This is a genomic window from Alcaligenes sp. Me129, from assembly GCF_050487245.1.
Taxonomy (GTDB): domain Bacteria; phylum Pseudomonadota; class Gammaproteobacteria; order Burkholderiales; family Burkholderiaceae_B; genus Alcaligenes; species Alcaligenes phenolicus.
In genome coordinates, this window is sequence record NZ_JBKQGX010000001.1 from 339,604 (window position 1) to 397,274 (window position 57,671).

Genomic DNA, 57,671 nt, shown 5'->3' on the forward strand with positions numbered 1-57,671 from the left:
GGCTTGTTTGCCTAAAGTGCGGGGCAAAAGATCCCCGTTGCTTAGCAGGGCGGAGGTCGTACCCGCATGGATTTGGCCTTGCAATTGCTCCATGTAGCCTGCGACCTGTCCGGACTGAGCATTGAGGACCGTGTCGTACAGTTCGGCCATGGTGACCGGCGGTTGATCCGAGCCGGTATCCAGCGCGTTGGCCACGGCTTTCTGGTTCCCCGTATTGGCAAAGGTGGCAAACGGCGTGTCATTGCGCTTGATCATCAAGGACAGGCTGGGGCCGTAGAGCAGCGTTGGCGACAGGAAGGCCATCTCGTAAGTGATGTGACTGTACTGACCTGTCACACCATTAGCCGCATCCAGAAAGGAATAAGCCACATTCTGGCGGTAGGGGCCACCGGCCAGTTTCAGCGTGCCGTCGATATGGGCTGCACCGCCAACCACCAGACGATCTGTTGCGCCTGCGGGGCCCACTTCCAGTTCATGCACCGAACCGGCATGGGCGGTGTAGTCGCCGCTGACGGTCAAGGTGCCAACAGAATTACCTGGAGCCAGGGTGCCGTAGTTATCGACTTGAGCGACTGTACCGGCCCCCCCCAAGGTGCCTTCGCGTTCCACTGTGACCGCAGAAGCCAGCGTGCCATTAACGGCCAGGCGACCGCCGCTGATGGTGGTGTCACCGGTATAGCTGTTATTGCCCGTCAGCTCCAGGGAGCCGGAACCGCGCTTATGCAGGCCGCCGGTGCCACTGATGTCATTGGCGAAGGTGGAGTTGTAGCCTAGCGTGTCTACATCGAACAGGCGGGTGAATTGCCCGGGTCCTTGTACGGCCTTGCCTACATTCATCAGGCCCCAGCCAAAAACGCTGGGGTCGCCCAGGTCAGTGGCGGTGGTCAGCAAGGTCTGCTGCAGGTGATATGCCGTGAAGTAGGGGAAGGCTTCCTTCACTAGCGCAGCACCGCCCGCGACGTGGGGGGAGGCCATGGAGGTGCCGCTAAAGGCGACATAGCCGCCAGAGGATTGGACCGAATTAATCCCTGGATTGTCGTCACCACCGGGGGCGGCCAAACACCACTCGGCTGCTACGCCGCACTTGTTCGCATAGGAGGCTAAAGATCCATCCTCGCCCAGGGCTGTCACGGCCAGCCAGTTATCTTTTAGTTCAGGAAACCAGTAGGGGGAGCCTGCCAGCAGGTCAGGGTGGTCCTGCGATTCATTGCCGGTGGCAAAGACCATCAGGGAGCCTGCGTCTACGCTGTTGTGGAAAGCCTCGATCGCCAGTGGTTGCCAATCCAGTACGCCTTCAGGCGAGCCATAGTCCAGGACATTGCAAGGTGGTGGGGAACTGGCATCGTTGCAACCATTGACGCCCAGGCTGCTGTTGATGATGGGCAGTTTGAACTGTGCCAGATAGTTCCAGCCTCGGGAGGCAACGCGGTCAAATGCGGCGGCTTGTTCGCGTGGGTCCGGTTCATAAGGATCGTTGCCAAGCATGTCATCATCATCGTCTTCTCTCGCATCGTAGGCGACCGCAAAGAGCTGACTGTTGAAGGCGACACCGTGCATGCCTTTGCCGTCGCGACGTGCGCCAATAATGCCCGCAACGTGGCTGCCATGACCTGCTGGAGGATCGGCATCTATGCCTTGGCCGTTGGCATAGGGGGTATCCGTGTTGAAGTCAAAGCCACCCGCAATGGCACCCGCAAACTCCGGGTGTTTGGCTTCAATTCCCGAATCCAGATAGCCGACCGTCACGCCTTTGCCTGTAAAGCCCAGTGAGTAGGCTTTGGCCGCATTGATCATGTCCAGGCCAGGCTGGCGTTTGTATTCTTTAGTACGCCATTGCTCCAATGAGCTGTCTGCTTGCGCATGGGTAAGGCCAGGCAAAGTTAGACTTAGCAAGGCCATCTGCACCAGCACATAGGTGCTGCGTTTCTTGTTCGACATCTCTTCCTCTCCTGGGTGTTTTTCTCTGTGTGGCGGCAACGTGTTGCGAGGTCGTGTTGTCGAGTCCTTGCGTGCCATTTAACGTCGTAGCTGTTGAATCTTATAGCGGCCAAATTTACGTTTTGTCATGCTTGGCGTTTGAAACACACGAAAACGGACGAGTGCACCGGAAGGGCAAGGAGAAGGAGTGGCGATTTCTCTGGTGAGAAAGGCGTTTAATGAGTGATCTGTTTTCTTTGTCTGGAAATCAGTTGGTGACGCCTTTGTTGCAGAGTCTGCAACATTTTGGGTGCAGGCCGGGGCTTGTAAGGGGCGAAGGCTTACCTGTTTGTCGTGGTATTAAGGTGCTTTGACGTGGTGAAGGCTGGAGCACAGATCCAGCGCTTCCAAGGCTTGCTGCGATTGCGAACTCGGGGACTTCAACCGGCCACAGGCTCTGCCAGCAAGGCACGCACTAGCTCAGGTTTCAAGGTTCGTGCCGCCGCAAACCCGGCAATATGGCGCACCCTGACCAGATCCAGAGCGAAGAAATGAAAGTCCGTAAAGCTGCTTAGAAATTCCATATCGGGAAAACGGGCGGTATAGGCTCGTTTGGCCTGTTCCCAGTCGGGCTGCTCGCGCTCCAGTTTGCGGGCCTTCATTTGGAAGGTGACGCGGGGCAAGTCATGGACAGCATCCTGGCCATGCTCGCTTTGGCTGACCATCAGGCTGGCATCGGGACGTTGCAGCAAATAACGGGTGTGAGCCGCCATTTCGCTGATGTGGATGATGATGCTGGCTTGTTCGGGGCAGATCGCAAAAGGGACGCGAGAGACCACCGGCAAGCCCTGATTGCTGAGTGTGCCCAAAGACGCAGTGCGTTCGCTGCGGAGCAGGGCCTGCAGGCTGTTTAGCAATGGATCATCAACAGACATAAAGACACCTATTCTGAAAAAGCTTCCATACTGCGGTTGGGACTTCATTCGTCCCTAAGGGAGTTTCCTTGGGCTGCTCCGCAGAAAAATCTCCGCGCAGCCCCTTTGCTTTATTGCTATCCGAGTGGCGCTTCTGGGGGAGGGCCTGGCGATGAATAGCGATCACGCTGAGCTTTCTCCCCACCAAGGGGCATTTTTATCCTGGAGCAGTCCAGCGGTAAAAGATACTTGCTCACCCCTTACAAAACAGGCCGACATAAAGCCGGCCTGTTCAGGGGGAGTGATGCGTTTGGTTCACACCAGAACGCGCTCAATACCACCGTCGTTGGCACGGCGTACGTAGTCCGCCATCCAGTTCTCGCCCAGCATGTGCTTGGCCATTTCCACCACGATGTAATCCGCATCCATCTTGGTTTCGTCCTCGTAGCGGGACAAACCTTGCAGGCAGGACGGACAGGAGGTTAGCACTTTGACTTCGCCCTGGAAACCATCGGCACGGACGGCGTCCTGGTTCTTTTGCAGTTCTTCGTGCTTGCGGAAACGGATTTGCGTGGAAATATCCGGACGCGACACCGCCAGCGTGCCCGACTCGCCACAGCAGCGGTCGGCCTTGATGGTGCTGTCGCCCACCAGGGATTTGACCGTTTTCATGGGGTCTTGCAGCTTCATGGGGCTGTGGCAAGGGTCGTGGTACATGTAGCGCACGCCTTGCACGTCTTCCAGCTTCAAGCCTTTTTCCAGCAGGTATTCGTGGATGTCGATCAGGCGGCAGCCAGGGAAGATCTTGTCGAATTCATAGCCTGCCAGCTGGTCGTAACAGGTACCACAGCTGACCACCACGGTTTTGATATCCAGGTAGTTCAAGGTGGTGGCCATGCGGTGGAACAGCACGCGGTTGTCGGTGATGATCTTCTCGGCCTTGTCGCTTTGACCGCTGCCGCGCTGCGGGTAGCCACAGCACAGGTAGCCAGGAGGCAGAACCGTCTGCACGCCGACATGCCAGAGCATGGCTTGAGTAGCCAGACCCACTTGCGAGAACAGACGCTCCGAACCACAGCCGGGGAAGTAGAACACGGCTTCCGAATCCACGGAGGTGGCTTCAGGGTTACGGATGATAGGTACGTAATCCGAGTTCTCGATATCCAGCAATTTACGGGCAGTCTGCTTGGGCAGGCCGCCGGGCATCTTGCGGTTGATGAAGTGGATGACCTGTTCGCGGATTGGTGCCTTGCCGATGGTGGCAGGGGGAGCGCTGACCTGTTTGCGAGCAGGGGCAGCCAGCAGATTGTGCACCGCACGCTGGGCCTTATAGCCCACTTCAATCATGGCGGTACGAGTGGCCTTGATGACGCGCGGGTCCTTGGCGTTCAGGAAGAACATGGCCGCAGCCGAGCCCGGATTGAAGGACTTCTTGCCCATGCGGTTCAGTAAGGAGCGCATTTCCATGGACACATCGCCAAAGTCGATGTCCACCGGACAGGGGTTGTAGCACTTGTGGCACAGGGTGCAGTGGTCGCCTACGTCTTCAAACTCTTCCCAATGCTTCAGGCTGATCCCGCGACGTGTTTGCTCTTCGTACAGGAAGGCTTCGATCAGCAGGGAGGTGGCCAGGATCTTGTTGCGGGGCGAGTACAGCAGGTTGGCGCGTGGCACGTGGGTGGCACAGACCGGTTTGCACTTGCCGCAACGCAAGCAATCCTTGATGGCGTGAGAGATGGAGCCAATTTCGCTGCGTTGCATGATCAGCGATTCGTGACCCAGCAGGTTGAAGCTTGGGGTCCAGGCGCGGCTCAAGTCCGCACCGGGCATCAGCTTGCCAGCGTTGAAGTGGTTGTTCGGGTCCACTTCGCGCTTGTAGTTCTGGAAGGGATCCAGCTCTTCCTGCGTCAGGAACTCGTACTTGGTCAAACCAATGCCGTGCTCACCGGAAATCACGCCGTCCAGACCGCGCGCGATTTGCATGATGCGGGCTACGGTGACATTGGCTTGTTGCAGCATGCCGTAGTCGTCCGAGTTCACGGGGATGTTGGTGTGTACGTTACCGTCACCGGCGTGCATGTGCAGCGCCACAAACACACGGCTTTTCAGCACACGATCGTGAATGGCTTGCAGTTCGGTCAGCACGGCTGCGCAGTCGGCACCCGGGAAAATATGTTCCAGGTTTTCGCGGATCTCGCTCTTCCAGGAGGTGCGGATCGTGTGATCTTGCAGCAGCTGGAAAATCGAGGTGTTCGGGTCTTCTTGCAGACGGGCCTCGATCGCGGCGCTATCCAGCGGCACACCAATCTCGGCTAGCTCAGCTTGCGAGTCTTTCAGCGGCTTGTCCAGATTGTCCTGCAGCCACTGCCAGCGCTGGCGCACATCGCGCACGATCTGCAGGGCGTCGTGACGGCGCTCGTCCAGAATCTCTTCGCGAGTGTGCTCGGCGTCGTTGTGATCTTCGATCTTGCCCACGGGCAGATCGCCTTGCAGGAAGTCTTCCAGTTCACGGGTCAAGCGCAGCTTGTTGTCCGTGGACAGCTCAATATTGATGCGTTCGATTTCTTCGGTGTACTCACCCATGCGGCGCAGGGGGATCACCACGTCTTCGTTGATCTTGAAGGCGTTGGTATGGCGGGCAATGGCAGCGGTGCGGGAGCGGTCGGCCCAGAACTTCTTGCGGGCTTCAGCGCTGACGGCTACAAAGCCTTCACCGGAGCGGCCATTGGCTAGACGCACTACTTCCGAAGCGGCGGTTGCCACGGCATCGGGATCGTCGCCCACGATGTCGCCAATCAGGACCATCTTGGGCAGGCCGTCGCGCTTGCTCTTGGTGGCATAGCCCACCGCACGCAGATAGCGTTCGTCCAGGTGTTCCAGGCCGGCCAGAATGGCGCCGATGCGCTTGCCTTCGCCGTTCAGGTAGTCAATGACTTCCACAATGGAGGGCACGGCCTGTTTGGCCTGGCCGAAAAACTCCATACAGACGGTGCGTGTATGCGCCGGCATGCGGTGCAGCACCCAGCGGGCCTGCGTGATCAGGCCATCACAGCCTTCTTTCTGAATACCGGGCAAACCTGCCAGGAATTTGTCGGTAACGTCTTTACCCAGGCCTTCCTTGCGAAAGCGCCGACCCTCAATGTGCAGGGTTTCGCTGCGCAGCAACTGGGCACCAGGGGCGTAACGGCCATCAAACCATTTGACTTCAAAGTGGGCCATTTCCACGTCGTGGATCTTGCCCATATTGTGTTCAAGACGGGTCACTTCCAGCCAGTTGCCTTGGGCATCGACCATGCGCCACCAGGCGAGGTTATCCAGTGCAGTACCCCACAGCACGGCTTTCTTGCCGCCTGCGTTCATGGCGATATTGCCGCCCACACAGGAGGCATCGGCCGAGGTCGGGTCTACCGCAAACACGGCACCGGCGGCTTCGGCAGCGTCAGCCACACGACGAGTCACCACGCCAGCACCCGTCAGAATGGTGGTGACGGGCTCGGACATGCCGGGCAACGTGGTTTGTTCAGGCTTGCCAATGGCATCCAGCTTTTCGGTGTTGATGACAACCGAGCGCCAGCTAAGTGGAATGGCACCGCCGGTGTAACCGGTACCACCCCCACGCGGGATGATGGTCAGCTTCAGTTCGATACAGGCGCGCACCAGTGCGGCCATCTCGTTTTCGTGATCGGGGGTGAGCACGACAAAGGGATATTCCACACGCCAGTCGGTGGCGTCAGTGACGTGCGAGACGCGCGACAGGCCATCAAACTTGATGTTGTCCTTGGCGGTCAGGCGCGACAGGGAGCGCACAATTTTCTGACGCAACTCGCGGGTATCGGTAAATTCTTGTTCAAACGCGGCTACTGCACCCCGAGCAGCGTGCAACAGGCGCAGGACCTTGGCATCGCGATCGGGCACGGCGCTGTCGCGGCGCTGGTCAATCTCGTTCAAGCGATGGTTCAGGGCCTCGATCAGTTGATGCTGGCGCTTGGGATTGTCCAGCAGATCGTCCTGCAGATAGGGGTTGCGCTTGACGACCCAGATATCACCCAGCACTTCAAACAACATGCGTGCGGAGCGGCCGGTGCGGCGTTCGGAGCGTAGCTCGGACAGCTTTTCCCAGGCCTCTTCACCCAGCAGTCGCAGGATAATTTCCCGGTCTGAGTACGAAGTGTAGTTGTAGGGGATTTCACGCAGGCGCGGCGTGTCGTTGTTGCGTGCCTGGGCAGCCAGGTGCTTGCTTGCAATGGGGGCGTTCATGGCGATAGTTGGCAAGGCCCGTCAAGGGCGGCTCAGCGAGGAGCAGATAGGCAAAAGACAAGTGTATACGAATCGTAGCCGGGCTGCCCCCTTACTACAGGGCCAAGTCAGGGTTAAGGGGGCGTTTGCGGCCAGTTTGCTGCAAATTACCAACCCAATTTGGGGAAAATCCACAGCAGGCCAGCGGTCATGGTGATATAGCGCGCCAGTTTTCCCACCGCCATGTAAAACACGCTGGGCCAAAATGGCAGGCGTAGCCACCCGGCTACGGCACACAGGGGGTCGCCTACCACGGGTAGCCAGGACAAGAGCAGGGCGGGTGGTCCCATGCGGGTCAGCCAGCGCTGCCCCAGCTCGTGCCAGCGGCCTGCTGCCTTGTTCTTGGGAGTTGCGCCGTCTTCTGTGTGTTGCGGGTGCTTCTCGCGCCAGGCTTCGTAGGCTTTCTCGGCGCCCAGACCCATGGCATAGCTGATGGCCCCACCTGCCGTATTACCCACAGTGGCAACCAGCACGGCGGGCCAGAACATATGTGGAGCCAGATTGATATAGGCGAATACGGCGGGTTCCGAACCCAGGGGGAGCAGGGTAGCCGAGACCAGGCTGATGATGAAAATGGCGCTCAAGCCCACTTCGGGCAGAGATAGGGCGGCCAAGAGCCACGAAATAAGATCAGAGATCCAGGCTTGCATAAGTAAAGTGGACGGGTTTTGTAGGGAATAATGGACGCCAGTTAGGGCATCCGCCTATGGTATTCTGTTTTTCTTTTCCGGTGAGCGGTCTCAGGCAGGGGCCTGCGGCTGGCCTTGGTGGCAAAACCGGTTGTTATTAAAAGCTGAGTCATGTCGAACGATTACCTAAAGCGCATTCTGACCTCGAAAGTGTACGATGTTGCCATCGAAACACCACTTGAACCCGCTCCCCAGGTATCGGCACGAATTAGTAACACGGTCCTGCTCAAGCGCGAAGACTATCAACCTGTTTTTAGCTTCAAGCTGCGCGGTGCCTATAACAAGATGGCCAATCTGTCGGCCGCGGAATTAAAACGGGGTGTATTGGCCGCTTCGGCGGGTAACCACGCGCAAGGCGTGGCCATGGCAGCGCGCAAGCTGGGTTGCCGTGCCGTTATCGTCATGCCAACCACCACCCCGCAAGTGAAAATTGATGGTGTACGTAATCTGGGCGGCGAAGTGGTCCTGGTGGGCGAGAGCTATTCGGATTCCTACCAGCACGCTCTGGAACTGCAAAAGAACGAAGGCCTGACCTTTGTGCACCCTTTTGACGATCCTGATGTGATCGCCGGGCAGGGTACGGTGGCCATGGAAATTCTGCAACAGCACCCCGGCCCGATTGAAGCGGTCTTTGTCGCGATTGGCGGTGGTGGTCTGGCAGCGGGCGTAGCCACATACATCAAGTCCTTGCGTCCTGAAATCAAAGTGATCGGCGTGCAGACCGAAGATTCCTGTGCCATGGTGCGCAGTATCAAGGCCGGTCGTCGTGTGAATTTGTCAGACGTGGGCCTGTTCTCTGACGGTACTGCCGTCAAGCAGGTGGGCTCCGAAACTTTCCGTCTGGTGCGTCAGTATGTGGATGATTTTGTCATCGTGGATACGGACGCGATTTGTGCGGCTATCAAAGATGTGTTCCAGGATTCGCGTAGCGTGCTGGAACCGGCGGGTGCCTTGGCTTTGGCGGGTGCCAAGCGCTACGCTGCTCAAAACAAGCTCAAGAACAAGACCCTGATTGCGGTTACGTCCGGCGCGAACATGAACTTTGACCGTATGCGCATGGTGGCGGACCGTGCGGATGTGGGGCAGGCTCGTGAAGCTTTGTTCGCCCTGACGATCCCCGAGGCAAAAGGCAGCTTCCGCCGCCTGTGCGATGCCCTGGGCACCCGCTCGGTGACGGAGTTCAACTACCGCATGTCCAATCCTGAAAAGGCGCATGTCTTTGTGGGTATGTCGATTTCCTCGGAAGCGGAGATCGAAAAGCTGGAAGAGCGTTTCGTCAAGAAAGGCTTTGGTACCTTGAACCTGACGGGCAACGAACTGGCCAAGACCCATGTGCGTCATATGGTGGGTGGAGTGTCCAGCCAGGCTACGGACGAAGTCCTGCTGCGGTTCGAGTTTCCAGAGCGCCCCGGTGCTTTGCGTAAATTCCTGTCCAGCATGAACCAGGACTGGAATATCAGCTTGTTCCACTACCGGAATCAGGGTGATGACTACGGTCGTATTCTGATTGGAATCCAGGTGCCGCCTTCCGATAAAAAGGAATTCAAGGCTTTCCTGGGCAATCTGGGTTACCCGCACTGGGACGAAACGGATAACCCGGCTTACAAGCTGTTTTTGTAAGTCTATGGACGGCGCACGGCATTCGCTGTCTTGCGTCAGACCAAATGAAAACACCTCGCTTGGAAAAGCGAGGTGTTTTTTATTGGGGCTTGAATGTGGTGGCTGTCGTTGGAGCCGTATTGAGTCTGGGAGCCAAGAGCAGTGGGTGTCTGCTCCTGAGTTCGTCATGGGGGATTGGTTCAAGCCGCCTTACTGCCTTTGCGGCCTGATGGGCCGTTTGGCCATACGAATGTGCGATAAGGCCAGATGCCCGTTAGTACGGTGGTGTCTTAACACACTCTATGCCACACACTGTTTTAGAGCCTGCCGCAAAGGTTCCAGGCTGTCATTCAGACGTGCAAAAGCCTGCTCCTGACGGGCAGCCAGTGCATGGGCCTGTTCTACCGTCACCACTTCAAAGCTCAGATTCTGACCGGGCAAGCGCTGGGCAACTTGAGCCAGATCCACGCTGGCGACTTGTCCGATACGCGGATAACCGCCGGTGGTTTGCCGGTCCGCCATCAACACAATGGGCTGACCATCGTTGGGGACCTGGATTGTTCCAAAGCAGGTGGGGGCGGACAGCAGTTCTTTTGGCGACTTGCGCTGCAAGGGCTGGCCTTCCAGGCGATAGCCCATGCGCTCTGACGCTGGGCTGATGCGGTAGCTTTGGCTTTGGAACAATTCCAGCGATTCGTCGGTAAACAAATCGGCCTGATCCAGCATGACGCGCAGGCGTTCCCGTGGAGCCAGGGCCAGGGCGGCGGGCATGTAAATGCGCAGCTCATCCAGCTCGGCTTGCAGACTGTTCAAGGTCGTTTCGTCATTGGGTAGTGGTCGAGCCAATGCGATCTGGTCGTCTTTCTTCAAGGCGCGGCCTTCAAAACCACCCAGGCCAACGCGCATGTGGGTGCTTTGACTGCTCAGCAGGGATTCGACCTGAAAACCGCCGTAAACAGACAGGTAGCTACGGGCACCTTGGCCGGGTTTGGCGGACTGCATCGTCAGGGTTTGTCCGGCACGCGCCAGAGTAGGGCGCAGGACCGCCACGGGCTGGCCGTCCAGGCTGGCGTTCATGTCCGCACCCGTCAGGACAAACAGGGCGGGTTCTGCAAAGCGCAGGCTGGGGCCTTGCACCGTGATTTCCAGGCTGGCCAGATCCTGCTCTGCGGCATTGCCTGCCAGCAAATGGGCCAGTCGGTGGGCACGTTCGTCCATGGCACCGCTGGGCGAAACCCCCAGGTGCTGATGTCCATAACGGCCTCGGTCTTGCAGGCTGCTCATCATGCCTGGTTTGAGGATATGCACCGTCATGCGGGTGTCCAGTGATCAAACTGCTCGTGAGGCAGAGGCACAAAGCGCACTTGGTCGCCGGGGGCGAGCAGGGCGGCGGGCGAGCGCCGGGCATCGAATAAATTAACCGGCGAGCGGCCAATCAGATGCCAGCCGCCGGGAGATTCGTTGGGGTAAATAATGGTTTGCTGGTTGGCAATGGCCACCGAGCCTTTAGGCAATACAGTGCGGGGTGTGGCGCGGCGCGGCACATTCAGTTGCTCGGGCAAGATGCCCATATAGGGAGCGCCGGGGGCAAAGCCCACCATGAATACCAGTTGCACCTGGCTGCTGTGCAGTTCGATGACTTGTTCCTGGCTTAGCCCCAATTGCTCGGCAATGGCAGGCAGGTCCGGACCGAAGAGGCCACCGTAGCACACGGGAACATCCACCAGTGCGCCAGGAGCGGCCTGGTCCTGGCTGGCATCTAGTTCGGCCAGGGCTTGGTGAACATAGTCGTGCAAACGGGCAAGCTGGTCGCTGCTTCCATCCGGGTAAAAGTGGATGGCGACTGCGGTAAAGCTGGGGACCAGATCACGGACACAGGCGGGGGCGTGGTCGCGCAGCAAGCGGGCGGCGCGGGTACAGCGCAAGCCGGTGTCCAGAGAAAGCGGGCCGCTGAACTGCACTAGCAGACAGCGGTCGCCTTGCTCGTTAAGTTGCCAGGATTTGTGCATCTTTATTTGGCGAAAAGCGAATCCAGGCTGTTGAAGGCCTTGAACTCCAGGGCGTTGCCCGAAGGGTCCATGAAGAACATGGTGGCCTGTTCGCCGGGCTCGCCCTTGAAACGGATATAAGGTTCGATAACGAATTTGGTGCCAGCGGCCACCAGCTTGTCAGCCAGGGTCTGCCAGGTGGCCATGTCCAGCACGACGCCAAAGTGGCGCACTGGCACATTATGGGCATCCACCGCGCTAGTGGCGTTGCTGCCACACTCTGAAGGGGCCAGGTGGGCCACGATCTGGTGGCCGTAGAAGTTGAAGTCAATCCACTGATCCGAGGATCGGCCTTCGGGACAGCCCAGTGTCTGTCCGTAGAACTGGCGTGCAACGGCCAGATCATGGACCGGAAAAGCCAGGTGGAAAGGGCGCAGCTCGTTGGTATGGGACATGCTTGGCTCCTGTGCGGCATAAGGCCGCCAACGTGGTCTTCAGAGCCGTTTATTGTAGGGCCAATATGGCCCCACATGTTCTAGCTGTCCTGGAGTCGAACCCGGCTCTTGGGGAAACGCAACATAAACACGCTGCCCACACCCAGACGGCTCTGGATTTGTAGGTCGGCGTTATGTCGCACGATGATGTGTTTGGTGATGGCCAGGCCCAGACCCGTACCGCCAGTGGAGCGGGAACGGCCCTTGTCTACGCGGTAAAAGCGTTCGGTCAGGCGGGGAATATCCTGGGCGGCAATACCGATGCCCGTGTCTTGCACCGAATAACAGGCCTCGCCATTGTCATTCAGATACCAGCGCACGGTGATGGTGCCATCCTTGGGGGTATAGCGCACCGCGTTGGTAATCAGGTTGGAGACAGCCGAGCTCAGTTCGGTTTCCATGCCCTGAATGGCAATGCGAGGGTCCAGATCTGTGACAAAGCTATGCTGGCCGCCAGAAATAGCCTCGCCTTGTTTCAGCGCGCTTTCAATCAACTGGCTGACCTGTACTGTCTCCCCTTCCACTGTGGGTGAGGATTCCAGCGTGGATAAGGTCAGCAAGTCGGACACAATCGACTGCATGTGGCGGGTCTGCTCCAGCATCATCTGCTCGTAGCGTTGACGCTGTTCCAAAGGCAGGCTTTCGGGCGGCATGTCCTGCAGGGTTTCCAGAAAACCCAGCAAGACGGTAAGTGGTGTGCGCAGTTCATGGGAGACATTGGCCACAAAGTCCTTGCGGGTGGTCTCCAGCATTTCCACCTGGGTGACATCACGCGTCACGATCAGGAACTGGCCCAGTCCATAAGGGGTTAATTGCAGCAGCAAGGAGCGCTCACGTCCGTCTTTGCTCAGATGCAGCAGCAAAGGTCCATCCCATTGAGGCTGACGGGCGTAACGAGAAAACTCGGGTTCGCGCAGGATATTGAAGATGCTGTGATGGCGGTCCGTGGCCAGATTCAGGCCTATGTGCTCACAGGCGGTCTGGTTGCACCATTGCAGTTCCATCTCCCCATTCAGGGTAATGGCACCGTCGGGCAGGGCCTCGGCGGCCATCATGATGCCGTCTACGTAACGATTCAGATCCTGAATTTCTTGGCGATCACGGCGCAGTTGGCGGTAGATGGGAGCCAGAATGGCATCCCAGGGGCCAACCGCGGGGGGCGGAGGATCATTCAGGTTGCGGGTCCAGCGTTCAACGCGGGAAAGCTGCAGGGTGCTGATGACAACCAGCAATAACAGGCCACCACAAAACAAGGCCAGACCGGTGAATGGCCCTAGCCACCAGCCGATCAAGCTGCCCAACAGGGCCCAGATAACAATAGACGTAAATATGCTGAACATGGGATCAGGCGGTCGGCGCCTTTTCCAGTGGGGAAAGGGCAAAACGATAGCCCGAGCCACGAATCGTTTCAATATGTTTGTCGTGTCCGCTCGGTTCCAGCGCCTTGCGCAAGCGACGAATGTGCACGTCTACCGTACGTTCTTCCACAAATACATGGTCGCCCCACACCTGGTCCAGCAACTGGGAGCGGGTGAATACGCGTTCGGTGTGCGTCATGAAAAAATGCAGCAGACGGAACTCGGTAGGCCCGATGGTCAGCGCCATGCCCTGGCTGGACAGACGGTGCGTGCTGGGGTCCAGCTGCAGGTTGCCAATGGAGATCACATCGTCAGTTAGCTGGGGAGCGCGGCGGCGCAACACGGCCTTGATGCGGGCAATCAGTTCTTTGGGCGAGAAAGGCTTGGTGATGTAATCGTCCGCACCGGCTTCCAGGCCATCGACCTTGTCCTGTTCCGAGCCTTTGGCGGTCAGCATGATGACCGGAATATGACGGGTACGTTCGTCCGAGCGCAGTTTGCGGGCCAGATTGATGCCCGAGGAGCCGGGCAGCATCCAGTCCACCAGAATCAAATCTGGCAGTTCCGCGCGAATGAGGATCTGGGCTTGTTCGGCATCGAAGGCGCGCAGCACTTTATGGCCGGCAAAAGACAGATTGACAGAGATCAGTTCCTGGATCGCAGGCTCATCTTCCACGACTAATATGCTTGTACTCATTGTTAGCTTCAGACTGGTCCGATAAAAAATAATAGAGGGTCAGGCTGGCTGTCTGTATTGTGCTTGGGCGCGGGGCCTGCTGTTGCCATCAGGCGGCTCAAGGGCAATACGGCAGGCGCTTCAAATCCCTGACTGCACGTAATAGCGCCATCATATGGCGTTAATGTTTCAGGTTTGTGAACGTGTAAAAAAGGGGAGCACTCAGCGAGCCGGATTTTCGTTTCTGTACCGGGAAATCTGCGTTACGATTATGCACTATGGAAAAACAGCGTCCTCAAACCTCCTCCGCCCAGAACGCCGATACGCACTTCGGTTTTCAAACCGTGGCCGAAAACGAAAAAGCGGGCAAAGTAGCTCAAGTTTTTCATTCGGTGGCTAACAACTACGACATTATGAACGATCTGATGTCGGGCGGCCTGCACCGTATCTGGAAAGCCTTCACGATCGGTCGCGCAGCAGTGCGTCCCGGCATGAAAGTGCTGGATATTGCCGCGGGTACGGGTGATTTGACCAAGACTTTTGCGCGTCAGGCCGGTGCGGACGGTGAGGTCTGGCATACCGATATCAATAGCTCCATGCTGCGCGTGGGTCGTGATCGTTTGCAGGACAAGGGCATCATCACGCCCGTTACGGTCTGTGATGCCGAGCACCTGCCTTTTCCTGACGGCTATTTTGATCGCGTCTCGGTGGCCTTTGGCTTGCGCAATATGACGCACAAGGATCGCGCACTGGCTGAAATGAAGCGGGTGTTGCGTCCGGGCGGCAAGTTGCTGGTGCTGGAGTTTTCCCGCGTGGCCAAGCCCTTGCAGGCCCCGTATGACTGGTATTCCTTCAATATCCTGCCCCGTATTGGCAAGTTTGTGGCCAAGGACGAGGAAAGCTACCGCTATCTGGCTGAATCCATTCGCATGCACCCCGATCAGGAAACCCTGGCCGACATGATGCGCGAAGTGGGCCTGGAGCGCGTGCAGTATTTCAATCTGACAGCCGGCGTGGCCGCGCTGCATGAAGGCATCCGCCTGGATTGATGCCGGGCGTTCCCTCTCTATATACAGCGGCACCTTCTGGTGCCGTTCGTTTTTTGTCTGTAATGAACGGTAAAAAAAACATGGTGCATGAGAACTTGTCATGTTAATGTTCAGCTTATCGTAAGTTTTCTTGAATAATCGACTGGGATGGCATGGCCGGGGGCGTCAAAACCCTGTGTGTTAAACGCTTGTTCTGGTCAGGAGTTTGTGACTATGTCTGGACGGCTTTCTCGTTATTTCATGGCCGCTGTATTGGCTTTTAGCACCGGCGCCTTGCTGACCGTTTCTTATGATGCGGAAGCACGACGCATGGGTGGTGGCTCCAGTTTTGGCCGCCAATCCTCCAACATCACCAGCAACCGCTCGGCAGCGACGCCTCCTGCTGCAGCGAATAACGCGACTCGCTCGGCTACGCCTGCTGCGGGTGCCGCTGCTGCCGGTACGGCTGCGGCTGGTACTGCTGCCAAGTCGGGCATGTCCCGCTTCCTGGGCCCGATCGCCGGCATCGCCGCTGGTCTGGGTATTGCCGCCTTGCTGTCCAGCATGGGTCTGGGCGGTGCTTTCCTGGAAATGATGTCCAGCCTCTTGTTGATCGGTCTGGTGATCTTCGCCGTTCTGTTCATCGTGCGTCGTCTGCGTGGCTCGGCTGCTCGTCCTGCCATGCAACAAGCCGGTGGTCAGTCCATGATGCGCAATGCTGATCCTGCTCCTAGCCCATGGAAGCAGCCCCAAGCTGCGCCAGCACCTATGCCTGCTGCCGCTCCAGCTGCTCAGCCCGCTGCTGCCGCCGCTGTTCCAGCGCCGCCAGTAGACGAAAGCTGGTTCATCCCCGGTGATTTTGACACGCCTACGTTCCTGGCCAATGCCAAGACCCAGTTCGTGGAAATCCAGAAACTGTGGGACAAGGGCGACGTGGAACAACTGCGTACCTTCCTGACCGACGACCTGCTCAAGGAAGCCGCTCCTCAAATCGCTCAGCGCCAAGGCGAGAACGTGACTCAAGTGGTACTGCTCAATGCAGAACTGCTGGGTATCGAAAAAGTAGCCGACGGCCACCTGGCCAGCGTGCGCTACTCCGGTATGCTGCGTGAAGAAGTGGGTGCAGAGGCTTTCCGCTTTGAGGAAGTCTGGAATCTGTTCAAGGCCGACGGCGCAGGCTGGCTGCTGGCTGGTATTCAGCAGATCCCGGTTGACCCCAACGCTTGATCTCTATCTATACAGACAGCCGCCTTCTTACCCAGGCGGCTGTTCTGTTATGAGCGCACCCGTTTCGCTGTGATCCCATCTGCCCGTGTTCCTGTCGCCCTGTACATCCGGCCGTGTCTGTGTCGGGTTAAACTGGCTGTTTTAATTGGACTGGTTTACTCGCCCCGGCAGTAGACTTGCATGGACATGCTTGGTATCCCTTCATTCCTAGAACCTGGCGCCGTGGGCGTGCGTTTGCTCAATGCCTTGCTTGATCGCGAGGATTGGGCGCGTGAGCGTTTGCGCAGCCATGCAGGTAAAACCGTGTCGCTGATTGTGGGCCGTTTGCAACTGGTCTACACCATCAGCTCTCAAGGAAAGCTGGAGCAAGGCCATCCTGCCGTCGTGCCGGATGTCACGTTGACACTGCCTCAGGACAAGCTGCCTGAACTGCCACAAATCCTTCAAGACGGCGATTTCAGCCGTGTCGCCCAGTTAATGCATGTGCAAGGCGAGGCCGGGCTGGCCAATCTGGTGTCGGACCTGGCGGCCAATCTGCGCTGGGATGCCGAACACGATCTGGCCAAAATCGTGGGTGATGTCATGGCGGTGCGCCTGTTCAGCGGGGCGCGCCGGGCCTTTTCCGGGTTAAGGGATCTGGGCCAGCGTCTGGCAGGTAATGCCAGCGAATACCTGACTGAAGAAAGCGCCTTGCTGGTTACCCGCCCCGAACTGGAACGGATGCGCGAGCAATCGGCTGGTTTGGTCCAACGCCTGGACGAACTGGACCAGCGTTTGAAACGTCTTGACGCGCGTCGGCGGGAGTCCTGAGCATGTTCTCCTTGTGTCGTCTGCTGACCATTTTGCTGGTTGTATTCCGTTATCGCCTGGACGAGCTGGTGCTATCGAGCATCCGCCACCCTTGGGCATCACGTATGTTGCGCATTGTGCGCCTGGGTCGCAAACCCAAGCTGCCACGTGGCGTACGTTTACGGCTGGCCCTGGAAAGTCTGGGGCCCATCTTCGTTAAATTCGGCCAGGTGCTCTCCACTCGCCGGGATTTGATCCCGCTGGATATTGCCGAGCAACTGGCGTTGCTGCAGGACCGCGTGCCGCCATTCCCTTCGGAGGTGGCGGAAGCCACAATTCAGAAGGCCCTGGGTGCTTCGCCTTACGAGCTGTTCCAGAAGTTTGATCGCGAACCCATCGCTTCGGCGTCGATTGCGCAGGTTCACTTTGCCGAGCTGCATAATGGCCGCGAAGTAGCCGTGAAGGTGTTGCGCCCTGGCATGCGTGAGGTCATCCATAAAGACTTGCGTCTGATGCGCGTGCTGGCTGCGTTCATGGAACGGCTGGGCCCGGATGCCCGTCGCCTGAAACCGCGCGAAGTGGTGGCCGAGTTCGACAAGTACCTGAACGACGAGCTGGACCTGATACGCGAAGCCTCCAACTGCAGTCAGCTACGCCGCAACTTCACCAAAGATGTAGAGCGTACCCAGCTTTTGATCGTGCCTGAAGTGCATTGGGACTATTGCGCCTCGACCGTGTTCACCATGGACCGCATGAAGGGCATCCCGGTCAACCAGATCGATCGCCTGCGCGCCGCCAATGTGGATTTGAAGGATCTGGCCCGCAAAGGGGTGGAGATTTTCTTCACCCAGGTGTTTACTGACGGTTTTTTCCATGCTGACATGCACCCCGGCAATATTTATGTCTCGGATGCACCGGAGAGCTTGGGCCGTTATATTGCCCTGGACTTTGGCATTGTGGGTTCGCTGTCCGAGTTCGACAAAAACTATCTGGCGCAAAACTTCCTGGCTTTTTTCCGGCGCGATTACCGCCGGGTGGCTCAATTGCACATCGAGTCCGGCTGGGTGCCACCTGAAACCCGTGAAGAGGAGCTGGAAGGCTCGGTACGCGCGGTATGTGAACCGTATTTTGATCGGCCCTTGTCCGAGATCTCGCTGGGGCAAGTGCTGTTGCGCCTGTTCCAGACCTCGCGCCGGTTCAATGTAGAAATTCAGCCGCAGCTGGTGCTGCTGCAGAAAACCCTTCTGAATGTGGAAGGGATGGGGCGGGATCTGGATCCGGAGCTGGATCTGTGGGATACCGCCAAACCTTATCTGGAAAAGTGGATGTACCAGCGTATTGGTCCATCGGGCTTTTATTCGCGTTTGAAACAGGAAGCAGGGCAGTGGGCCCAGATCATGCCGCAGCTTCCGCGTCTGGTGTATTCCGCTTTGAATAGGCCAGAGACAGGGCAGGCGTTGAACCAGGAACTCAAGCTGCTGCGCCAGTCGCAGCAGCAGACCAACCGATTATTGACTGTCTTATGTGCTGTATTGGCGGTTGCGGTCGGGGTGGCCATCTGGGCTTTGGTGGGGCGATAAGTGTGACGACCCCGCAACGCGTCAGTTTTTTTGTGGCTGACATATTTCTGATAACTGCAGGTTCTACGATAGACGCAGGTCCGCCAGCTGATTGCTAAGCTGGCGCTTTCCGGCGCCTTCCGGACGGTGAATGGCCGCCCTCAAGGAACCGCTTGATTCTTTTTAGGAATCGTTATGCTTTACCATGACTTATTTAAATCCATGGAAGCGGTGCGCTGGAATTTTGCGCATGACATACCGTGGGATGACTTTGATGGCAGCAAGCTTACAGACGAGCAAGCCTACACCATCAAAATGAACGCCATTACCGAGTGGGCAGCCTTGCCTGCTACCGAAATGTTCCTGCGTGACAATAAAGATGACAGCGATTTTTGCGCTTTTATGTCCGTGTGGTTCTTTGAAGAACAAAAGCACTCGCTGGTTCTGATCGAATACCTGCGCCGTTTCCGCCCCGAGCTGATGCCTACCGAAGAAGAACTGCACAAGGTGCGTTTTGACTTCGATCCGGCCCCGGCCATGGAAACGCTGATGCTGCACTTTTGCGGCGAAGTGCGCCTGAACCACTGGTACCGCCGTGCTGCCGACTGGCATACCGAGCCGGTGATCAAGGCCATCTACAAGATCGTGGCTCAGGACGAGGCTCGTCACGCCGGTGCTTACTTGCGCTACATGAAGCGTGCCCTGGTGCACAAGGGCCAGGAATTTGGCCTGCAAGCCCGTCTGGCTTTCTCCAAGATTGGCGTTCTGATGGCTTCGGCCCATCGCACCGCTCAGGCGCTGCATCCCACCAACTTGCACGTGAACAAAGCCATGTTCCCGGAAGATACCGTGCAGTCCAAGCTGCCATCGCCCGGTTGGTTGGAAAACTGGCTGGATACGCAGATTCGTTTCGACAAGGAATGGGAGCACAAGGTCAGCTCGCGCATCTTGCACAATATGTCGCTGCTGATGGGGAGCTCGTTCGAGACCGTGCAGGAACTGAACCGCTACCGCAAGGATCTGGCACGTCAGGTCGGCTCTGATTCGACGCTGGTGCAGGCTTGATATGAGCGCACGTTTCGAGGCCAAGGTGATGGGTCTGGACGCCTTGCGTGAAGCGGTGGAGCAGGGGCGCCTGGCGCGCCCGCTGGTCTTTACCAACGGTGTGTTTGATATCTTGCACCGTGGGCATGTCAGCTACCTGGACGAGGCTGCCCAATTGGGTGCCTCGCTGATTGTCGGTGTGAATACCGATGCCTCGGTGCGCCGTCTGAACAAGGGGCCGGAGCGTCCCATCAATCCCGAGCAGGATCGCGCCGCCTTGCTGGCTGCATTGGCCTGCGTGGATGCGGTGGTCCTGTTTGACGAGGACACGCCTGAAGCCTTGATCGCAGCACTGCGCCCGGACCTGATCGTCAAGGGTGGCGACTACGATATGGAAGCCTTGCCTGAAACGGCCTTGGTGCGTAGCTGGGGTGGTGATGCTGTCGCAATTCCCTTCGAGTTCCAGCGTTCCACGACAGCACTGGTCAAGAAGCTGCGCGACTAAAAGCGCAGGACAAATTGATGTGTTGAATCCCGGCTTGGTCCGGGATTTTTTTTGCTTCTAAGTCGTGAGCTCGAGGTTCTGCTGATGCCCAGGATTGCTTGGCGTTTGAGATATGCCGGGGCATTGGGCCCAAGCCAGACTGGGTTGCTGATGCCACTGTCAGTGACTGAACAAGGTTTGATGTGACCCTCGTGCTTGATCTGGTTTGCTTGGCGTGTCTGCCTCAGAGGCAGATATTGAGCATATTTCGGAGATATTAAATCTGGCTGGAGAGGTCTCGCTTTAAAGGCCAGATTGCGGTGCCTAGTCTGTATTTTTTGCCAGCGCAGGCTTCAGGATGCCGGTTCAAGCAGATCGTTGACAGCACGCAGGTCGTTTTCGTTCAAGGTGCCGCTGGCTGCTTTCAGGCGCAGGCTGTTCATCAGAACTTCGTAACGCGCTTGGGCCAAGCTACGTTGCGCTTCGTACAACTGCTGCTGGGCATTGAGTACATCGATGTTTACACGTACACCGACCTCGTAAGCCAGTTTGTTGGCCTCCAGGGCATCCTGACTGGATTTGGTGGCTGCTTCCAGTGCCTGCACACGGACCAGGCCTGTGGTGACGCCAGAGAAGTACTGGCGCGTCTGCTGGATGGATTGCTGAATAGCGAACTGATGATCGTAGCGGGCCTGTTGCAGGCGCGAGCTTTGTTCGCGTACTTGCGAGCTGGTTTCACCACCACGGAAAATCGGGATGCTTAACTCCAGACCCAGAGCGCTGTTCAGCGAACGTGGGCCACCGCCCGCTTGGCCAAACAGAGTCTGGTCGCTACCGCTGCCGGTTTGGGCTTTCAGAGCCAGGGTGGGCTCGTGCAGGGCCTGGGTGCTTTTCAACTGCTCTTCGGCAGCACGGGCCTTGATATCAGCCAGTGCCACGGTCAAGCCGGATTGGCTGGACTGATCCAGCCAGTCTTGCAAATTCGCAGGCTGCGGGGCGGGAAGACGCAAAGGCTCGCGCAGGCGCGCCAGCGTGTCATAACGCTCCAGCGTCAGCGCAGCCAGCTTGTCCTGAGCCACTTGCAAGGCATTTTCAGCCTGCAAGACGCCAGCCCGGGTCAGGTCCAGGCGCGATTTGGCTTCGTAGGTATCGGTAATCGTGGTGCCGCCCAGTTGAAAGTTCTGATCAGCAGCGCGCAATTGCTCGTCAATGGCGGCTTGCTGGGCTTTCAGGGTGGACAGCGTATCTTGCGCAGCCAGCACATCAAAATAGCTTTGGCTGACGCGCAGCATCAAATCCTGCCGATCCAGCGTCAGCTGAATATCCGCACCCTGCGCCAGTAATTGGGCACGTTCGTAACGGGCCCAGGCATTACGGTTGTACACGGGTTGGCTCAGCGTCAAGGTCCAGGCAGCTCGGTCACTGGAATGCTGATTGGACAGCTTGCTGGTTTGACGACGCTCCTGCAGTTCGGCTGTGCCGATGGCGCTGATCTGTGGCAACAGTTGTGCCCGGCTTTGGGGTACTTGTTCCTGATCGGCTTGATGCGCAGCTTGCGCAGCGCCAAACTGCGGTTCATGTGCCAGGGCCTGGTTCCAGGCCTGCAGCAGATCTTGCGACTGGGCGGTGCTACTTAAGGCAAGCAGCGAAAGCAATGCCAGGCGCAAGGGAGTCATGAACCGCATATGTGCTTAAAAGCGGAATTGCGAAACGGCGGTGCCGCGCAAAGGTTTGATCCAGGTGTCGAACAGGGGGGTCGTCTCGAAGCTGGCCGCGCTGGTGCGAGTAATACGTACAGCCGTCATGACCGGGTTTTGACCGACCACTACAACCAGACGGCCGCCGATACAGAGCTGGTACTTCAAAGCATCAGGAATGGTGGGCACGGAGCCGGTGACCAGAATGGCGTCGTATTCGGTGGTGCCCCAGCCTGCGTGTGCGTCACCCACTTCAACCTTGACGTTGCGCACATTGTTGCGCTGCAGGTTTTCCTGGGCGAAAGCGGCCAGCTTGCTGTCAATTTCGATGGAGGTAACTTGTTGGGACAGGTGAGCCAGCAAAGCAGCCTGGTAGCCCGAGCCGGTACCAATTTCGAGCACACCGTCGCTAGGCTGCAGCAGCAGCTCTTGAGCCAGACGGGCTTCGACTTTGGGCGAGAGCATGGTCTCGTGCGTGTCCACGGCATTGATGATCAGTGGCAGCTCGGTGTCCGAAAAGGCCGAAGGGCGCAAGGACGAGGGAACAAAGCGTTCGCGCTGGACCTCGACCAATGCTTGCAGCACTTTTTCGTCGGATACGTTCCAGGGACGGATTTGTTGTTCCACCATGTAGTAACGGGCACGTTCGAGTTCAGACAGCGCAAAATGGTTCATAGCTTCCAGAAAACTAAAGGCTTGGCAAAGAGCCGATTATAAGCCAGCACATCGATAAAGATGCGCAGTTGGGCTTAGCAGGACGGCACCATTGCATGGAGCAAGGTGCTGGCGTTGTTGACGGCAATGGGCAAGAAGGTATCAAAATCCATGTGCGCTTCACTGTTGGCATTGTCTGAAATACTGCGTATGCAGACAAAAGGTACCTTGTTCAGATAGCACACCTGGGCAATGGCGCCACTTTCCATTTCGCAGGCTAAAGCGTTGAAGGTGGCGCTTAACCACTGTATTTTATCGTTACATGCGATAAATTGGTCGCCGGTAACAATTCGGCCCGTATGGACCTGGTGGCCTTCGATCTGCTGGGCGGCGGTTTGAGCCACGGTCAGCAGGGCGGGGTCAGCGGGGAAATCGAAGGTATCCAGACGGAAAACCTGTCCCGGCGCCAGACCCAGGGCTTTCAGTTCCACATCGTGCTGGACCAGGGTATCGGCAATGACGATATCGCCCGGTCGGATGTTGGGTTCAACCGCACCCGCAATGCCGATATTGATAATGCTGCCCACGGCAAATTCCGAGATCAGCATCTGGGTGCAGGCGGCGGCGTTGACCTTGCCCACGCCGCAAACTACGGCCACAACGGGCTTGCCCAGATAGCTGCCGCGATGAAAATCCATGCCGGCGCGCTGGATGGTCTGGGGCTCTTGCAAGCGCTCCAGCACAATCTCCAGCTCTTCGCGCATGGCGACAATAATTCCAAGTGTAGACATAAGACAGGGGCCTTCAAGCGGCCCGATCAAACGGCACGTATCAGGACGATGGCCACAGTTTATGGAAGTGATGCACCGGACCGTGTCCGCTGCCCACTGTCAGTTCACCCGAACGGGCAATGGCTTCGTACAAGTACTTTTTGGCAGCCAGAGCAGCGTCAGGCACATTGCTGTATTGGGGTAGCAGGGCGGCCAGCGCAGCCGACAAGGTGCAGCCGGTGCCGTGCGTATTGGCAGTATCAATACGTTTGGCGGGCATTTCGATCATCTTGTCGCCATCGTGCAGCAGGTCTATGCAGTCCGAACCGGGCAGGTGACCGCCTTTCAGGAAGACCCAGCGTTGATCGCTGTGATTCATCAGGCGACGCAGACGCTCGGCAGCCTGACGCATTTCCTTGACGGTTTCTACCGGGCGGGCGTCCAGCAGGACACCGGCTTCGGGCAGATTGGGCGTGATCATGGTGCACTGGGGCACTAACTGTTCACGCAGGGCATGGACGGCCGACTTTTCCAGCAGATGATCGCCGCTTTTGGCGATCATGACCGGGTCCAGCACCAGATGCCTGGGTTTGAAGTGAGCCATGCGCTCGGCCACCACGGTGGTGACGGCCTCCTGGCCCAACATGCCGATCTTGACACCATCAATGCGCACATCGGCAAACAGCGTATCAATCTGCTGGCGCACAAAGTCGGCAGGAACCGGGCTGATACCGGTTACCCCTTGAGTATTTTGTGCCGTCAAAGCGGCAATCACAGCGGTGGCATAAGCACCCAGGGCGCTCATGGCTTTGACATCAGCCAGAATACCGGCGCCGCCGGAGGGGTCAACCCCGGCAATGGTCAGCGTGTTGGGAATCATGTCTCAATCAGGTACGGGAGTGAATCAGGCCTTCGGTGGGGGAGCTGGGGTCGGCATCGTAGTATTTGCGGGGCACACGGCCAGCCAGATAAGCCTGACGACCGGCTTGTACAGCCAGGTTCATGGCGCTGGCCATCATCACAGGCTGGCGGGCACCGGCAATCGCGGTGTTCATCAGGACACCATCACAGCCCAGTTCCATGGCAATAGCCGCATCCGAGGCTGTACCGACACCGGCATCGACCAGCACAGGCACCTTGCTCTGATCGATGATCAGGCGCAGGTTCCAGGGGTTGATGATGCCCATGCCCGAACCGATCAGGGAGGCCAAGGGCATGATGGCCACACAGCCAATCTCTTCCAGCATACGGGCCTGGATAGGATCGTCGGCGCAATACACCATCACATCAAAGCCTTCATCCACCAGGGTTTTGGCGGCTTTCAAGGTTTCGGGCATATTGGGGAACAGATTGCCGGAGTCGCCCAGCACTTCCAGTTTGACCAGTTTGTGGCCGTCCAGCAGTTCGCGGGCCAGACGCAAGGTACGCACGGCGTCCTCGGCGGTATAGCAACCCGCGGTGTTGGGCAGCAGGGTGTATTTGGAGGGGGGCAGGTAATCGAGCAGATTGGGCTCGTTGGCGTTCTGGCCGATATTGGTGCGGCGAATGGCCACCGTCACAATTTCAGCGCCGCTGGCTTCAATAGCCTGACGAGTTTCATCAAAATCTTTGTATTTACCGGTGCCTACCAATAGCCGGGATTGGTAGCTGGTTCCGGCCAGGATAAAGGGATCGTTGTTCACTGTTTGGGTCATGGTGGTGCTTTGTTGCGCATCCGTCTTTGTTGACGGATAAAGAATTGGTTTTTTGCTGGGCAAACACTGCAAGAATAATCCATTTGGCCGGTGCCCGCAGGAAAACCCGTATGCCGGCTTGCTGGTGTGCGGTAGGGATTTGGCTCGGGCAGGGGGCTGGCCACGGATGCGAGCCTGATTGGCCTGTGGCTGTGGCAAATATATACCTTGGCATATTTGCCTTATGTTTAAGGCCATGCGCAAGGCCCCAATGCAGGCTGGCCCTGCCAGAGTTGCGATGCGAAAATTCTGTTGTTCCTCAAGAACGGGATTTTTCTTGAGGGATCCGTAGATTTCATCCGTTCTTTCTGTTTTATCGCTCGGACACAAGCCTCAGGTGCTGATGTACCTGGGGCTTGAGTTCGATTGGCATTGTTTGATTGTTAAAGGAGCACGTTCTTGGGCCCTGACCCTGAATCTGAAAGACGCACATTTGCGTTGCGCCCCGCGTTTCATGTCCGCATGAAACCCCATTGCGAATTGAGCACCGGCTCCAGGTTCCTCACGGTCTAAGACGTGTGGGGCGCTTCTGTGGCCGTGTGCCCAGGAGAATCTCATGCTGTTTTCCCGCCCTCACGATAGCTTGCAGCGCGCTTTGCGTATGGCTGTCGCCACTTACCGCCCTGTCGCCGTGTGCGACTTGCTGGCCTCGCACGGCACCCTGGCTTTTGCCCAGGCCTTGCCCGAGCTTTCGGCTCGTGTCCGCGCCGATGTTCTGGCCATGCTTCCCGAGTTTGATCGCAGTCAGGTCTACAACGCCATGCATACCGGCGTGCGAGTAGGGCATTTGGGTCGCCGCCGCACTCATGGCCCGTCGCCCAGCCTGTTCACCCTGTTCCCGCACCGCTACGGCACGCAGGACTGGCTGCGTGAGTATCGCCAGCCCCAGCGCTCTTGAGCACTGGACCCTACCCCTTTTCTGTTCAACCTGTCACAGCAGACCAGCCCATGCGGGGCTCGCACCGTCATGGACGGCTGCTGTGGCTTTCATCAACCCAAAAGAGTGCTATGCCGCAAACCATTCCCTCTTCCTTGAGCAGCAAACCGTATCAGGACAACTCGCTGGCCGCCCAGGTCTGGACCCGCTCGGCGCGTCGCCCCAGTGTTGCACCGCTCAAGGGTCGCAAGCGTTGGTCGCGCTACGAGCGTCTGTCCTTTTCCATGCTGCTGTCTTCGTGGGGCATTTTGATTGTGGTGGTGAGCTGGCTGTTTTTCAGCAACTCGCACCTGGAAACCCGGACCAGTTCTACCTCCGGCTCGCATTCCAGCTTTTACATGGGTACCACGACGCCGTCGCCCGATGCGTCCAGCACCCAAGAGACCCGTTCTGATGGAGATCAACAATGACGGACCAAGGTAAAACGCCGCCGCTCTTTGGCAACGACGGCCAGCCCAATAACTGGATGCGCATCAGCATCCATGCCACCGAGCAGATCAGTGGCCTTCGTAAAAAGCTGGGCGTGGAAATTCCACAGACCTTGCAGAACAGTCCCACACAGGAAGGCCCCTTCAGCTTTGTGCCTGTGACGTTTCTGAACGTGGACAAGGGTCAGAAGAAAGCCAGCCGTGTGGTGTTCATCCTGAGCCGCGAAGCCTTGGTGTCCATTGAACCTGATCCCAGCCCCAAGCCACTGGCCCAGGCCCTGCAGCGCTTGCAGCGTGATGGTCGCGAGAACGATGCCTTTGAAAGCTTTGCGGTGATTTTGCAATCCATTAACGATGCTACCGATGAACTGCTGGACTCCCTGAGCCACGATCTGGGCAAAGTGCTGACTCAGACCAACGCCGTGCTCAACAGCCTGGAAACCAAGGACCGGGACTTTGGCGTCAGTGATGTGGTCTCCACCCAGATGGATTTGAGCGAAGTAGAAGAACTCTTGTCCGACTGCCTGGAAAGCCAATTGCAGCTGGCCATGGCTGCTCGTCATGCCCTGGCGCGTTTACCCGCAGATCAGGAAAAACTGAAGCCTGTTTTTCATACCCTGATCGACGACATCGAGGCCGTGGAAAAGCAGGTGAACTTTGTGCACGACCGCGTCCGCCTTTTGCAGACCACCAACAATATGGCGCTGAACGTGAAGCAGAACCAGATTGTGAAAGTGTTCTCGGTGGTGACCGCCGTGTTCCTGCCCGCCATGCTGATTTCAACCTACTACAGCATGAACTTTGCCTATATGCCGATTCTGCAATGGGAGCACGCCGAGATAGTGGGGATTATTTCCACCGCCTTGTTCTCCATGTTGCCGCTGATCTATGTGAAACACCGGGGCTGGCTGCGCTAGAGCGCGCTGCCTTTGATACTTAAATGAATGGGAAGAATTTCGTATGTTGAACACACTGAAAAGCAGTACCGAGGTGGCAACGGCAGGCTCGGATAAATTACGCGGACTGGTTTGGAATGAAGACTTGAGCCTGCAGTCGGATTCCAACGCGGCCGTCCAGCAGCGCCGTCAGGCCATTGACCGGGCGCGTGCCAACCGCCCACGCACCGCGCATATCGAGCGCGAAATCATGATTGCGGTGGTGGTGCTGTACATCCTGATTCTGGGCAGTTTTGCCGGTCTGCATTTGTATGGCCACTACATGGTTTCCCCGGAAGCGGAACAGGTACAAAGTGAGGACTAAGCCATGACTGAAAAAAAACACGGGGGCGCGGTGGTGTCCAGCCTGAGCGACAAGCGCGGGCAAAAAACGGCATGGTTGCAACTGTCGGCCAGCCGGCACGATGAACTGGCCGAGGCGCAAGCCAAACTGGGCCTGGACCTGAGCGTCAAACGGGGCCGTGCTGCCGCGGAAGAAGCGGGCTTTATTCTGATTCCCGTGGAGATGGTGATACGTCAGGGCCAGCAGTACCGCGAAACCAGCCTGCTGTTCGCCTTGAGCAAGGACCGCCTGATCAGCGTGGAGCAGGACGTGCGGGTTGATACCTTGGAGCGAGTCAGCCAGCAGTTGAACGCCATGGCAGAGGCCGGACAAGCTGCGCCCAGCCCCGCGTCAATTCTGTTCATGATCCTGCAGGCTCTGAACGACCAGGCTCGTGCCACGATTTCCGATATTGCCGGGCGTCTGGACGAGCGCAGCGATACGGTGGCGGCAGCCAGTGGCGGCTTTGATACCTCCGGCCGTCAGGCCGGGGTAGCGGATATTGCCAGTACCGCTATCGGTCTGGGTGAGGCCGAGGAACTGGTCGCCAAAACCGTGGAAGGGCAATTGATGCTGGCTCGCGCAGGCCGTTGGCTGCGTCGTACGCCCGGTGGCGAAAGCGCAGAGAACCTGTCCATGTTGCTCTCGGATATTCAAAGCTTGCGTCGCTATGCCCGCTTTCAGCACGACAAGATCCGCAACTTGCAGCAGTCCTTGATGACCACGCTGGATTTGAAGCAGAACCAGGTGATCAAGGTCTTTACAGTGGTTACTGCGGTGTTCTTGCCGCCTACGCTGATCGCGGCGTTTTACGGCCAGAACTTTGCCAATATGCCTGAGCTGGAAATTATCGGTGGCGAGTGGCTGGTCATGGGCATGACCGCCGTATTTGCCTTGGCTCCCTTGGCCTATGTAAAGCGTAAAGGGTGGATGCGATGACGGCCCGTTTCAAGGATATGGCTTCCTGGCGGCGCTTGCAGGCCCCTGACCGTCAGGCGCTGGAAGATCTGGGCAAGTTGTATCGCGTGGATTTGTTGCCACAAGCCCAGGCCAGCCTGGGGATGGCCACACGCATACGCTGTGTGCGAGTGAGTGACGAACAGATGCAGGTGTCTGACCTGATCTGGTGTTTGGGGCAGGACGATCAGCCTTTGTATACCGTGGAAACTGGCCATCGTCTGCTGCGTCCCGGCCAGGCTCTGGAGCGCTTGAGTGCCCAGGAAATGTCCTTGGCCAGCTCCCATGCCCTGGCTTTGACTTTGCTGTATCAATTGCTGGCGCAGACCTCGCAAGTGCTGGACCGTATTGATCAGGGCCTGAGTGTCTCGACCCTGTCCTTGCGCGGCTTTTTGTCCAATGTTGGCACGGACTATTCGCGCGGTGCCGAGGACATGATTGATCTGGACAGCCATATGGCAACTCTGCACAAACCGCTGTCTCATGTGATGCATTCCATTGACGATCTGGAGCAGGCCGCACAACGCTTGCGCCGCTGGGTGTATCAGGAAAAAAGCCTGGAGTTGAGCCGAGTGGACGAGCTGATTGCCGCCATTGAAGGCATGCAGCGCCGTGCGCATTTCGCCATTGAACGCCAGCGTTTTCATTGGCGTGCCGCCGGAGAGTCCGTGGCCATGAGCGACCTGAACGTGACCAAGGTCTTTACGGTGCTGTGGGCCTTGCTGGTGCCCGGTACAGCCTTGATCAACTGGTACGGTCAGAACTTCCATGTCATGCCCGAGTTATCTTGGGAGGGCACCATGTGGGTGCAGTTGGTGACCGTGTTGGTGTTGACGGCGGTACCGATCTGGACAATCAAGAAATCGGGCGCGTTGCGTTAAGGGGGAGTGCTGTGTGCTGGCCTGGTTAGGCGCTAACTCCTACCCGAATCAATTCGCGATTTTTGTCTTTCCACTGCGACGGTAAACACATCCTTAGCTTTTCAGAGCGGGGTGGCCGTCCCTGCACCAATGTGTAGAGGTACCCATGAATGCAAGCCGGTTTTTCCATCCCGATCACAGCGCCGTCGTACACCAGAGCCCGGTGCGTCTGGTACGCCGCGCCCACTGTGCGCTGAGCTACTACGCTACCCGCAGCGTGCCACAAGTGTTGCAAGCCTTGAGTACCCAGCGCCATGGCTTGGCCTTTGATGAAGTGTTGCGCCGTCTTATACAGAACGGCCCCAATCAAGTACGGGTACTGCGTTCCAGCCCCGCTGATCTGACCCAAGTGGTCCAGACCATGAAAAAACAAACCTGTCAGGTGCGCCGCGATTTGACTATGTACGATCTGGCACGGGATCACCAGTCCCGCGTGCCGGCTCGTATGCTCGTGACTGGCGATATCGTGCTGTTGTCTGCCGGTGATTACGTGCCGGCGGATCTGCGCTTGATCCATCAGGATCACCTGATTCTGAACCGCGCCATTTTGCAGGCTGCTCCCGATACATGCGCCATGGGCGACCGGGTTGTGGCCGGGACCGCACAAGGTGTGGTGGTGGCGACGGGTAATCAAACCTTGTTAGGAGTTCTGATGCGTGAACCTGTTCCTGTGGCCTGCGGCTGGCGTCGTGTGCTGGAGTGCAGTCCTTTTCAATTGAGCAAAGCCGCTTCTTTGGCAGCTGGCGTGGCCCTGTTTGGTCTTGCAGGAGCGCTGATGATGCCCAGCCACAGCCATGCTGAAACCTCGGTGCAGCTCTATGGCACTTTGGATGCCGGTTTGGGTTGGACTCGCGTGAGCGGTGAAGGCTCGCAGCGCGACGTATTAAGCGGTGGGCAGACGGACTCGCTGTGGGGGATTCGCGGCCATGAGGATCTGGGCGATGGGCTGCGCGCCACCTTTAATCTGGAAAGCGGTATTGATCTGGCTACAGGCCGGGCCGAGGATTCCGAGCGTCTGTTCAACTATCAGGCCTGGCTGGGTCTGGGCAGTGATAACTGGGGTGAGCTGCGTTTTGGGCGCCAGTACACCGTGGGCCAGGAATTTGTCTCTGCCATTGAAGTGGGTTCCTGGAAAGACTTTGGTATGGGCGCTTTGATGCGTGCTTCGGACAACTACCAGATCTCCAATCAGTTCAGCTGGCGCAGCCCGGAATGGGCGGGTATGCAGTTAGGCGCTAGCTATAGCGCGGATGTGGGCGAGCAGGGCCTGGGAGGGTCTCGCAGCAAGCTCTATAGCCTCGCTTTGCGCTACGAGGACGGCCCCTGGCTGTTGGGGGCCAGTTACGAGGGCTTGAGTCGTGTCGAGTCCCATCGTCCTACGGCCTGGCAATTGGGCGCGAGCTATGACTTTGAGGTAGCCCGCCTTGCAGTTGGCTGGAGCCGTCAGAGCAATGGCTTCGTGGGCCTGAATGGTGATGATGGTCCTGCCCATCTGCAAGACAAGGGCTTGGAAGGCTTGGGCCCGGCGGAGTTCATCAACGGTGGCCGACTGGACACCTGGTATGTGGGCACGGCGATTCCTGTAGGCAAGGGCGAGTTCCAGCTGCAATGGTCTTTGGGCCGTCCGAACTGGACCTGGGAGGATACCGATGAGCGCGCACGTCGCATTCAGGTTATGTCTGTGGGCTATGTGCATGCCTTGTCGCCCCGAACCAGCGTCTATGCCTTTGCGGCTCAAGGACGTCGCTTTGATATGGAAACGGCAGCCAGTGCCAGCGAACCGCGTAGCAGCCGTGTGGCTTTGGGTGTGACGCATCACTTCTAATGAAATGGCCGGTTTCCTGCACCTGAGTCCGTGTTCTCACTGGCCCTGGCGCAGGAAGGTCGGGCAGGGCTGAGTGCTTGTGGGGACGGCTCAGGAGACATATCCCTAAGTATAAATTTGATGTCTGCAAGGCGATGGAACGTGTGCCAATGCCTGGCGGACAAGCCCACACTCAGATGCGAAAATACTGTTGGTGCAAAAACCGTTGCACCTTCTTTTTTAACTACTCACGTTTAAAAGTAAATGGACCCTGATCCTTCTTTATGGCTTTGTTCCTGTAAAGGACAAGCCTCCTTAATGACCAGTCAATTGGACACTGGACCACAAAGCGGGCCCCTCTGATGAGGTGAGCACTCTTTCTGGACCCCTGTGTCCGAAGGAGAATGCTATGTTCCGCCTCAACCTGTTTCGTTCCACCCCACACAACAACGCTCTGCAAGACGCTCTGCGCCTGGCCGCATCCCGCCAGCGTCAAGGCTACCTGCTGGAGCTGCTGCAAACCCACGGCGCTCGCGAGTTTGCTTACGCACTCAACGACCTGTCCGGTCGCACCATCGAAAATGCACTGTCCACACTGCCCACCGTGGAGCGCAGCCAAGTCCTCAAGCATCTGTCCCGTCGTGCCAAAGCCCGTCTGAACGATGTAGAAGGCTTTCGCTACCAGCCCACTCATGCCGTGCTGACACTGCCTTCTTTTGTGATGTAAGAGCTTGGCAGATGCCCCTGACATTCGGGGCGTACTCCGGCGCCGCAGCAATGATCTGTGCAGAGATCGTTGGGCGGGCATGGCTTTATAGCTATGTCCGTCTTTTTGATTGCAGCCTGAACGCACTTCTTTTTTTTACGGCCCTGCAGGGCGAACAGTTGTTTTCATCGATGATCTGTCGTGAGCAGACGACGCTTGCGGCGCTCGCAATCAGAATCCCTGCCTTTTCATGTCATAATTTTGGAATGAGAATTATTATTGATTAGTTTGATCAGGGTCTATGGACTATTCGTCAGCGCCCATAGGGATGGGAGATTTCTATCAAGATCACCGTAGCTGGTTATTGCGGTGGTTGCGCGCGCGTCTGCATTGCAGCTTTACGGCGGAAGATCTGGTGCAGGACACCTTTGTGCGTCTGCTGTTGGCCCCCTCTACCGTTCATCATTTACGTCATCCTCGTGCGTTTCTGGCTACCACGGCCAGAAGGCTGTTAATTGATCGCAGCCGACGCATGGCTGTTGAGCAAGCCTATCTGGAAGCCTTGGAGGCGACCTTGGCCGAAGGGGCGCAAGCACCCTCGGCAGAGCAGTGCGCCCAAACCCTGGAGGCGCTGGCCTTGTTGGCTCAGGCTTTGGACGAGTTGCCCGCGCGGGCTCGCATGGTGTTCCTGAGCTGCTATCTGGATGGGGAAACGCAATCAAGCGTGGCCAAGAGCTTGGGGGTTAGCGAACGCACTGTGCGTAATGATCTGGTGCAGGCTTTGCTCCATGTTCAGACCTTGATTCCAGCTTGAGCCCCATGTCCAACGAGGAGATAGAGCGACAGGCCGCCCAATGGGTTGTGCTCTTGTCTGATCCCGAACAATTCACCGAACAGGCCCAAGCCGAATTCATGGCCTGGCGTGCGCAGGACCCGCGTCACGAAGCGGCGGCTGCAGGTATGGAAGCGGTCTTGGGCAGAGTCAGAAAACTGGCGGTACAGGCCAATACCACCCCTGGCCGTAGTGCGCTGGATGCAGGATTGTCGGCGCGTCCCAAGCTGTTGCGTGATTGGCGTCAGGGCATGATGCTGCTGCTCTGGGCTGTGGTGTTTATCTTGCCGATTCTGGCCTTTGTATTGCCCTGGTCCAATCAGTCCGTACAGACCGCTGCCGGAGAATGGCGCAGTGTGGTGCTGGAGGATGGCACTCGTTTGGAGTTGGCCGGAGCATCAAAGGTCAAGATTTTGTATAGCAAGCAGTACCGGGATATTGAGCTGCTGGAAGGGCAGGTCCGGGTGGTGGTAGCCAAGCAGCCGGATCGACCCTTGCGGGTCTTGAGCAGCCAGGCGGTATCGCAAGCCTTGGGAACTGAATTTATTGTGCAGGAACAGCCGCAAGGCACGCTGTTGACGGTGCTATCTTCTCGGGTGCTGGTTTATCCGCGCCCCCAGGGCCCGCAAGCCGCTCGCGAGTTGGGGCCAGGCGATCAGGTGCAGATCAATGCGCAAGGCCTGGGGGCGAACCGCCAGACCGATGTAAGCCGTGTCATGCGCACTTGGGACCAGCGGCAGTTGCTTCTGGAGCATGTGCCTTTGACGCAGGCTCTGGAGCATATCACTCGCCAGTACTCCGGCAAAACACAGATCAATCCGCAAGGTATGGAAGGCTTGACGGTCAGCGCTGTCTTGCCTGCCGACAAGCCCTTGTCGGCTCTGGCTTTGCTAAAGGACTTGTATCCCCGATTGCAGGTGCAGAACATGTCAGACCAAGGATTGATGATTAATTTCAGGCCTTGATTGCCGCTTTTTTGAGCTCGTGCGTCTTTAACAGATAGACCTTGCCAAAGAAGGAGAGATTTCATGGTCCCGAAGAATGCGCCGCCTTTGGCGCTTGTGAAGACGCCGTTCATGCCCAATACCTGCCGCTGCCTGCTGGGCTTGGCCTTTGTAGGGGCCTTGATGCTGAGCGTGGCGCCGGCCTCGGCCCAGACAACCCAAGCCTACGCGCTGGAAGCCGGGGATCTGGCCAGCCGCTTGAGCCAGTTCGCTCAACAGGCCGGGGTAGCGCTGGTGATGGATTCCTCCCGATTGCAAGGTTTGCGCGCTCCGCGCTTGCAGGGACAGTATTCCGTGCAGGAAGGCTTTGCCGCCTTGCTGGCTGGGCAGCCGTTTCAGGTGCAAAGCCGGGATCAGGGCTATGTCTTGATTGCCTTGCCCGATAGCGACACCTTGGCGGACGACGCCAGTGTGCAGTCTTTGGCCAGTATTGAAGTGCGTCGCAATGCGCTGGGCGACATTACCGAAGGTTCAGGCACGTATGCAGCGGGCACGATTGCCACGGCAACCCGCTTGCGTCTGACTCCGCGTCAGACGCCGCAGGCCATCAGCGTGACTACACGCAAGAAGATGGACGACTTCAACCTGACCAGTATTGATGACGTGGTGCGCCATACACCCGGCCTGAGCATCATTACTTATGACAGCGAGCGTACCGTTTACGAAGCACGCGGTTTTGGTGTCCAGAACTTCCAATATGATGGCATCCCTACCTTGCGCGATTCACCATACTCGGCAGGCCATTCGCTCACGGACACAGCGATTTACGATCGTGTCGAGGTATTGAAAGGCGCCTCCGGTTTGCTCACTGGCAGTGGGACCCCAGGCGCGACTATTAATATGATTCGTAAAAAGCCGACGCACGAGTTTCAGGGATATGCCAGTGCGGGCTTGGGCTCCTGGAACAATTACCGCAGTGAAGCGGATTTCTCCGGCCCTTTGAACGAGTCAGGTTCGCTACGTGGCCGTCTGGTTGGTGCCTATCAGGACAAAAAGAGCCATTTGGACCACTACCAGCGTCAGACTTTGGTGTTATACGGCATCGTTGAAGCAGACCTGACACCGGATACCCGCTTGACCCTGGGTGCAGATTTGCAGGACAACGATCCCAAAGGATCAACCTGGGGGGGCATCCCGATTTATGACGCGCAGGGCCACTTCAACGAGATGGACCGTTCCTTTAATAACGGTACGCGCTGGAGTCGCTGGAACCAGTACACCCGTTCGGCCTTTGCCACTTTGGAGCATGAGTTCGACAGTGGCTGGATGGCCAAGGTGCAGCTCAATCGCTTGGTCAATGGTTATGACTCTGAGCTGGCGGCTGCGGCCGCTGGTAACCCTGATCCTTTGACCGGAAAAGGTGTGTCGCTATGGTCCGGGCGCTACGTGGGCAAGACGGTCTCGAACACGGCGGACTTCTATGCGACCGGCCCCTTTGAACTGTTCGGACGCGAGCACGAGTTGGTGGTTGGGGGCGGCGTATCGCGCCGTCGCTGGACCAATGCGTCTTACGGTGAAAACAGTAATACCGATGTCTCGAATTACTACCAATGGGATGGCCGTTGGCCGCGCATGAACTGGAAGCACCTGGGCGATGATCGTGAAGTGACACGAGAAAATGGTTTGTACGTCAGCACGCGCCTGAACCTGCGTGATGACTTGAAGCTGCTGCTGGGTACACGTTATGCCAACTACAACAAGCTGGATATGCGCGAGACAGGTGTATGGGTGCCTTACTTTGGGGCTGTGTATGACCTGAACGACAACTTCTCGGTCTATGCCAGCTACACCAATATCTTCCAGCCCCAAGATTTGCAAGACGAGGGCGGTCGTACTCTGGATCCCTTGCGAGGCGATAACTACGAGGTCGGTGTCAAAGGCGAATTCATGGGCGGCCGTTTGACGTCCAGCCTGGCTTACTTCCAGCTGCGTCAGGATAACTTTGGCAAGGAAACGGGGGGGCGCACACCGTCGGGGGGTATCGCTTATGAGGGCACTCAAGGTGTGCGTACTCATGGCGTAGAACTGGAAGTGGCCGGTCAGTTAACGCCGCAATGGCAGATGCATGCAGGCTATGCCTACAAGCTGTCGCGCCGCGATGGTGAAAAGGTGTCGACCTTATCGCCTGAGCACCAGTTCAACATCTATACCACCTACGATTTCGAGGGCGACTTGAATGGCCTGACCTTGGGTGGCGGTGCACGTTGGCAAAGCAAGACCTGGGGGGATGTCAGTCGACCTGGATCGCCGGGTAAGGTGCGGCATACGGTCTCGGGGTACTGGCTGGTAGATGCGATGGCGCGCTATCGCTTCAACAAAAATTTGTCGGCCACTTTTACTGTCAATAACTTGTTCGACAAGCGCCATTACTCCATGTTCTCCTGGTACAGCACCTATACCTGGGGCGAACCGCGCAACATGATGCTGGCGGTGAAGTATCAGTTCTAAGCCGAAGTAGAAAACCGCTCAGGATACCTGGGCTCGATAGCGATCCAGTTGCTCGCATAGTTCGCGAGTAGCCTCTATCAGCCTGGGGCCGGGGCGGTACAGCGCATCCGGGTTCAGGTTCAGCAAGGCGTGGGGACTTAGCCCCAGATGCTTTTCCCAGAACAGGTGGCGGGCGCGTAGTTGGGCCGGATCACGGTAGGCCATGATGACCACTTGCGGGCGCTTGTGCAGCACGTCTTCCAGACTGATGGTGGGGGCGACGGCAGCATGGCGAGCGTAGATGTTTTGCGCTTTGCAGGTGGTCAGCACATCTTGAATCAAGGGATCGCGCGCCAAGGTGTACAAAGGCTCGGAGCCGATTTCCAGAAACACGCTGACCGTCTCGCCCAAGCGGCTGTTCTGGCGCAGGGCGGCAATCTGATTGTCCAGCAAAGCAGCCATCGGAATGGCCACCTCCGCCGTATCCAGACTGTCTCCTGCCAGACGGACAAAGGCGGGAATATCGTCCAGTTTTTCAGGGGCGGCAAAGATCAGGCTGATATGGGTTTGCTGTAGCTGGCGCTGTAATTCAGGGCCGATCTGGTTGGCTTGCCAGGCCCAGACCTGATCAGGCTTTAGCTCCAGTAGCCGTTCCGGGTTTACGCGCAAGGCGTCCCCAATGCGGGGCAAATCCTTGGCGGCAGGCGGGTAGTCACTGGAACTGTCTACGGCGATCAAGTGCTCTTGGGCACCGGCGGCAAACAGAATTTCAGTGATGTGAGGGGCCAGACTAATCGCGCGGGCTGGAGCGACAGTTTGTGGGGGTTGGACTGCTTGCCCTGTCGCGGCTTTTTGTACCGTTTTATCTTGCTGCTTGCTCTGTACTTCTTGAGTGCTTTGCTTTGTGCTTTGCTCTGTGCGTGTCTGTGTCTGTGTCTGTGTCTGTGTCTGTGTCTGTGTCTGTGTCTGTGTCTGTGTCTCGGGCTGTGCTTGAGACTGCGCCTGTGACAGCAGCGGGTCTTGCTCTTGCGCTTGCGCTTGCGTCAAGATGGGCAATCCCAAAAGCAGGGCGAACAGGCAAAGCAAACCCCATAGCCCCAATCCGCTCCAGACAGAGCGCTTTGAGTGCTGAAGACGACAAGTCGCAGGCAAAGAGGGCATCGTGCGCCTTTAAGTAAATGGCGCGGCTCTTGTGCAGATCCGCGCCAAAATCAAGCAAAGCTGATTTTACTGATTACATGCGCCAGGCAAAGTTCAGGAACACGCTGGAGCCGGCGTTGTTATAGCCCAGACGAGCCAGGGTGTAGTCCTTGTCCAGCACGTTGTTCCAACGCAGTTGGGCTTCCAAGCTGGAGGTCAGCGGGTAGCTGGCGGTCAGGTTCAACAGGCCGTAACTGCCCAAGCGTTCAGTGTTGTCGCTGTTTGCAAAGCGGTGTGAGGCGAATAAATATTCCGCCCCAGTTTTCAGCGCTCCAAACTTTTGCTCCACGGCCACTTTGTAGTTTTGCTTGGCACGGCGCACCAATTGCTTGTCGGTGTTTCTATCTTTTGGGTTAGTGAAGTCAGCACTGGCGCTCAGTGTGGTATCGCCCAGTTGTGTCATAGCCGTTAAGGTCAGGCCAGTGATACGTGCTTTTTCAGTGTTTGTCGTCGTGCAGTCGAAATTGGCATCACAGGCATAGGTATTGATCAGGTCGTTGATGCGGTTTTGGTAGACCACCAAACCCAGTTCAGTGGTGTCATCCGTGTAGCGGATATGACCTTCCACGTTGCGGGATTCTTCCGGTTTGAGGTTGGGGTTGCCCGAAAAACTACCGACCGTATATGCCGCGTAAGGGGTGTAGAGGTCTGCAAAAGTTGGTGCACGAAAACCTGTGTTAGCGGCCAGACCCACTGTCCAGTTGTTGGTGACATCCAGGTCGTAGCCCAGACCACCTGTTACTTTATGGCCATATCCGCTGATATTGTCATTACGTACGCTAGCTTGCAGGTGGTGTTGATTAATATCTCCACGGTAAATCAGAGCAAACGCGTTGGTGTTGCGCTGGTCATTATTGTGTACGGAGGTGTGTGTCATGCGCTCTTCCAGACGCTCGGCCAGCAAGGAGACAGTGTGACCTTGCGCAAACATTAGGTCATTCTGCCAGCTGTATTGGCGTTGCAGTGTGGAGTAGCGAGCAGCATAGGCGCGGTTTTCTACCGTCTCTTTGCTCAGTGAGGCGCTTAGACGGCTGGTCCACAGTTCAGTCAATTTGTTCGTGCTAGTCAGGCCGTAGGCTTGCTGACGTGTTTGGGTGCTAGGGGTGCGGGAAGTGAACGTCCCGTTGTCAAACTGGCCGTCCATGTAGCTGTTGATAGCGGTTAGGCCCAGATGCTGGCCTTGTGCCCACTCGTAACCCAAGGAACCGCTGAGCCCGTGTTGGGTGTAGCCGTTTTTGTCTGGGTTGTAGGTGTAAATACCTGCAAGTGGATTAGTAGCATTAAAGCCATCGCTTGTGCCGTAGCTGGAGGCCAGGCTGTAGTCCCAACCTTGAGACGCACCCGAAAACCCGGCGCTCGCTTTGAAGGTGTCTTGCGACCCAATGCCAACATTCCCCCAGGCGCTCAAGGCACGGTCACCGCCACCTTTTTTGGTGATGATGTTAATGACACCACCAATAGCATCTGCGCCATACAGGCTGCTACCTGCTCCACGCACAATTTCAATACGTTCGATTAACGCTGGGTCCAAGGCTTGCCAGTTCACCGAACCACTGGTGGAACTATTGATGCGCATACCGTCTATCATGACGCGCGTATGTTGTGGGTTGGTGCCGCGTAAATAGACCCCACTAACGGTTTGAGGGCCGCCCTCGGTGTAAATCTCCACCCCAGGCTGACGCTGCAAAATTTCGGCCACACTGCTTTGACCCGCTTTCTGCAAGGTTTCCTGATCAATCACCGTCACGTCACCCACCACGTTTTTCAGTGGCTGAGCCATGCGGCTAGGGGTAACAACAATTTGATCCAGTTTGGCGACAGGGGCAGTTTGGGCCGTGGCGATCAAAGGCAGGGCGCCCGCCAGGGCGACCATCAAAGGTCTGATGGACAGTAGTGTCATGGAGATTCCTGTGAGATGTGCGTCCCCGCACATCAGTAAGCGAAGCCGCCCACCGTGGGACGGCCATGAATTCAGGGTCGAGAAGCAGGCTGGTGTCGGGCTTTGCGCGTAGCAGGTACCGTTGCGGGGGCAGCACGTTTGGCAGTTCCAGGGTGGAACCGCTCACGTTTCCCATTTGACTTTCCCAGGCCCAAGGCTGCATGGGCCGGAAAGCACCTCTTTCCGAGCGGAAAATGTTACATGCCGCTGGGGCAAAGGTTAAGTGTTTAGGGTGGATTCGCTGTACAAAGCGCTACAATTGTGGCGCCAATCCACCATTCTCGCGGCTCTTGCTGTCAGATGCCGTCAATGTCCCGTTTCGTGTTACGGAGCTTTTAGTGTCTTATCCTGCCTTGCCTTATCCGATCTCTGCCTATACGCGTGGTGCCGAGTTTGCGCGCCGTTTGGGGCAGCAAATTCTGATTCTGGACGGTGCGATGGGCACCATGATTCAGCGTTACAAATTGGGCGAGGCCGATTTCCGGGGCGAGCGCTTTGCGGAGCATCACAAGGATGTGAAGGGCAATAATGAATTGCTGTCGCTGGTGCGCCCTGACATCATCCGCGAAATTCACGAGAAATATCTGGCCGCCGGGGCCGATGTAATCAGTACCAATACCTTTGGTGCAACAGATATTGCCCAGGGCGACTACGATTTGCAGGGCATCAGCTATGACCTGAACCTGGCATCGGCCCAACTGGCCTGTCAGGCGCGCGATGCTTTCAGCAAACCTGAATGGCCGCGTTTTGTGGCCGGTGCTTTGGGCCCACAGCCCAAGACGGCTTCTATTTCTCCGGATGTTAATGACCCGGCCGCCCGAAACGTCACCTTTGAGCAACTGCGTGTGGCTTACACCGAACAGGTGCGTGCCTTGCTGGATGGTGGCGTCGATATTCTGCTGATCGAAACCGTCTTTGACACGTTGAATGCCAAGGCGGCTGTTTTTGCTCTGGAAACGGTCTTTGATGAACGCGGCGAGCGCGTTCCGGTGATGGTGTCGGGCACGGTCACGGATGCCTCGGGCCGTATCTTGTCTGGTCAGACCGTGGAGGCCTTCTGGAACTCCATGCGTCATGCCCGTCCTATTACGATTGGCCTGAACTGTGCCTTGGGCGCTGCCTTGATGCGCCCTTACGTGGCCGAGCTGTCCAAGATTTGTGACACCTATGTGTGTGTCTACCCCAACGCTGGTTTGCCCAACCCCATGGCGGAGACCGGCTTTGATGAAACACCTGCCGATACGTCCAGCCTGCTGCAAGAGTTCACGCAAGCCGGTTTGGTGAATATGGTGGGTGGCTGCTGTGGCACGACGCCAGAGCACATTGCCGCCATTGCCGAGCTGTGCCGCAAGCTGCCTCCCCGCATTGTTCCTGAAGTTCCTGTCAAAACCCGTTTGTCGGGTCTGGAACCACTGAATATTGACGAAGAAACCCTGTTTGTGAACGTGGGTGAACGTACCAACGTCACGGGCAGCAAGGCTTTCTTGCGCCTGATTCAGCAAGAAAACTACGAAGAAGCCTTGTCGGTGGCCCGTCAGCAGGTGGAAAACGGTGCACAGATTATCGACATCAATATGGACGAAGGCATGCTGGACTCGGCAGCCTGTATGCATCGTTTCCTGAACATGATTGCCTCCGAGCCGGATATTGCCCGCGTGCCCATCATGATCGACAGCTCCAAGTGGGATGTGATCGAAACCGGTTTGCGTTGCGTTCAAGGCAAGGCCATCGTGAACTCCATTTCCATGAAAGAGGGCATTGAGCCTTTCCTGGAACATGCCCGTCTGTGTCGTAAATACGGTGCCGCCATTGTTGTGATGGCGTTTGACGAGCAAGGTCAGGCTGATAGTTACGAGCGCCGGGTGGAGATTTGTGAGCGCGCTTATCGCTTGCTGGTGGACGAAGTCGGTTTCCCACCTGAAGACATTATTTTCGACCCCAACGTCTTTGCTGTTGCAACCGGCATGGACGAACATGCGACTTACGGTCTGGACTTTATTCGCGGTGTTGGCTGGATTCACAAGAATCTGCCGCATGCACGCTTGTCCGGTGGTATTTCCAACGTCAGTTTCTCCTTCCGTGGCAACGAAGCCATGCGCGAGGCCATCCACACCGTCTTCCTGTACTACGCGATCCAGGAAGGCCTGACCATGGGTATTGTGAATGCCGGTCAGTTGGGTGTGTACGCCGATATCGAACCGCATCTGCGCGACTTGATCGAAGACGTGATCCTGAATCGGGCCGAGCCCAAAGGGAAAACCGATCCGGCGGACGAACGCACCCCCACTGAACGCCTGGTGGAAATGGCCGAGAGCGTCAAAGGCTCCGGCGCCAAGAAAGAGGAAGACCTGAGCTGGCGTGAAACCACCGTCGAACAGCGTCTGATCCACTCTTTGGTGCATGGCATTACCAGCTTCATCGTGGAAGATACGGAAGAAGTTCGTCAGAAGATCGACGCCCAGGGTGGTCGCCCCATCAGCGTGATTGAAGGCCCCTTGATGGACGGCATGAACGTGGTGGGCGACCTGTTCGGTCAAGGCAAGATGTTCCTGCCGCAGGTGGTGAAATCCGCGCGTGTAATGAAACAGGCCGTGGCCCACCTGATTCCCTTTATCGAAGAAGAAAAGCGCCAGATCGAGGCCGCAGGTGGTGACGTGCGCTCCAAAGGCCGCATGGTGATTGCCACGGTGAAGGGCGACGTCCATGACATTGGCAAGAACATTGTGTCCGTGGTGATGCAGTGCAATAACTTTGAAGTGGTCAATATGGGCGTGATGGTGCCTTGTGCCGAGATCCTCGCCAAGGCCAAAGAAGTGGAGGCCGATATCGTGGGTTTGTCCGGCCTGATTACTCCCAGCCTGGAAGAAATGGCCTATGTCGCTTCCGAGATGCAGCGCGACCCGTACTTCCGTGAGCGCAATATTCCTTTGATGATTGGTGGCGCAACCACCAGCCGCGTGCATACGGCGGTGAAGATCGCCCCGCATTACGACGGCCCGGTTATCTATACTCCGGACGCCAGCCGCTGCGTGGGTGTGGCTACCCAACTGGTGTCGGACAATGTGGAAGAGTTTTTGGCTGAAGTGCGCGAGGAATACGAGCAAGTGCGCCAGCGCCATGCCAATCGCAAAGCCACGCCTTTGATCTCGCTGGAAAAAGCGCGCGAAGACAAGCCTGCCATTGACTGGTCCACTTACGTGCCACCACGCCCTAAATTCATTGGCCGCCGCACCTTCAAAAACTACGACTTGGCCGATATTGCCCAGTTCATCGATTGGACGCCGTTTTTCCAGACTTGGAGCTTGTTCGGCAAGTATCCGGCCATTCTGGAAGACAAGGTGGTGGGCGAGCAGGCCAAGACGCTGTTTGCCGAAGGGCAGGCCATGTTGAAGAAAGTCATTGAAGGACGCTGGTTGACGGCAAACGGTGTGATTGCGTTCTACCCCGCCAACACCGTCAATGGCGAAGATATCGAGGTCTACTCGGACGAATCGCGCAGCGAAGTCCTGTTCACCTGGCGCAACCTGCGCCAACAAGGCGTCAAGCGTGAAGGCGTGGATAGCAAGTGTCTGGCTGACTACATTGCACCGAAAGAAAGCGGCGTGGCCGATTACATCGGCATGTTTGCGGTTACTGGCGGGATTGGCGTAGACAAACTGTCCGAGCGCTTCCAGGCTGCCGGCGACGATTACTCGGACTTGATGATCAAGGCACTGGGCGACCGTTTTGCCGAGGGCTTTGCCGAATGTCTGCATGCTCGCGTACGTACCGACTTGTGGGGCTATGTCACCGACGAGCGCCTCTCCAACGAAGAGCTGATCGACGAGAAGTACCAGGGCATTCGTCCTGCTCCCGGCTATCCGGCCTGCCCGGAGCACGTAGTCAAGCACGATATGTTCCGTGTCCTGCAGTGTGAAGACATCGAGATGTTCATCACCGACAGCTACGCCATGATTCCGGCTTCCAGTGTGTCGGGCTTCTACTTCAGCCACCCGCAGTCCAAGTACTTCAACGTGGGCAATATTGGTGAAGACCAGTTGCAAGACTATATCCAGCGCAGTGGTCGTACGGAAGAAGACGTACGCCGCACCTTGTCGGGCGTATTAGGCTGATATGGGAACGACGGGGCCAACAGGGGCTAATCCGGGCGGCGCCGAGAGCGCCTCTCAAACCCGGCGTCAGGCTTTGGGACGATTTTTGCGTAATGCACGCGAGCGTATCCAGCCTGTAGACCTGGGGCTGGCCCCCGGTGTGCGCCGTCGCACTCCTGGTTTGCGTCGCGAAGAAGTGGCGCAGCTGTGCGATATCAGCACCACCTGGTACACCTGGATCGAGCAGGGTCGCGACGTTACCGTGTCCCCCACGGTCTGCGCCCGCCTGGCGACTGTCCTGAAACTGGCCAGAGCCGAGCGCCACTACCTGTTTGAACTGGCCGACTGCGCCGATCCCGAGCATTGGCAGGGCGATATTCAACCTTTGCCGCAAGGCCTGAGCGCATGCGTCGATAGCATCTCCGCCCCGGCTTACATTCTGGACCGCAGCTGGAACGTACTGGCCCGCAACGAAGCCTTGCTGGGCTTGTTTGACGGCTGGCCCGACCGTAGCGAGCAGCCCAATCTGCTGCGTTATATCTTCCTGGACCCCGCAGCGCGGGAGCTGGTGGTGGACTGGGAGCAGCGCGCCAGCCGCGTCGTGGCCGAGTTCCGTGCTGACGTAGGCGCCCATGCGGACGAGGCCGATATACAGGCTTTGATCCAGGAGTTGGCGCAGCAAAGTCAGGTATTCGCTTTCTGGTGGGGACGCCAGACCGTGGTGGAGCGGGAGGGCGGCTTGCGGGATTTCCGGCACCCCAGCCAGGGAGTGCGCCGCTTTCAGCAATTTACCTTTCGCCTGGCGATACGGCCGGATTGCAAGCTGGTGATGTTGCTGGAGGATGAGGATAAGCCGGCGTAAGCGCAGCTTGAGCAAGACAGCAGCTTGAGCCGCTGCGTGCCTTGCTCCTTCAGTCTTGCTGGCCTACTTCTTCTGCAAAGACTCACCATCACTGGCTGACAGTCGGGCAAAGGACAGGCTGGAGATGGCGGTGATAGCACCCAGAATCAGAAAGGCCCAGATCGTATCCTGGGTCTCCACGCTGCTGGCTCCGCGCAATGCCATGCTGATATTCAGCGTTACCGCCGCACATGCTACCCCCAGACTGATAGCCAGTTGCTGCGCCATGGCAGCAAAACTGCTGGCCTGGCTCATGGCCTCAGAATCCAGGTCGGCGTAGGTCAGGGTGTTGACTGCGGTGAACTGCAGGGAGCGGAAAAAACCGCCTGCGGTCAGGACGGCAATCATGAGCCACATGGGCGTGGTGGCCTGGAACATGGCGCATAGGGCAATGAACAGGCCCGTCAGCCAGGCGTTGACGATCAGGACTTTGCGAAAACCGTAACGCCGGATGATGGGTGGGGCCACCAGTTTCATGCCCAGAGCACCAATCGCGCCGGTGAAGGTAATCAGGCCTGCTGATAATGCGCTCATGCCAAAGTTGGTTTGCAGCATGATGGCCAAAAGAAATGGCGCAGCGCCCAGCGAGAAACGACACAGATTGCCGCCCAGCACGGAAATGGCAAAGGTTTTGGTGCGCAGCAAGGACAAATCAATTATTGGGTAGGCAACTTGCCGGGAGTGCCAGACGTACCATGCGCCAGCGACCAGACCGGCCAGTGTCAGCCAGCCCAAGGTATCCCAGCCCAGCGTGCCATGGCCTACGTTCTCGAAGCTGGTCACCAGAGTGGCCAGACAGATGGCGCTCAAGATAAAGCCCAGCCAGTCCAGGGGCGGGCGCTCTGTGGGGTAGTCCTCGCGGATATAGCGCAGCACCAGGGCAATGCCCAGTATGCCAACGGGGATGTTGATCAGGAAAATCCAGTGCCAGCTGGCGTACGTGACTAAAAAACCACCCACGGGCGGGCCGATGATGGGGCCCAGCAAGGCAGGCAAGGTCAGCACCGCCATAGCGCTTAAAAGCTCATCTTTAGGGACGCGCCGCAGTAAGATAATGCGTCCCACCGGCACCATCATGGCTCCGGCCATGCCTTGTATCACGCGGGAAATGATCAGTTGTGTCAGGGTCTGGGACAGGGCACATGCAACAGAACTGGCGGTAAAGAGTAGAATGGCGGCCAGGAACACCTTGCGAGCACCAAAGCGGTCTGCAGCCCATCCACTGATTGGAACGAATACCGCCACGGCCAGCAGGTAGCTGGTAATGATGGTATTCATGCGGATGACGCTGGTATCCAGCGACAAGGCCATCGTGGGCAGGGCAGTGGCTACAACCGTAGAGTCCAGCATTTGCATGAACAATGCACATCCCACAATGTAGGGAATAATGCGTATGGCTCGACGCTCTTGAGGGGACATGGTCGCCGGTTTGGCGGCTTCGGTCTGTTCAGATGCCATGCGGCGAACTCTCTGGTGTGCGGTGCAGTAAACTCAAACTTTTCTGTTATCCAATTTATTTAGGCGTACAGGTATTATGGCAAAGAATTTCGAATCCGAAATTACCCAGTTTCTTAAACAGTATAAAGAGCAGAACGCGGATACCGAAGCACGGCAGCGTGAAGGCCGTTATCGTCTGTGGGACAAGCAGATTGACCAGGAACTGCAAGACGGTTACAAGGCTGCTCGCACGCCTCAGAAACCTTACGTGTACTACGAAAACAACTAAATCTGTACACCTGCGCCTGTGACTGAGATCGCACAGCAGACTGTTGTGGATACGCCAGCTCCTCAGCCCGAGGATGTGCTGGCGCGTCTTTATGGTGAGCCGCTGTTTGCGATCCCTCAGGATCTGTATATTCCGCCTGATGCGCTGGAAGTATTTCTGGACGCCTTTGAAGGCCCGCTGGATCTGTTGCTGTATCTGATCCGCAAGCAAAACTTCAATGTGCTGGATATTCCGATGGCCCAGGTCACCGGGCAGTATCTGGCCTATGTGGAGCAGATCCGCGCCACCAATCTGGAGCTGGCAGGGGAGTATCTCTTGATGGCCGCGCTGCTGATCGAGATTAAATCCCGCATGTTGCTGCCAGTACGGCGCGCTGACACGGGCGAAGAGGTGGATGATCCGCGTGCCGAGCTGGTACGCCGGCTGCTGGAATACGAGCGCATGAAGGAAGGCGCGCGTCGTCTGGACGAGCTACCCTTGATGGGGCGCGACTATCTGCTGGCCAATGCCCAGGCCGAACTGGTTATTGAGGCCATTCCACCGGAAGTGAATGCGGATGATTTGCGCGAGGCCTGGCTGGGCATCTTGAAGCGTGCCAAGCTCAATGCCAGTCACAAGATTACGCGTGAGCAGTTGTCGGTGCGTGATCACATGAGCCAGATTCTGCGACGTTTGCAGCATGTGCGCTTCATGGAGTTTACAGAGCTGTTTAATGAACGCCTGGATCAGGGTGATCCGGCGGCGGTGCTTGTCGTGCATTTTCTGGCGATGCTGGAATTGGCACGAGAGTCACTGCTTGAAATCACGCAGGCCGAGCCCTACGCTCCTATTTATTTGCGCCTGACTTATATTCGAGCGCAGGCCGATGGGCCTGATCTTATTCCGTAGCGGAGAATTTTTTGAAAGTCGTCCATAACATCCAAGAACTGCGCGATCAGCTCCAGGGCCAGACACGCGTGGCATTTGTTCCAACCATGGGGAATCTGCATCGAGCTCACCTGGACTTGATGAAGTTGGCTCGTCAGCATGGCGATCCGGTGGTGGCCAGTATTTTTGTGAACCGCCTGCAGTTTGGCCCTAACGAGGATTTTGATCGTTACCCGCGCACTTTGCAGGAAGATGCGGCCAAGATGGAGCAGGAGCGCGATGTGTATGTCTTGTTTGCTCCTTCGGAGCGCGAGATGTACCCCGAGCCACAGAGTTTTCGCGTCAGCCCGCCTGATCATTTGGGCCGTATCCTGGAAGGTCATTTCCGTCCTGACTTCTTTGAAGGCGTGTGTACGGTTGTGTTGAAGCTGTTTTCCTGTGTGCAGCCGCGTGTGGCTGTGTTTGGGAAGAAGGATTATCAGCAGTTGATGGTGGTGCGCCAGATGGTGCGTCAGTTCCAGTTGCCGGTAGAGATTCTGGCTCACGAGACGGTGCGGGAAGAGGATGGTTTGGCCATGTCTTCGCGTAATCGCTATTTGAGTCCCGAGGAACGCGCTCAGGCTCCGCAGATTTATTACGCACTGCAGGAAATGAATGAGCGTTTGCAGCAAGGTCAAAGCCGCGAGGAGATTGAGGCTTATGCGACCAAGAAGATGACGGATCTGGGCTGGAAGGTGGACTATATGGCCTTGCGTCGTCAGTCGGATTTGCTGGAACCGACGCCAGAGCAAATTGCAGCTGGCGAACCGTTGGTGGCATTGGCTGCTGCCAAATTGGGCGCGACGCGTTTGATCGACAACCTGGAAATGGTTAAAGCCTGATTTTTTTGTTTTGTTTGGTGAGAAAAGCACAGTTTTTACTGTGCTTTTTTTATATCTGCGTGGTTCGATTTTGCAGTCTTTGTCTTTGTCTTTGTCTTTGTCTTTGTCTTTGTCTTTGTCTTTGTCTGGTTCTTTGGTTGGGGGGCGCAGTCCAGGTCCACTCATGCCAGGGAGGGACTCAGTAAGACGCCACTCTGGCGCGCAGCTCTGGGGGGCGGCTGACTACTTGCCGGTGCTGCGCACCGGTGACCTTGTCGAGAGATAGCTACGGGCGCACCCTGAACTCACCCGGTACTTGGTCCCCCGGACCAAGTACAAGCGTCGGGTTCAAACAGCAGGGTGCTTGCATCCCTGCGCTATCTCCCGCCGGCGGCAAGCAGTCTGAATCGCCGCCCCCCAGAGCTGCGCGTCAGAGTGGCTCATGGCCGTGAATGCTCATCTCTGCTGGCAGTTTATGGGGCCGGGTTTGTTGTGTTGTGTTGCGTTGTGTTGTGCTGTGGTGAGGTGGGGTGTTTGACCGATCCGGGGGGGGACCCAGGTGATTGTTGTGTTTCTTGGGGGGGATGAGGCTGTAGCTTTGTCTGCGTTTATCCCCAATTTGAGGCGTAAAAAGATTGTTTTCCGACGCATTGAAAACTGTGTATCTATATTAGTCCTGTGACAAAAACATCCCGTACAAGTTAACAGTCGCGTAGTCCCTGCCTAAAATGACAAACTCTGTCTATGGTTGATTTTTCACATCGCAGGCGGCCTGTTCGCCTGGTACAGATATACGAGACTGACATGGTATTGAATAGTCATTTGCCCGCCTCTGTGCTGTTTGAAAGTCTGACTCCGCGCGAGCGCGACGTGCTGTCTTATATCGCCATCGGCAAGGCGAACAAGGTGATTGCGGCTGAATTGGCGATTTCCCAGCGTACGGTGGAGGCGCATCGGGCACGCGTTTTTCAGAAGTTACGCGTGCGCAATGCGGTTGAATTGACCCGCTTTGTATTTAGCGAGCCGGGCTTGCGCGATGTGCTGCCGCCCAGCCTGGTGGGCAGCCTGTCTATGCCTTAGATTAGCGGCAGGCGGGAGTGGCCTGGCCGTCCAGCTCGCTGATCGGGTCGATGTCGGCTTGGCGAGTCAGGTGGCTCTCCAGCGTAGGGCGTTGCTGGTTAAAGGTGTGAATGCGCAGTACGTTGTTGTTCACAAAGCTCAGATCGGCCAAGGTCGAGTCGTTGTTGGCCAGCAAAGCGATGCGGGTAGGCTGTGTGCCGATAGGTACCCAGCAGCCGCTCATGCGGTGTTCTTCGCCAGCACCCAGCGGGGTGGCACGCAAGCGCCATTGGCCAGCAGGAGCCAGGGTTACGCTGATTTTGTAGGGCTCACATGCGCCGCCTTGTGGTGGGCAGGACAGGGTGCCCAGAAAGGTTTTGGGCTCGGTCAGCTCTGGAACGCTACGGTCGACCATGGCGGCAGGCTGCTGGGCGCGGGCCGGTGTGATGGCGTGCAGGCCTTCCTGGTTACCGAAGCCTAAATTGATTTGCGAGGGGGCGCGGGCGGTGCCGCTACCTTGCGCTTGGCGCAGGGCGTCTTTCTGGGTGGAGTCGCGACCCTCGTTGGGGGTAGGCTGAACGGGTGCCTGGGCACATGCTGCCAGCAAAACGACCGAAAGCAAGGTAAGGGAACGCAGGGGGGAAATCTTGGTGAAAGACATGGCGGGCTTCCGTGGACTGGTTGATAGCTGAATTCTACGCTAGACCTGGGGCGGCGGGACAGTATCAGGTCTATTCAGGGTAGGAGGATTGGCGCGGGTACGTTACAGTTTTGTTTTTTATCCGTGGATTGCGCATGCTGACAATTGGGCTGACTGGTGGAATTGGATCGGGCAAAAGCCAGGTGGCCAATTTTTTTGCCTCTTGGGGGGCGGCTGTCGTGGATACGGATGTCATCGCGCATGAGTTGACCGCGCCCGGTGGTCTGGCCATTGAGCCGATTCGCGCTGCCTTTGGGGCACAGGCCTTGGCCGCGGATGGTTCCATGGACCGGGATTGGATGCGGGCCTGTGTATTTGCCGATCCTGATGCCCGTCATCGGCTCGAGGCGATCATTCATCCCCTGATTTGGAACGTAACAAAAGCACAGACCTTGAAAGCGCAAGGATGTTATCTTGTTGTGGTTGTACCCTTGCTGGTGGAATCAGGACGATGGCGAGACCGTGTGGACCGGATTTGCGTTGTGGATTGTGATGAAGCGACCCAGATCGAGCGTGTTCAAAAGCGCAACGGGCTGGCAGTGGCCACAATTGAACGTATCATGGCAGCACAGGCGCAACGTCAGCAGCGCCTGGATGTGGCCGACGACGTGGTTCTGAATGACGGGCAGACGACTTTGCCCCTGTTGGAAGAGCGGGCGCGAGCAGTACACCAACGCTGGTGTGCCTTGACTGCCTGACAACACGACGTGTCTGACCCTCCAGTCGACAGAAAAAGGTTTTTAAACGCGTGACTCTATACGAATACCCCTGCAATGAGCGTGTCCGGGCTTTACTGAGAGTCGAATACTTGTTCGATAGGCTGTTTCATTTTTCGGCCAACCAGGATGCGTACTCGCATCAGATCGCTGTAGCGACTTTGTTTGATTTACTGGACATCTCGGATCGAACCGATTTGCGTTCTGCTGTTCTTCAAGACCTGGAGCGTCAACGCGTGGCGCTGGCTGCGCTGCGTGAACACCCCGGTGTTCAGTTGCAGGCGCTGGACAAGATGATTGAACAAATTGTGCGCGCTTCTGCTGACCTCTCGGCCCAGGGACGGGTGGGGCAGGGCCTGCGTGAAAATGAATGGTTGGCCAGTTTGCGGGGCCGGGTTGCTGTGCCCGGTGGTACGTCGCAGGTGGACATGCCTTCTTATTATTCCTGGCAACAGCGCCCCGATGCCGATCGTGTCCAGGATTTGCGCCGTTGGTCCGAGTCTTTCCTGCCACTGTATCAAGGTCTGGCCTTGATTTTGCGCTTGCTGCGTCAGTCGGGTGACTCGGCAGACCAACTGGCCCGTGACGGTTCCTATCAAGAAATGCTGGCAGGCAAGACCTTCCAGTTGCTGCGGGTGTGGGTGGACGCCGGTGCGTGCATCTATCCGGAAATGAGCGCTAACCGCTACGTCATCTGGATACGCTTTGTGCAGCAAGATAATCAATTGAAACCGCAGGCCGTGACGGGGGATATCCCCTTCAGGCTGGCCCGTTGCAATTTCGGCTGAAAACGCTGTTCATATAAGGTTCAGACTGCCGCTTTTATACTTGCTGTGCCAGCGTGGTCTAGCAGGGATGCGGTTTTGTCAGCGCTTGTATCTCTTTATCGTTTGAAACTAATTGCTATCGTGTTTTGGCTGCATAATGCGTGTCGCCGTCACGATCGGTAGTGCTTAAACGCTTATTTAGACCGTGCATAGAGACAATCAAGTTTTAGCCGGGGAGTATTCATGTCGGAGTTGAACACAGGCAGAGGTCGGCGGTCCCGATCCTTCTATGTCTGGGTGGTGGTGGGGCTGCTGGTGACAGCAGGCCTCGTTTATTACGCCCTGTCTTCCCCTTCCAGTACGTCCACTCCCATGCGCGGGCCTCGCGGCATGATGGGGGCGACTAAAGTCCCGGTGCAGGTGGCCACGGTCAAGGAAGGCCTGATCGACCAAACGGTCAATGCGATTGCCACGGTTAAACCTTTGCAAACAGTCGCCGTGCGCGGTGAAGTTGATGGTGTGCTCGAACGCATCCACTTCAAGGACGGCCAACGTGTAAAGGCCGGCGATTTGCTGGCCGAGATTGATCCGCGTACCTATCAGGTGCAACTGGATCAGGCGCGTGGCCAATTGGCGCAGAATCAGGCTCAGCTCAAAGGGGCGCAGCAGGAACTGGCCCGCCACCGCGTCCTGTTTCAACAGAATTCTATTGCTCGCCAGGCCTTGGAAACCAAGGAAACGGCCGTTCAGCAACTGCAGGCACAGATCAAGTCCAATCAAGCAGAGGTGGCCCGTGCGCAGGTCCAGCTGGATCGCACTCGTATTACGGCGCCTTTGGATGGCCGCCTGGGTTTGCGCAAGCTGGATCAGGGCAATCTGGTGTCTGCCGGTAGTACTGATGGGATTGTCGTCATTACCCAGACGGATCCCATAGGCGTGGAGTTCTCCTTGCCGCAGAATCAATTGAGCAGCCTGCTGGAGGCCATAAAACAAAGCGAATCGCCTTTGCGGGTGTCCCTGATCGACAGCAAGGGTCAGCTCTTGTCGGACAAGGGCCGTTTGCAGGCACTGGATAACCAGATCGACATCAATACCGGCACGCTGAAAGTGAAGGCCGAATTTGATAATGCCGATGAAACCTTGTTTGCTAATCAGTTTGTCAATTCCCGTGTCTTTTTGGGCCAGGAACAAGGCTTGCTGATCCCATCGCACGCGGTGCAACGGGGTTCGGTGGGCACGTATGTGTACACCCTGGATGCCGAGGACAAGGTCCATATCCAAGTGGTGGAATTGGGTACGGCCACGTTGGAATTGACCTTGATTAAAACCGGCCTGAAAGAGGGCGATCGTGTGGTGGTTGAAGGGACTGACCGTTTGCGTGAAGGCTCGGAGGTCGAGGTGATGCAGCAAGATGGTCAGGCCAAGGAAAAGCCTGCGCCCGATGATGCCGCCGACAAGCCAGAGCAAGGCAAACGTCCGGGTGAGGGTCGCCGTCCACGTCCTGCAAGCGAGTAAGCCGTGAGCATGTCGCGTATCTTTATCCTGCGCCCGGTGGCTACCACCTTGGCGATGGTGGCCTTGCTGGTGTCCGGCTTGCTGGCCTATCGCATGTTGCCCGTAGCCGCTTTGCCGCAGGTGGATTACCCCACTATTCAGGTGGTCACGCTCTATCCGGGCGCTAGCCCGGATGTAGTGGCGGCCTTGATCACTTCACCGCTGGAGCGGCGCTTCGGCAGCATGTCGGGCCTGTCGCAGATGATTTCGTCCAGCTCGGGCGGGGCATCGCGCATTACCTTGCAGTTTGATTTGGGTTTGCCCCTGGATGTGGCCGAGCAAGAGGTGCAGGCGGCGATTAATGCCGCCTCCAATATGCTGCCCAATGATTTGCCTGCACCGCCTATCTATAACAAGGTCAATCCGGCTGATACCCCGGTTATTTCTTTGGCGGTGACTTCCCCCAATATGCCCCTGCACGAGGTGCGCGACCTGATTGATGTGCGGGTTGCACAAAAACTCTCGCAGGTGACGGGTGTCGGACTGGTCAGCATTGCGGGTGGTCAGGAACCAGCCATGCGCATTCAGGCTGATCCCAACGCCTTGGCCGTCCGCAATCTGACCTTAAGTCACCTGCGGCAGGCGGTGGTCGCGGCCAACGTGAACCAACCCAAAGGCAATCTGGATGGGCCTCAGCGTTCCACCAGCATCGGCGCCAATGAACAATTGAAAACGGTACAGGATTATGAAAATCTGATCGTCAGCTACAAGGACGGTGCTGCCGTGCGTCTGGGCGAACTGGCCAAGGTGGTGCGGGATGCACAGGATGTGCGTCAGGCCGCCTGGATGGGGACTGTGCCTGCGATCTTGCTGAATATTCAGCGTCAGCCTGGCGCCAACGTCATTGATGTAGTGGACCAGATTCAAAGCCTGCTGCCCGAGATACGCCGTTCCTTGCCGGTCGGTGTGGATGTGGAAGTCGCCACGGACCGCACCCAGACCATTCGGGACTCGGTTGACCATGTGCAAAAGGAAATGATGCTGGCCATTGTGCTGGTGGTGCTGGTGACTTTTGTGTTCCTGCGCACCTGGACGGCTACGCTGATTCCCAGCGTTGTCGTGCCTATCTCCCTGATCGCCACCTTTGCCATCATGCTGATGTGGGGATTCAGTATTAATAACCTGACCCTGATGGCCTTGACGGTTGCCACCGGCTTTGTGGTTGATGATGCGATCGTGATGATCGAGAACATCGCCCGCTATATCGAAAAGGGCGAAACCGCCTTGCAGGCTGCCTTGAAGGGCGCGGCGCAGATTGGCTTTACCCTGCTGTCACTGACCATCTCCCTGATCGCCGTGCTGATTCCGCTGCTGTTCATGAGCGATGTCATCGGCCGTTTGTTCCGTGAGTTTGCCATTACCCTGGCCGTCGCCATCCTGCTGTCCCTGTTCATTTCGCTGACGCTCACGCCCATGATGTGTGCGCGTATGCTCAAGCCCGAGGACGAGCGCCAGTATGGCCGTTTCACGACCTGGTTGGGCGATCAGATGGACCGCATCATTGCGGCTTACGACCGTGGCCTGATTGTGGTGCTGCGCCACCAGACGCTGACCTTGTGGGTAGCTCTGGGCACAGTGGTGTTGACGGGCCTGCTGTACGTGATCGTCCCCAAAGGCTTTTTCCCGCAACAGGATACCGGCCTGATTCAGGCGATTACCCAAGGACCGCAAACCGCGTCGTTCCGCGCTATGGGGAATTTGCAGCAGCAAGCCGTTGCGATTGTGCTGGAAGATCCGGATGTGGAAGCCGTCACGTCCTTTATCGGGGTAGATGGCACGAACGCCACCTTGAACAATGGCCGTCTGCAAATTGCTTTGAAGCCCATTGGTTCAGGCCGGGCCAGCGCCAATGAAATCATGGCCAGGCTCGATGAGCGTCTGAAAGATATTCCTGGTTTGTCGGTTTACCAACAGTCCATTCAGGAGCTGACGGTAGACGATCAGATCAGCCGTAATGTGTACCAGATGGCCTTGTCGGACCCGGAAACAGAGGTGCTGACGACCTGGATGCCGCGCTGGCTGGATGCCGTCAACGCCTTGCCGCAGATTAAAGATGCATCCATGAGCCTGCAAAACGATGGCCTGCAAGTGCTGCTGGATATAGACCGGGATGCGGCAGCCCGTGTGGGCGTGACCAAGGCAAATATCGATGATGCACTGTACGACGCGTTCGGACAGCGTTTGATCTCCACGATCTACACGCAGTCTGCCCAGTACCGTGTCGTGCTGGAGGTAAAGGATCAATATCGCCAAGGCCCGCAGGATCTGGAAAATATTCATGTAATGACAGCGGCAGGTACACCTGTGCCGATTACTTCCCTGGCGCGCATTCAGCTGGTTCCCACAACGTTATCGGTAGAGCGCTTGGGACAGTTCCCGTCCGTGAACGTGTCCTTTGACCTGGCTGATGGCTATTCCTTGTCCGACGCCATTGAAGCCATTGAAACCGTGCCCGACCAGATCGGTATGCCATCCTCGGTGGATACCCGCTACCTGGGTGCCGCCAAGGCCTTCCATGCCTCTTTGTCCAGCACGCTGTGGCTGATGTTGGCCGCCGTGCTGACCATGTACATCGTGCTGGGTGTTTTGTACGAAAGCTATATCCACCCCATCACTATTTTGTCGACGCTGCCTTCGGCTGCCATCGGCGCGCTGCTTGCCTTGCTGTTGGCCGGGCGGGATCTGGACATGGTGGGGGTGATCGGGATCATCCTGCTGATTGGTATCGTGAAAAAGAACGCCATCATGATGATCGACTTCGCCCTGGAGGCGCAGCGCGAGCAGGGCATGAAACCGCAAGAGGCCATTCATCAAGCCGCCTTGCTGCGTTTCCGCCCCATTCTGATGACGACTCTGGCGGCCTTGTTCAGTGCCATCCCTTTGATGCTGGCCACCGGCTCTGGCGCAGAGCTGCGTCAACCCTTGGGACTGGTCATGGTGGGTGGTCTCTTGGCTAGCCAAGTGCTGACCCTGTTCACGACTCCCGTGATCTATCTGTTTTTTGACCGCTTTACCCGTAATGGCGCCAAGTCGGTACGCGAGTCGACATGAAACGCTTGTTAGGGCTGTTTATCTTCCGGCCAGTGGGCTCCAGCCTGCTGGCACTGGCGATGGTCTTGGTGGGCGCATTGGCCTTGCGGCTCTTGCCCGTGGCGTCTTTGCCGGAAATGGATTTTCCGGTGATTGCGATTTCGGCCAATTTGCCCGGTGCCAGCCCTGAAACCATGGCTTCCAGTGTGGCCACGCCACTGGAGCAGGCTTTAGGTTCTATTGCCGGGGTGTCGGAAATGAGCTCTCGCAGCAGCGAGGGTTCCACCCAGATCATGCTGGTATTTGAACTGGACCGAGATATTGAAGGGGCTGCACGCGATGTGCAGGCCGCTATCAACCAGGCCCGGCCCATGTTGCCTTCGGGCATGTCCAGCGTGCCCACCTACGAGAAGGTCAACCCGTCGTCCATGCCTATCATGGTGCTGGCGCTGACCTCGCAGACGGCAAACAAGGCCCAGCTGTTTGATATGGCCAGCGGCATTGTGCAGCAGAAGCTGGCACAGATTCCGGGCGTGGGTTCGGTAGACGTGGGCGGTGGCTCCTTGCCAGCGGTACGGGTGGGATTGAATCCCAAGGCATTGGCCTCGGCTGGCATTGCGCTGGACGATGTGCGTTCGGTGATCAATAACGCCAACAGTTTGCGTCCTAATGGCTACCTGGAAAGTGAGCAGGGCCAGTGGCAGATCAACTCGGGCAAGCAGTACAACCAGGCACGGTTTTTTGACCCCTTGATTCTGAAGAATCAGGACGGGCAGGTTATCCGTTTGGGAGATGTGGCCAAGGTCGAGGACTCTGTTGAGAACATTCACAGCATGGGTTACTGGAATAACCAGGAAGCGGTGCTGTTGATTGTGCGTCGTCAGGCGGGCGCCAATATTATCGAGACGGTCAATACCATTCGTGAACGCCTGGCTGGTATCGAGGAAATGCTACCCAGCCAGGCGCAATTGACAGTGGCTCAGGATCGTACGCCCAGTATTCGCGCCACGCTGGAAGAGGCTCAACTAACACTGATTATTGCGGTGGCCCTGGTGGTGCTGGTGGTCCTGCTGTTCCTGCGAAACTGGCGCGCTGCTTTAATTCCGGCCATTGCCGTCCCGGCGTCCTTGATCAGTACCTTTGCCTTCATGCATTTGTTCGGCTTTACGCTGAACACCATTTCCCTGATGGCCCTGATTGTCGCTACTGGATTTGTGGTGGATGACGCCATCGTGGTGCTGGAAAGCATTATGCGTTACCTGGAAAAAGGCTTGTCCCCCATGCGGGCAGCCTTGCGCGGGACGCGGGAGGTGGGCTTTACCGTCACGGCCATGAGCTTGTCGCTGGTGGCCGTGTTCATTCCATTGTGGCTGATCGGGGGGCTGGCGGGGCGCTTGTTCATGGAGTTTGCCGTCACCTTGTGTACCGCCGTGCTGGTGTCCCTGGTGATCTCCTTGATGCTGACTCCCATGATGTCATCGCGCCTGCTGCGTCCTGGGCCGCAAGAGCATGAGTCCACCAACCCTATCAGCCGCTTTTTGGGCTGGATAGGCAGCGTCAGCTGGCGTGGCTACCGTCGTTCATTGGGGTGGGCGCTCAAGCACCATCGCCTGATGCTGTTCTCCTTGTTCGTCACGATTGGCCTGAATGTGTACCTCTACGCCGTGGTGCCCAAGGGACTGTTCCCGCAGCAGGATACTGGCCAGTTGATGGGTTTTTTCCGAGTCGACCGGGGGACCTCTTTCCAGTCCATGGTGCCCAAGCTGGAATACTTCCGTTCTATCCTGAATCAGGACCCGGACATTCGTTCGGTGGCCGTGTTTGCCGGTGGCCGCAGTGGCAGCACCTCGTCCTTTATTCTGGTTGAGCTCAAACCTATGGACGAGCGCAAGGCCAGCACGACGGATATTGTGAATCGTCTGCGCGAGCCTTTATCCACCACGCCGGGGGCGCGCATGTTCATGGTGCCGCAGCAGGATATTCCGGTCGGTAGCGGGGGCGGTGGGCGCAGTGGCTCTTACGACTATTCCTTGCTGGGCAGCGATCTGGAGC

General features: G+C 57.3%; 48 protein-coding genes and 1 riboswitch (2 of these 49 only partly in view). Of the genes, 30 read left to right on the plus strand and 18 right to left on the minus strand.

All coding sequences use genetic code 11. The features are described 5' to 3' along the window. From ACLPGZ_RS01570 to ACLPGZ_RS01585, 4 genes are all read right to left on the minus strand, one after another. Positions 1–1,938: the 5' portion of an autotransporter domain-containing protein gene (locus tag ACLPGZ_RS01570; RefSeq protein WP_429640954.1), read on the minus strand. The gene continues 867 nt to the left of window position 1, outside the view; the window shows 1,938 of its 2,805 coding nt (coding positions 1–1,938); the start codon lies at positions 1,936–1,938; its stop codon lies beyond the left edge, outside the window. 419 nt (positions 1,939–2,357) lie between these two features. Then, complete coding sequence (locus ACLPGZ_RS01575; protein ID WP_238441735.1) at positions 2,358–2,852, minus strand: HugZ family pyridoxamine 5'-phosphate oxidase; 495 nt, start codon at positions 2,850–2,852, stop codon at positions 2,358–2,360. A 294-nt stretch (positions 2,853–3,146) separates the two neighbouring features. Then, entirely contained in the window at positions 3,147–7,088 is a 3,942-nt protein-coding gene (locus ACLPGZ_RS01580; RefSeq protein WP_060185335.1) for a DUF3683 domain-containing protein, read from the minus strand. A gap of 146 nt (positions 7,089–7,234) precedes the next feature. Further along, positions 7,235–7,777: a YqaA family protein gene (locus ACLPGZ_RS01585; protein ID WP_035270318.1), complete on the minus strand. Its 543-nt coding sequence runs from the start codon at positions 7,775–7,777 to the stop codon at positions 7,235–7,237. A 150-nt stretch (positions 7,778–7,927) separates the two neighbouring features. Between ACLPGZ_RS01585 and ilvA the strand changes: the two genes are divergently transcribed. Next, positions 7,928–9,436 (plus strand): threonine ammonia-lyase, biosynthetic, encoded by a 1,509-nt coding sequence (gene ilvA, locus ACLPGZ_RS01590; RefSeq protein WP_035270321.1) that lies wholly within the window; start codon positions 7,928–7,930, stop codon positions 9,434–9,436. A 279-nt stretch (positions 9,437–9,715) separates the two neighbouring features. Here the strand turns inward: ilvA and ACLPGZ_RS01595 are convergent, their stop codons facing one another. The 5 genes from ACLPGZ_RS01595 to phoB form a co-directional block, all read right to left on the minus strand. Continuing rightward, the gene (locus ACLPGZ_RS01595; RefSeq protein WP_115634441.1) at positions 9,716–10,729 is read right to left on the minus strand and encodes a 5-oxoprolinase subunit C family protein; all 1,014 of its coding nucleotides are present in this window, start codon (positions 10,727–10,729) and stop codon (positions 9,716–9,718) included. After that, positions 10,726–11,424, minus strand: a complete 699-nt coding sequence (gene pxpB / locus ACLPGZ_RS01600) for a 5-oxoprolinase subunit PxpB (RefSeq protein ID WP_083054717.1) — start codon at positions 11,422–11,424, stop codon at positions 10,726–10,728. The genes ACLPGZ_RS01595 and pxpB overlap by 4 nt, the downstream gene beginning before the upstream one ends. A 2-nt stretch (positions 11,425–11,426) precedes the next feature. Continuing rightward, positions 11,427–11,858, minus strand: coding sequence for a VOC family protein (locus ACLPGZ_RS01605; RefSeq protein WP_429640955.1), 432 nt, complete (start codon positions 11,856–11,858; stop codon positions 11,427–11,429). 80 nt (positions 11,859–11,938) lie between these two features. Beyond that, a complete protein-coding gene (gene phoR, locus ACLPGZ_RS01610; protein WP_009458690.1) occupies positions 11,939–13,237 on the minus strand; it encodes a phosphate regulon sensor histidine kinase PhoR in 1,299 nt (432 codons plus the stop codon). Between the two features lie 4 nt (positions 13,238–13,241). After that, positions 13,242–13,952: a phosphate regulon transcriptional regulator PhoB gene (gene phoB, locus ACLPGZ_RS01615; protein WP_035270329.1), complete on the minus strand. Its 711-nt coding sequence runs from the start codon at positions 13,950–13,952 to the stop codon at positions 13,242–13,244. Between the two features lie 257 nt (positions 13,953–14,209). Here phoB and ubiE point away from each other — a divergent pair, with 257 nt between their 5' ends. From ubiE to rfaE2, 6 genes are all read left to right on the plus strand, one after another. Beyond that, the gene (gene ubiE, locus ACLPGZ_RS01620) at positions 14,210–14,980 is read left to right on the plus strand and encodes a bifunctional demethylmenaquinone methyltransferase/2-methoxy-6-polyprenyl-1,4-benzoquinol methylase UbiE (protein ID WP_026484476.1); all 771 of its coding nucleotides are present in this window, start codon (positions 14,210–14,212) and stop codon (positions 14,978–14,980) included. 213 nt (positions 14,981–15,193) lie between these two features. Then, positions 15,194–16,186, plus strand: a complete 993-nt coding sequence (locus ACLPGZ_RS01625; RefSeq protein WP_026484475.1) for a Tim44 domain-containing protein — start codon at positions 15,194–15,196, stop codon at positions 16,184–16,186. A 180-nt stretch (positions 16,187–16,366) separates the two neighbouring features. Beyond that, positions 16,367–16,996, plus strand: coding sequence for a ubiquinone biosynthesis accessory factor UbiJ (locus ACLPGZ_RS01630; protein WP_026484474.1), 630 nt, complete (start codon positions 16,367–16,369; stop codon positions 16,994–16,996). A 2-nt stretch (positions 16,997–16,998) separates the two neighbouring features. Next, positions 16,999–18,555 carry a ubiquinone biosynthesis regulatory protein kinase UbiB gene (gene ubiB / locus ACLPGZ_RS01635; protein ID WP_429640956.1) on the plus strand — a complete coding sequence of 519 codons (1,557 nt, stop codon included), beginning with the start codon at positions 16,999–17,001 and terminating at the stop codon, positions 18,553–18,555. Between the two features lie 174 nt (positions 18,556–18,729). Continuing rightward, the gene (locus ACLPGZ_RS01640) at positions 18,730–19,599 is read left to right on the plus strand and encodes a ferritin (RefSeq protein WP_026484472.1); all 870 of its coding nucleotides are present in this window, start codon (positions 18,730–18,732) and stop codon (positions 19,597–19,599) included. A 1-nt stretch (position 19,600) separates the two neighbouring features. Beyond that, a complete protein-coding gene (rfaE2, locus tag ACLPGZ_RS01645) occupies positions 19,601–20,083 on the plus strand; it encodes a D-glycero-beta-D-manno-heptose 1-phosphate adenylyltransferase (RefSeq protein ID WP_009458698.1) in 483 nt (160 codons plus the stop codon). Positions 20,084–20,415: 332 nt separating this feature from the next. On the opposite strand, the gene ACLPGZ_RS01650 is transcribed toward rfaE2, so the two are convergent. From ACLPGZ_RS01650 to ACLPGZ_RS01670, 5 genes are all read right to left on the minus strand, one after another. Then, positions 20,416–21,738 carry a TolC family outer membrane protein gene (locus ACLPGZ_RS01650; RefSeq protein ID WP_088452020.1) on the minus strand — a complete coding sequence of 441 codons (1,323 nt, stop codon included), beginning with the start codon at positions 21,736–21,738 and terminating at the stop codon, positions 20,416–20,418. Positions 21,739–21,753: 15 nt separating this feature from the next. Continuing rightward, positions 21,754–22,434 carry a protein-L-isoaspartate O-methyltransferase family protein gene (locus ACLPGZ_RS01655; RefSeq protein WP_035270341.1) on the minus strand — a complete coding sequence of 227 codons (681 nt, stop codon included), beginning with the start codon at positions 22,432–22,434 and terminating at the stop codon, positions 21,754–21,756. Between the two features lie 74 nt (positions 22,435–22,508). Beyond that, a complete protein-coding gene (locus tag ACLPGZ_RS01660) occupies positions 22,509–23,204 on the minus strand; it encodes a 5'-methylthioadenosine/adenosylhomocysteine nucleosidase (protein ID WP_088452023.1) in 696 nt (231 codons plus the stop codon). A gap of 40 nt (positions 23,205–23,244) precedes the next feature. Further along, positions 23,245–24,063, minus strand: coding sequence for a bifunctional hydroxymethylpyrimidine kinase/phosphomethylpyrimidine kinase (gene thiD / locus ACLPGZ_RS01665; protein ID WP_022983636.1), 819 nt, complete (start codon positions 24,061–24,063; stop codon positions 23,245–23,247). A 7-nt stretch (positions 24,064–24,070) separates the two neighbouring features. Next, a complete protein-coding gene (locus tag ACLPGZ_RS01670; protein WP_060185327.1) occupies positions 24,071–24,877 on the minus strand; it encodes a thiazole synthase in 807 nt (268 codons plus the stop codon). Between the two features lie 595 nt (positions 24,878–25,472). Between ACLPGZ_RS01670 and ACLPGZ_RS01675 the strand changes: the two genes are divergently transcribed. The 12 genes from ACLPGZ_RS01675 to ACLPGZ_RS01730 all read left to right on the plus strand — a co-directional run bounded on the left by ACLPGZ_RS01675 (position 25,473) and on the right by ACLPGZ_RS01730 (position 36,230). Continuing rightward, positions 25,473–25,814 (plus strand): hypothetical protein, encoded by a 342-nt coding sequence (locus ACLPGZ_RS01675; RefSeq protein ID WP_009458705.1) that lies wholly within the window; start codon positions 25,473–25,475, stop codon positions 25,812–25,814. Between the two features lie 110 nt (positions 25,815–25,924). Then, a complete protein-coding gene (locus ACLPGZ_RS01680; RefSeq protein WP_179136473.1) occupies positions 25,925–26,263 on the plus strand; it encodes a hypothetical protein in 339 nt (112 codons plus the stop codon). Next, a complete protein-coding gene (locus ACLPGZ_RS01685) occupies positions 26,260–27,198 on the plus strand; it encodes a CorA family divalent cation transporter (protein ID WP_009458707.1) in 939 nt (312 codons plus the stop codon). Before ACLPGZ_RS01680 ends, ACLPGZ_RS01685 begins: the two co-directional genes overlap by 4 nt. Positions 27,199–27,241: 43 nt before the next feature. After that, positions 27,242–27,541, plus strand: coding sequence for a hypothetical protein (locus ACLPGZ_RS01690; protein WP_009458709.1), 300 nt, complete (start codon positions 27,242–27,244; stop codon positions 27,539–27,541). Between the two features lie 3 nt (positions 27,542–27,544). Further along, positions 27,545–28,498, plus strand: coding sequence for a magnesium transporter CorA family protein (locus ACLPGZ_RS01695; protein WP_429640957.1), 954 nt, complete (start codon positions 27,545–27,547; stop codon positions 28,496–28,498). Then, a complete protein-coding gene (locus tag ACLPGZ_RS01700; protein ID WP_009458713.1) occupies positions 28,495–29,397 on the plus strand; it encodes a CorA family divalent cation transporter in 903 nt (300 codons plus the stop codon). Before ACLPGZ_RS01695 ends, ACLPGZ_RS01700 begins: the two co-directional genes overlap by 4 nt. A 145-nt stretch (positions 29,398–29,542) precedes the next feature. Next, positions 29,543–31,261 carry a porin gene (locus tag ACLPGZ_RS01705; protein ID WP_429640958.1) on the plus strand — a complete coding sequence of 573 codons (1,719 nt, stop codon included), beginning with the start codon at positions 29,543–29,545 and terminating at the stop codon, positions 31,259–31,261. 388 nt (positions 31,262–31,649) lie between these two features. Next, positions 31,650–31,967 carry a hypothetical protein gene (locus ACLPGZ_RS01710; RefSeq protein WP_035270349.1) on the plus strand — a complete coding sequence of 106 codons (318 nt, stop codon included), beginning with the start codon at positions 31,650–31,652 and terminating at the stop codon, positions 31,965–31,967. Positions 31,968–31,978: 11 nt separating this feature from the next. Next, a complete protein-coding gene (locus ACLPGZ_RS01715) occupies positions 31,979–32,233 on the plus strand; it encodes a hypothetical protein (RefSeq protein ID WP_257112467.1) in 255 nt (84 codons plus the stop codon). A gap of 14 nt (positions 32,234–32,247) precedes the next feature. After that, positions 32,248–32,760: a sigma-70 family RNA polymerase sigma factor gene (locus tag ACLPGZ_RS01720; RefSeq protein WP_035270353.1), complete on the plus strand. Its 513-nt coding sequence runs from the start codon at positions 32,248–32,250 to the stop codon at positions 32,758–32,760. Between the two features lie 5 nt (positions 32,761–32,765). After that, entirely contained in the window at positions 32,766–33,743 is a 978-nt protein-coding gene (locus ACLPGZ_RS01725) for a FecR family protein (RefSeq protein ID WP_257112466.1), read from the plus strand. Between the two features lie 63 nt (positions 33,744–33,806). Further along, the gene (locus ACLPGZ_RS01730; RefSeq protein ID WP_257112465.1) at positions 33,807–36,230 is read left to right on the plus strand and encodes a TonB-dependent siderophore receptor; all 2,424 of its coding nucleotides are present in this window, start codon (positions 33,807–33,809) and stop codon (positions 36,228–36,230) included. Between the two features lie 18 nt (positions 36,231–36,248). Here the strand turns inward: ACLPGZ_RS01730 and ACLPGZ_RS01735 are convergent, their stop codons facing one another. Continuing rightward, the gene (locus tag ACLPGZ_RS01735) at positions 36,249–37,256 is read right to left on the minus strand and encodes an ABC transporter substrate-binding protein (RefSeq protein ID WP_429640959.1); all 1,008 of its coding nucleotides are present in this window, start codon (positions 37,254–37,256) and stop codon (positions 36,249–36,251) included. 187 nt (positions 37,257–37,443) lie between these two features. Then, the gene (locus tag ACLPGZ_RS01740; RefSeq protein ID WP_257112463.1) at positions 37,444–39,309 is read right to left on the minus strand and encodes a TonB-dependent receptor domain-containing protein; all 1,866 of its coding nucleotides are present in this window, start codon (positions 39,307–39,309) and stop codon (positions 37,444–37,446) included. A gap of 70 nt (positions 39,310–39,379) precedes the next feature. After that, a riboswitch (cobalamin riboswitch) is annotated at positions 39,380–39,544 on the minus strand. A 142-nt stretch (positions 39,545–39,686) separates the two neighbouring features. Between ACLPGZ_RS01740 and metH the strand changes: the two genes are divergently transcribed. Both metH and ACLPGZ_RS01750 read left to right on the plus strand, forming a co-directional pair. After that, positions 39,687–43,460 (plus strand): methionine synthase, encoded by a 3,774-nt coding sequence (metH, locus tag ACLPGZ_RS01745; RefSeq protein WP_257112462.1) that lies wholly within the window; start codon positions 39,687–39,689, stop codon positions 43,458–43,460. 1 nt (position 43,461) lies between these two features. Further along, positions 43,462–44,301, plus strand: coding sequence for a helix-turn-helix transcriptional regulator (locus tag ACLPGZ_RS01750; protein ID WP_060185322.1), 840 nt, complete (start codon positions 43,462–43,464; stop codon positions 44,299–44,301). Positions 44,302–44,364: 63 nt separating this feature from the next. Here the strand turns inward: ACLPGZ_RS01750 and ACLPGZ_RS01755 are convergent, their stop codons facing one another. After that, complete coding sequence (locus ACLPGZ_RS01755; protein WP_429640960.1) at positions 44,365–45,798, minus strand: DHA2 family efflux MFS transporter permease subunit; 1,434 nt, start codon at positions 45,796–45,798, stop codon at positions 44,365–44,367. 76 nt (positions 45,799–45,874) lie between these two features. Between ACLPGZ_RS01755 and ACLPGZ_RS01760 the strand changes: the two genes are divergently transcribed. The 4 genes from ACLPGZ_RS01760 (at position 45,875) to ACLPGZ_RS01775 (ending at position 48,873) form a co-directional block, all read left to right on the plus strand. After that, positions 45,875–46,066: a DUF3460 family protein gene (locus ACLPGZ_RS01760; protein WP_009458738.1), complete on the plus strand. Its 192-nt coding sequence runs from the start codon at positions 45,875–45,877 to the stop codon at positions 46,064–46,066. A gap of 45 nt (positions 46,067–46,111) precedes the next feature. Then, the gene (locus ACLPGZ_RS01765; RefSeq protein ID WP_009458739.1) at positions 46,112–46,954 is read left to right on the plus strand and encodes a segregation and condensation protein A; all 843 of its coding nucleotides are present in this window, start codon (positions 46,112–46,114) and stop codon (positions 46,952–46,954) included. Positions 46,955–46,965: 11 nt separating this feature from the next. Continuing rightward, positions 46,966–47,814 (plus strand): pantoate--beta-alanine ligase, encoded by an 849-nt coding sequence (gene panC / locus ACLPGZ_RS01770; RefSeq protein WP_009458740.1) that lies wholly within the window; start codon positions 46,966–46,968, stop codon positions 47,812–47,814. 783 nt (positions 47,815–48,597) lie between these two features. Then, positions 48,598–48,873 (plus strand): response regulator transcription factor, encoded by a 276-nt coding sequence (locus ACLPGZ_RS01775; protein ID WP_035270375.1) that lies wholly within the window; start codon positions 48,598–48,600, stop codon positions 48,871–48,873. 1 nt (position 48,874) lies between these two features. Here the strand turns inward: ACLPGZ_RS01775 and ACLPGZ_RS01780 are convergent, their stop codons facing one another. After that, positions 48,875–49,513 carry a hypothetical protein gene (locus ACLPGZ_RS01780; protein WP_429640961.1) on the minus strand — a complete coding sequence of 213 codons (639 nt, stop codon included), beginning with the start codon at positions 49,511–49,513 and terminating at the stop codon, positions 48,875–48,877. A gap of 134 nt (positions 49,514–49,647) precedes the next feature. On the opposite strand from ACLPGZ_RS01780, the gene coaE reads away from it, so the two are divergent. The 5 genes from coaE to ACLPGZ_RS01805 form a co-directional block, all read left to right on the plus strand. Further along, positions 49,648–50,250 carry a dephospho-CoA kinase gene (coaE, locus tag ACLPGZ_RS01785; RefSeq protein WP_009458744.1) on the plus strand — a complete coding sequence of 201 codons (603 nt, stop codon included), beginning with the start codon at positions 49,648–49,650 and terminating at the stop codon, positions 50,248–50,250. A 50-nt stretch (positions 50,251–50,300) separates the two neighbouring features. Next, the gene (gene zapD, locus ACLPGZ_RS01790; RefSeq protein WP_026484449.1) at positions 50,301–51,056 is read left to right on the plus strand and encodes a cell division protein ZapD; all 756 of its coding nucleotides are present in this window, start codon (positions 50,301–50,303) and stop codon (positions 51,054–51,056) included. A gap of 222 nt (positions 51,057–51,278) precedes the next feature. Beyond that, positions 51,279–52,550 carry an efflux RND transporter periplasmic adaptor subunit gene (locus ACLPGZ_RS01795; protein WP_429640962.1) on the plus strand — a complete coding sequence of 424 codons (1,272 nt, stop codon included), beginning with the start codon at positions 51,279–51,281 and terminating at the stop codon, positions 52,548–52,550. Between the two features lie 3 nt (positions 52,551–52,553). Next, the gene (locus ACLPGZ_RS01800; protein ID WP_026484447.1) at positions 52,554–55,640 is read left to right on the plus strand and encodes a multidrug efflux RND transporter permease subunit; all 3,087 of its coding nucleotides are present in this window, start codon (positions 52,554–52,556) and stop codon (positions 55,638–55,640) included. Beyond that, positions 55,637–57,671, plus strand: partial view of an efflux RND transporter permease subunit gene (locus tag ACLPGZ_RS01805; protein ID WP_035270387.1) — the 5' portion only. The gene runs 1,070 nt beyond the window's last position; 2,035 of the gene's 3,105 nt are visible here — the first part of the coding sequence; the start codon lies at positions 55,637–55,639; its stop codon lies beyond the right edge, outside the window. Before ACLPGZ_RS01800 ends, ACLPGZ_RS01805 begins: the two co-directional genes overlap by 4 nt.

Coding starts and splice junctions, on each gene's coding strand:
- ACLPGZ_RS01695 (WP_429640957.1), top strand. CDS start 27,545: ATGACTGAAAAAAAACACGGGGGCGCGGTGGTGTCCAGCCTGAGCGAC.
- ACLPGZ_RS01575 (WP_238441735.1), bottom strand. CDS start 2,852: ATGTCTGTTGATGATCCATTGCTAAACAGCCTGCAGGCCCTGCTCCGC.
- ACLPGZ_RS01760 (WP_009458738.1), top strand. CDS start 45,875: ATGGCAAAGAATTTCGAATCCGAAATTACCCAGTTTCTTAAACAGTAT.
- ACLPGZ_RS01780 (WP_429640961.1), bottom strand. CDS start 49,513: ATGTCTTTCACCAAGATTTCCCCCCTGCGTTCCCTTACCTTGCTTTCG.
- rfaE2 (WP_009458698.1), top strand. CDS start 19,601: ATGAGCGCACGTTTCGAGGCCAAGGTGATGGGTCTGGACGCCTTGCGT.
- phoR (WP_009458690.1), bottom strand. CDS start 13,237: ATGTTCAGCATATTTACGTCTATTGTTATCTGGGCCCTGTTGGGCAGC.
- ACLPGZ_RS01670 (WP_060185327.1), bottom strand. CDS start 24,877: ATGACCCAAACAGTGAACAACGATCCCTTTATCCTGGCCGGAACCAGC.
- ACLPGZ_RS01675 (WP_009458705.1), top strand. CDS start 25,473: ATGCTGTTTTCCCGCCCTCACGATAGCTTGCAGCGCGCTTTGCGTATG.
- ACLPGZ_RS01685 (WP_009458707.1), top strand. CDS start 26,260: ATGACGGACCAAGGTAAAACGCCGCCGCTCTTTGGCAACGACGGCCAG.
- ACLPGZ_RS01690 (WP_009458709.1), top strand. CDS start 27,242: ATGTTGAACACACTGAAAAGCAGTACCGAGGTGGCAACGGCAGGCTCG.
- ACLPGZ_RS01795 (WP_429640962.1), top strand. CDS start 51,279: ATGTCGGAGTTGAACACAGGCAGAGGTCGGCGGTCCCGATCCTTCTAT.
- ACLPGZ_RS01755 (WP_429640960.1), bottom strand. CDS start 45,798: ATGGCATCTGAACAGACCGAAGCCGCCAAACCGGCGACCATGTCCCCT.
- ACLPGZ_RS01720 (WP_035270353.1), top strand. CDS start 32,248: ATGGACTATTCGTCAGCGCCCATAGGGATGGGAGATTTCTATCAAGAT.
- ACLPGZ_RS01605 (WP_429640955.1), bottom strand. CDS start 11,858: ATGTCCCATACCAACGAGCTGCGCCCTTTCCACCTGGCTTTTCCGGTC.
- ACLPGZ_RS01580 (WP_060185335.1), bottom strand. CDS start 7,088: ATGAACGCCCCCATTGCAAGCAAGCACCTGGCTGCCCAGGCACGCAAC.
- ACLPGZ_RS01680 (WP_179136473.1), top strand. CDS start 25,925: ATGCCGCAAACCATTCCCTCTTCCTTGAGCAGCAAACCGTATCAGGAC.
- ACLPGZ_RS01730 (WP_257112465.1), top strand. CDS start 33,807: ATGGTCCCGAAGAATGCGCCGCCTTTGGCGCTTGTGAAGACGCCGTTC.
- ACLPGZ_RS01705 (WP_429640958.1), top strand. CDS start 29,543: ATGAATGCAAGCCGGTTTTTCCATCCCGATCACAGCGCCGTCGTACAC.
- ACLPGZ_RS01625 (WP_026484475.1), top strand. CDS start 15,194: ATGTCTGGACGGCTTTCTCGTTATTTCATGGCCGCTGTATTGGCTTTT.
- ACLPGZ_RS01700 (WP_009458713.1), top strand. CDS start 28,495: ATGACGGCCCGTTTCAAGGATATGGCTTCCTGGCGGCGCTTGCAGGCC.
- ACLPGZ_RS01640 (WP_026484472.1), top strand. CDS start 18,730: ATGCTTTACCATGACTTATTTAAATCCATGGAAGCGGTGCGCTGGAAT.
- ACLPGZ_RS01775 (WP_035270375.1), top strand. CDS start 48,598: ATGGTATTGAATAGTCATTTGCCCGCCTCTGTGCTGTTTGAAAGTCTG.
- ACLPGZ_RS01650 (WP_088452020.1), bottom strand. CDS start 21,738: ATGACTCCCTTGCGCCTGGCATTGCTTTCGCTGCTTGCCTTAAGTAGC.
- coaE (WP_009458744.1), top strand. CDS start 49,648: ATGCTGACAATTGGGCTGACTGGTGGAATTGGATCGGGCAAAAGCCAG.
- pxpB (WP_083054717.1), bottom strand. CDS start 11,424: ATGCACAAATCCTGGCAACTTAACGAGCAAGGCGACCGCTGTCTGCTA.
- ACLPGZ_RS01750 (WP_060185322.1), top strand. CDS start 43,462: ATGGGAACGACGGGGCCAACAGGGGCTAATCCGGGCGGCGCCGAGAGC.
- thiD (WP_022983636.1), bottom strand. CDS start 24,063: ATGATTCCCAACACGCTGACCATTGCCGGGGTTGACCCCTCCGGCGGC.
- ubiB (WP_429640956.1), top strand. CDS start 16,999: ATGTTCTCCTTGTGTCGTCTGCTGACCATTTTGCTGGTTGTATTCCGT.
- ACLPGZ_RS01660 (WP_088452023.1), bottom strand. CDS start 23,204: ATGTCTACACTTGGAATTATTGTCGCCATGCGCGAAGAGCTGGAGATT.
- ubiE (WP_026484476.1), top strand. CDS start 14,210: ATGGAAAAACAGCGTCCTCAAACCTCCTCCGCCCAGAACGCCGATACG.
- ACLPGZ_RS01595 (WP_115634441.1), bottom strand. CDS start 10,729: ATGACGGTGCATATCCTCAAACCAGGCATGATGAGCAGCCTGCAAGAC.
- ACLPGZ_RS01740 (WP_257112463.1), bottom strand. CDS start 39,309: ATGACACTACTGTCCATCAGACCTTTGATGGTCGCCCTGGCGGGCGCC.
- ACLPGZ_RS01655 (WP_035270341.1), bottom strand. CDS start 22,434: ATGAACCATTTTGCGCTGTCTGAACTCGAACGTGCCCGTTACTACATG.
- ilvA (WP_035270321.1), top strand. CDS start 7,928: ATGTCGAACGATTACCTAAAGCGCATTCTGACCTCGAAAGTGTACGAT.
- ACLPGZ_RS01710 (WP_035270349.1), top strand. CDS start 31,650: ATGTTCCGCCTCAACCTGTTTCGTTCCACCCCACACAACAACGCTCTG.
- ACLPGZ_RS01725 (WP_257112466.1), top strand. CDS start 32,766: ATGTCCAACGAGGAGATAGAGCGACAGGCCGCCCAATGGGTTGTGCTC.
- ACLPGZ_RS01715 (WP_257112467.1), top strand. CDS start 31,979: ATGCCCCTGACATTCGGGGCGTACTCCGGCGCCGCAGCAATGATCTGT.
- phoB (WP_035270329.1), bottom strand. CDS start 13,952: ATGAGTACAAGCATATTAGTCGTGGAAGATGAGCCTGCGATCCAGGAA.
- ACLPGZ_RS01585 (WP_035270318.1), bottom strand. CDS start 7,777: ATGCAAGCCTGGATCTCTGATCTTATTTCGTGGCTCTTGGCCGCCCTA.
- ACLPGZ_RS01630 (WP_026484474.1), top strand. CDS start 16,367: ATGGACATGCTTGGTATCCCTTCATTCCTAGAACCTGGCGCCGTGGGC.